This window comes from Liquorilactobacillus satsumensis DSM 16230 = JCM 12392, assembly GCF_001435195.1.
GTDB lineage: Bacteria > Bacillota > Bacilli > Lactobacillales > Lactobacillaceae > Liquorilactobacillus > Liquorilactobacillus satsumensis.
The window spans coordinates 83,479-141,149 of the sequence record NZ_AZFQ01000034.1; the positions used below are offsets into that span (position 1 = coordinate 83,479).

The following is a 57,671-nucleotide window of genomic DNA, read 5'->3' on the forward strand; positions in this document are numbered from 1 at the left end:
CACTCAAATTTTCCCGACTTATGTCACACTCTCGTTTGACCGTTTTTGTGTCACACTAAATTATAAAATTGCAGCAATTTTTAAGCGGATTGAAGGTTTCTTTCTACTGTGCCGTTTGACATTAAAATAATCATCCCTTATACTAAATATGATTGCAAAGTAACTTGGTTTCCAGGAAAGGCAGGTGGGTTAGTATGTCAGATAATCATATATGTTCTTCAAACGACGATGGTCCCGCGCATTTGCAAAGCTTAACAGCTGGGGAAGATAACCCACTTGCGAGCTTTGCTGTACGCGCATTTTAAGTAATTGAGGTGTTTTATCTCATGGAACAAAAGCGTACAGTTTTTTGTCTAGTAGATCATAAAAACTATGATTTAATAGATGGCGTTTTCCTGGAAGATTTGGATGGTTCTATTAAAGCGTTGATTCGCCGGGACTTTCCAAAGGCAGCAAACCAAGACTTTATTTGTAGTGAGCATCTGGTTCATTATCGTTTGCAGAAAATGGATCAGATGATTGCAAAGGACTACCGGCAAAACCGCCGGATTAATCAAAAACTAACGAGGGTCATGGAAAAAGACGCTTACGAGGTAGTTGATGTCCAGAAGCAATTGGAAAACTCGTTGACATTTGGTCAGAGGGTAGCGGACGCTGTTGCCCAATTCGGGGGTAGTTGGCCCTTTATTATTTCTTTTGTTTCACTAATGATTTTATGGATTTTAATAAATACGTTCCATTGGTTTGGCATAAATTTTGATGCCTTCCCTTTCATTTTACTTAATCTTTTTTTAAGTATGGTAGCTGCGGTTCAAGCTCCATTTATTATGATGAGTCAAAATCGAGCTGCGAAGTATGATCGGATGGAATCACGTAACGATTATCATGTCAATTTAAAGTCTGAAGAAGAGATTCGAGTCTTGCATTCAAAGATTGATCACCTGATTCAGCAAGATCAGCCCAATATTTTACAGATTCAAAAAATTCAAACAGAGATGTTGGGTTCTATTGAGTCGCAAGTTAATGAACTGCGACGTCTCCAAAATTATTTTGAAGAAAACCAAGCTGATAAACAACAAGCTAGCAATCAAAAAAATGATTAGTAATGTTATTTCTAAATAAAGTTGAGCAGTGCGGGCAAAACACATGTTTTGTCTGAGCTGCTCAACTTTATTTTATCCTTGATTATTTGAATTGTTATCTCGACTCCCACGCGCTTACATCAGGTCCAACCGGCAAGACATTAGAAAAGCCTGCAACTACTTGTGTCCCTTGATAAAAATGCTGTTTAATTGCGAGAAAATCTGTATTTTGTTTAAAAGCTTGCAGGTGATATAATCTCCTAGCGTAATGCCACAAATTCGGCAAAGCAGATAGAGGCTGCTTATTCAATTTATTTTTATAATAATAGACTACATCAAACCGCACTAATTGGACAAACAAAAGAAGATCACTTAAAGTAAGCTGACGCCCTAAAAGATACGGTTGCGCTTCAAGCTGCTTTTCAAAAACAGCCAATTGATCAAAGTATTGATCCACTAAACGTTCATATTCCTCCTGTGTGGCACTTTCTTCGATTTGGCTGCTAACCTGCGCTAAGTTAGTGATAATTTGCTGATTAGTCTGTAAAATTTGTGTCTCTAGCCTAACTGGAAAAAGCTCTGGTGCATCTTTTGGAATAAACTTTTTCCACTGTCTGGATAACTCGCTTAGTAATTGAGCCGAAGAGTGATTAACTACTTTTCCAGTCTTAAGATCTACCAAAGCCGGAACACTTGCACGCCCAGTAAAAGCTGACTCTGTTTTTTGATAACTTTTTGACAATCGGTTAATCTGCAACAGCGGATCTAATTCACTGTCCTTTTCCCCAAAAAACCAATCATTATCGACCCCTGTATGCCTTAATGCGTACACTGGACTTTTGCCAATCACCTGATCTAAGTGTAATAAGTCCAGTAAAATTGCCACGGGAGTCGCCCATGGACAAAAAGCACCCCAAACTAATGTATAGCGTCCCTTTTCAAGCGGCAATTCACCTGTCGCAAAACTTTTGTCACGTACCTGTTCAGCTGTTTCAAGTTGAGGCTGCCATGCGCATGCATTCTTACTCATCTGATCATCCCTTCCTGCTTTTTTATGATTATTCATGTGACACATCGACACCAGAAAAATACTTTTTCGAAAGCCTTGCTAGCGTGCCGTCTTTTTGTAACTCGCCAAGCGCCTGATTGAATTTCTTTTGTAACTTTTTGCCTTGGCTATTCTTATTAAAGGTCAACGCAATTCTTTCAGGTGCAAAATCACCCTTTAGAATTTTTAGCGGCAACTTCTTTTGTTTAATTAATGCCGCCAAAATCGCCCGTGCATTAGAATAGCCAACTGTTTGCTGATTAATAACGGCATTCAAAGCCCCTTCACGATCATCATAGGTTTTGACATTTGTTGGAAATGACAGCTTTTTTAATTGTTGAATTTGAATCGAGCCTACTGTCGCCGCGATCGTTTTATTCTTCAATTGCTGCAAAGCTGTCAATGAAGATTGCTTGCTGACTACTACTGCTGATTTAAAATAGCCATATGGTTTTGAAAAATAAAATTGCTGCTGGCGTTCCGGCGTAATCGTAATATTACTTGCAACAGCATCTACTTTATTGCTTTGCAGTTGTCCAAACAATCCGTCAAAACTAGTTGTTTTAAATTCAACCTGATAGCCAATTTTCTTAGCCGCTGCCTTGGCAACGTCCACGTCAAAACCTTGTAGTTGATTATCTTTTTTGTAAGAGCCTGGAAAACTGACTCCGGTCGTCACAATTCTGATCGTCTTCTTTTGGCTACCAGCTGCCTTTGAACATCCTGCCAGCACAAAAATTAAAGCCAACAGCAACACTAAATAACTAAGTCCATTTTTTTGCTTCATTCTAGCTCTGCCTCCTTGCGCTGTGTAATTGCAGCTGCCTTTTTTAAAACCGCTGTGATCTTTTCTTCTAGACTTCCCAGTTGTGCCGTAGCGTCCAGCCAGCTAAGCAGCTCAGCTTTAGAAAAGTTAGTTCTTACTTTATCTTCGGCATATAAGACGTCGATGAAACTAAGATGCTGTTCAATTGCTTTCATTGCACTTTGATAAACTAATTGATGTGCGGTTTGTTTTCCCACAGCATTCCCGAGCTGGAACATAATCCGTTCAGCAAATGGCAACCCATTTTGCAATTCAAGGTTCCTGCGCATTTGCTCTGCGTTAACCTGCAGGCCAGAGAGAATCGCGGTCGCATTTACTAACTGTGCATCCAAGTAGTTGGTAATTTCAGGTAAAACTACCCATTCATTCCGCCAGTGAATGGCGTCCCGTTCACCATCAATCAGCATTGACTCCAGCATCAGCCCAACATCTTTAAAGACTGGTTGCGTTAAGCTTGCTAAGCCTTCAAGCAAAGCCGGATTACGTTTTTGCGGCATCGTCGATGAACCAATCTCACCTTTTTTAAATGGTTCCCAGACTTCATTAACTTCAGTTTTCATCAAATTAAATAATTCATGCCCAATTTTGCCTAACGTACCTGAATAGATCCCTAAAACAGCAGCAAATTCTGAGAAACGGTCACGCGCAGGTTGCCAGGAAATCAGCGGAACGTCTAGTCCCAATTCCTGTAATACTCTGCGTTCAATTTCTGGTCCTTGAGGTCCAAAAGCGGCGTACGTACCCACAGCACCATTGAGATTCCCTACAAATCGCTGATTCGTTGCTAGCGCGTCTAGGCGTTGCTGATCTCGCAGTAGCTCATCTAACCAAATCGCTAATTTAAAGCCGAAGGTGATTGGAATTGCTTGAATCCCATGTGTCCGCCCAATCATCAAAGTGTGGCGGTAACGTTTTGTCTGCTGAGAAAGAACTGTCAGAAGTTGAACACTATGTTTTTGCAGCAATTCATATGCCTGTTTGACCTGTAGCATAGTCCCAGTATCAACAATATCCTGGGTCGTTGCGCCATAATGCACATATTCCCCAGCTGTGGTTCCCGCTAAAACCTGCAAGTGATCAATTAAGGCAATTAATGAATGCCGCTTTTCAGCACTTTGTTTTGCAAGTTCTTCGATCCTAAAATTCTCAATTTTAGCACTTTGCACAATTTTTTTTGCGGCAGTTTGCGGAATCACTCCTAGCTGACCTTCAATCTTTGAAAGAGCAGCCTCAACTTTTAACTGCTGCGTTATTTTATTTTGATCGCTCCAAATTATTCTCATCGCTGCGGTACTAAAGTTATTTTGTAAGAGCTGTGAATCCAAAACATCAGTCAAATTGTCCACTCCCTTCGTGATAATCTTTTACAAATTCAACAATTCGTTTGCACCCCGTAAGCAAAACTGCCGTTGAAGTCACTAAACTTATTCGAAAATACCCTTGCCCGTTTTTGCCAAAGGCACTCCCGGGAACAACCGCCACCTGTTTTTGTTTAAGCAGTTCGGCTGCAAATTGACGCTCATCTTTGATCGTTGCTGGCAGTCTTACCCAGCTAAAAAAAGTTCCAGCTGAATGTGCTACAGCAAAACCATTTTCTTCCAATACTCGCATGACACTTCGCCTTTTTGAATAAAGTGCACGCAGCTTTTGCCGCTGTTTCTTTTGCGAAAGTAATGCAAAGCTCCCAGCATTTTGAACAACATTGAAGGTTCCACCGACAGAATTTTGAATATAGGTTTTCAATAACTTAATAATTGAAGCATTCCCCACTGCAAAGGCACAGCGCCAACCCGCCATGTTAAACGTCTTAGATAGCGTGTAAATCTCAATTCCAGTTTCTTTTGCCCGCCGACTTTGCAAGAAACTAGGTGCCGGTTTTGCAAATGAAAGATCAGCATAGGCAAAGTCATGTACAATGGCGATCTTATGCTGCAACCCAAAAGCTGCGACCCGCTCGAAAAATTCTGATGTAGCACCCGCTCCAGTCGGGTTATGCGGATAATTCAAAAACATTAACTTAGCCTTTTGTGCAATTTCTGGCGGAATCAAACTCAAATCCGGCAGATAATTATTCTCTGCCAGTAGCGGCATGCGCCATTCTGTGGCTCCGCTCATGGTGATTCCAATATGATATCCGAAAAAAGCCGGATCAGGCGTCAAAATGACATCGCCACTGTTAGCCAAAGCCATCGGTAACGCCGTCAAGGCTGCTGTGGACCCGCTAAAAACAGTCACTTCATCAGCTGCAAGGGTTACTTGATACTCAGCCGCATAAAATTTTCGGATAGCTGCCTTCAGATTTTCATTACCGCCATAAGGTGGATACCCGTAATTTTGCGGCTGTTCCAGTTCGCTTTTGGCCTTCGCAACAATTTGCGGAAAAGTGGGCTGATCTGGGTTTCCACGCCCCAAATTGATGACTTTCATTCCTTGTTTTTCCAAAGAACGGATTTGTTTTTGCTGAATAGCTAAGTATTTCTGCCCTACTTGTGCAATGCGTTGAGATGCTTTAAATTGCATTTTCACGTGCACCTCCCAACGAATTGATGGCTGCAAAGACTTTTGCCTCGGATAAGTTAGGATAGACGGTCTGAATTCTAAGATTTGTGGGAGCAACCATCTCTGTCGCAATTGCGTGAATCACAGCGGTTTTGGGTTGCAACTTCAGTTCTGCAAGCTGCGTTGGCAAACCAATGCGCTGATAAAACTCCAATAATTCTGCTAACTCAGTGTACTCTGCTTCAATTGCTAACTGTACCAATACTCCAAAGGCCACAATCTCGCCATGCGTTTTAACTGGATGAGCAACAGCTTTTAAGTAACTGTTATGAAAGCTGTGTGCTGCTACACTACGCCCGCGTGCTGCAGCGAACCCATCTACAGAAGCAGCTACCAAAAAAATTGTATCTAACAGCGCTGAAAAAGTCTGTTCATCAAGTTTATCTAAGTCGCTAATCGCCAAAGTCCGTTCTCGTGTAATTTCGATTGCTTTTCTAGCAATCTCTAAAATTGCTCCTTGAGCTGCAGGAACATTCAAACGCCGGCGAATCTCATACCATTTTGCTAAAGTATCTCCAATGCCGGACAATAGATACTGCTTTGGTGCATGCCTTAACAACAGTGGATCTACTAGGACCAAGTTAACCGGTTCTGCATGTCGCTTACGCCCGCACAATTCATGGGCTTTTTCTGTATAAATCATGCTTTTAGTGGTAATTGCAGCACAATTTGAGGGAACAGTGGGAATATTAATTAGCGCTGTCTTGGTCTGAGCGGCGACAATTTTTGCAGTATCTAGCAGCTGCCCTCCACCTAAAGCAATTATCACGTCTTCATCTTTAACAGACTGCGTAATCCGCTGTGCTTCTGCATCAGTACAGCTTCCTGCAAAAAGAAGCACACGTTCCTGCTCATAGAAACCCGCAGGCAGATACTTTCGCGTAGCCTGGATAACCCTTTGATCTGTTAGCACCAATGGTTTTTGATACCCCTTTGCACTTAAAATCTGTCTGAGTTGTCTTAAAATTCCTGCCTCATTCACATATTCTGCCGGACTCAATCGAACTGGATTCCATTTCATCACAATACCTCCTCTTTTCAAGCAAACGCTTTGCTCATCAAATCGTCCTTCAAAATAAGCTTTTAAGTCCGCCCCCTGTTTCTGACCATTGTTTAGCGATCATCATTTTTTACGGATTATTGACTGGTTTGGCAAGGACGGTTTGAAAATAAGAATCATTAAGTTTGAGTGCCTGTTCTTTATTCAAAATTTTTACAAGATATGCAGTTTGATGATCTGGAAACTTGCGCACTGTTGCAACATGTATAAAACCTAACGACTGATAAGCCTGCCGCAGCCAAGGATGTTCAAGCGCCGTTCCCAAACTAACTGCTGGAGCATTTAACGTCTCCTTGATGTATTGCTCAATTACCAGCGTAATTATTTGCTTTGCATATCCATGGTGCTGATATTCCGGATTAGTCGCGATCCATCCCAAATGCGGAAGCTTGAACGGCCCGGGGTCATTTCCCCAAGGTAAACGGACTGAAACCGTTGCAATCAAATTTTGCTGTTCATCTGTTAGCACAAAGGTCGGTGTATTGATAATATGTTGTGCAACGGCTTCAGCCCTAACCTTTGCGGCTCCAAAATGAATTTGTAATGCTTCATCTGCAGCGTAAGCAGCATGCAATAGTGCGGTTAATTGTGCTGCCTGTCCTGTTGCACCGGACAATCTTGTAAATTCCATTAAGCTTTAACTCCTTTATTTTTGTACTTTAATCTCTGCCTCAAAAATTCAGTTTGCTGTTTCACCTCCGGACCTTGTTATAATTTATGCATTCATGCGTACCTATTTTGCTGCTTGTTTTAACCGCAAACAAAAAAGGTTTTCGCTCCTATACAAAAAATGTACAGGGACGAAAACCTTCGTGGTACCACCCGTTATTTATACAAACATCACTGTTTATACCTTGCCAGCACCTGCTGATGCCTGGGACTGTATCGTGTCCGCACGGGTATGCAGCTTGCACTGGTAACCGTTCAACTCCGAGTTCATCTTCAACTATTTTTTGATTCCGCCCTTTCACTAACGGCGTTCGCTTTAAATCTACTCGATAGCCTACTCTTCTCATCAACGCATAATTATATTAAATTAATTGCTTCATTTGATCATTTTGATAAAAAGTTTCAAACTGAAATAGTCCGCTAGTATTTATCCAGCACACAAACTAGCACGCCAATCAAATACTGTTAATGAGATTTCAATTTGAATTTGATGATAACTATAATCGCGAGTCAGTAACTTGTCAACGCTTTTTTAATTATTTCTTAATAAAATATTCCTTTAAGCTATAGCAACTGATGCATCTGCAATCCACGCGCACTTCGAACATGTTCCACGACAATTAAGGCATTTGCATCCACCTTTTCAACAATCGGAACAACTTTTGCAATTTGAGCCGGTGTACAAACGAGATACAGCAAGGTGCGTTCGCGGCCACTATAGAAACCCTCGCCTTTTAGAACCGTGATGCCCTGCTGCAGTCTCTCAGAAAGCTCCGCCGCAATCGCTGCATGCGCATCTGAGACAATAAAAATTGCTTTTTTTGCCCCTACACGTGCAATAAACTGGTTCAATAACATGTCTGAAAGATAGAGTTCAAAAACCGTGAGTAACATATTTTGGAACCCGATAATAAAAACCATCGGCAAAGCAACACTCAAATCAAGAATCAAAGTTGCAGTTCCCGTTTGAATCCCCAGATAGCGATTGGCAATCTTCGCCAGAATTGTACTACCTGCAATCGTTCCACCACAGCGCATAATAATTCCCAAAGCAATTCCCGTCAAAACACCGCTCGCAACCGTTGGAATGATTGTCTGGCTGGTATGGTACACGGCGACTACCGGTAATTTTAAAAAGACCGACAACCAAAAAATTGCCCACAATGATAAAAACGTTGTCCGTTTATCTAAAAAACGATATCCCGCAATCAGTAGCACGCCATTCAAGACAAAGTTCGTCAGATAAGGAGCAATTCCCAGTGTATAGTACGCAATTGTTGTTAACCCGACAACTCCACCTTCTCCTAAACGTGTTGGCAGCAAAAAATAATTAATCGAAACAGCATAGAGCAGTGTGCCTAAAACAATACCGGCAGCTTGTAAGCATAATTTGCGGTTCTTTGGGATCCCTTGTCTCATCTCTTCTTGCTCTCCTTATATCACAGCAGCCTGCTGGCAAAAAAACTGCTGCACTTTTATTTTCTTTAATGCTTATATGAAGGGATGCCCGTGTGCCAGTATCAACCCAATTATCCCAACCAACACACACATTCCAAAGGTTAACCAACGCATTGTGCCTGAAAGCGTGCCACGCAACTTCCGTGCAAACGCGACCTCAATTAATCCAAGTAGGCCAAACGCTGCAAGCACTTTGATAATTGTCAAAAACAAAGCACGCTGCCATGTAAATTCTAATAAAAAAATACCACTGATAATTGCAACCAGATAACAGACACGTGCAATCATTATACAACGCACTGCTCTGGTGGCAGATCCTGTTAAGCCACCAAATGTCACTCCCAGTAAAATCCCCCATGTTATTAAATGTAACCATAACCATATCATTTAAAAGACCTCTTTTTTTAATTAACGTGCTAAAAGATCTGCAACCACAAATTCTTGAAATTATTAAGCAGCTTAACCTTCAATTTCATTCTAACCTTTGCCAAAATAAAGCGCTAGTTATAATTAAACTTGCACCCACTCCTGTGCGTTTCACAACAGTCCTTTTGTAGGCTATTAACTTGTTAAAATCAGCACTTCTCAGATAAAATAAGGCTAACAAAAGGGGGAAAAGCGATCTACAAAGGGGGAGCTCACAATGAAAAGGTTTCAGGTTACACGGCTCATCTTGTTAGTCGTACTTTTGACAGGATTATTGGCCGGCTGTAGTTTTTTCCAAGAAAAACAGGTTACTTATCAACGCTTCGGCAGTGGCATTGATCTGCGTTTAACGTATTACGCTCGCAAAGATCGGGTCACACGTCAAACCACTAACAGTACAATTCTTTATTCCGCACTCGGAGTTACCAACAAAGCAGGGGCTAAACGTATATTGAACCCGCTCGCACAAAAGTATCAGGGAATTAAAGGGCTGCACGAAAAAATCACGTATCACAAGTACTATGCACGTGAAGAATTGAGTATTGATTACACCAAGGTCAATTTACAGAAGATAAAAAGCCTTCCAGGAATGTATTATTCAGGTTCTAAGAATAAACAAATCAGTTTAGAAAAAAGTGAAGCCCTGCTGCAGAAAAATAAATTTGTGAAGGTTGAAAATAAAAACTACAAAAAATTCACTAAAAAGCAGTTGACCCAAAAACCTTTCTCGATTACCGACTTCAACAGTATCAAACTTGCCGGTTCAAGCCTTGAGACTGCAGGAACTACAGTCGCTGCACTGACTAAAGAACTGGGACGTCCTGACAGCTCGCAAAAAACAAAAACAACTGGTGAAGAACGTGCCCGCTATCTGTGGTACCTCTCGCCTCTCAAAAATGCCTATCTTGCGGTTTATACTACTGGTGAGCGCATCACAACTAAGATGCTCAGCCGTGCAATCACTGCAGGCACTCAAATCTCAAGTACCCAATTTGATGCACTACAAACTGGAATTTCTTACGCCGATGTCATCAAGATGTTGGGCGAACCGCGCAGAGCATACGAACTTCGCAGTAGTTCAACCTCCTATTCAGTGCTGACTTATCAAGACAAGTCGACTACAACAAAAAGTTACAATTTCTACTTTAGCAACGGTAAACTGATCTCAAAACGTGAATCATAGTTGACTTCAAACAACATCCTCACCGCAAGTTCTCTTTACTGCCAGTTTGTTTTCGTAACTTTAAATCCGCTTTAACATACTTTTCAGCGTTATTTCCAGTTTTATTCCGTTCATTTCTGATTTTAACCATTCCAAAAGCCAATTTGTGGTAAGCTGTTTTTAATCATATTTTAATAAAGAGGATGTTGCTCATGTCATTTACGTTAGTTGTTGCGATTGCACCGATTATTTTTACACTTGCACTGGGTTATCTGGCAGGACTGCTAAAACAGTTTGATAAAAATGCTAGCCAACTTTTCATTGATCTTGTAATGTCTTATGCGCTCCCACTGAGTCTTTTCGGTGGATTGTTAGCAACTCAACGGGAAGTCATTATTCATGACTTGCCGTTATTTCTTTGGCTAGGTGTCGGGATGTTGCTGGTTTTTGTGATTTTAATTATCCTCTATAACTATTTATGCAGCAATTTAGGGCTAGCAGTCTTACGTGCGCTTTCTGTTGCGTGCCCCTCTGTGCCGTTCATGGGAACTTCTGTATTAGCAATTATTTTTGGAGGCACAGATAGTGTTATTTTGGTTGCAATTTGCGGTCTGTATCTCAATCTAGTTCAAGTTCCATTGAGTGTTTTGTTGTTATCAGTTGCAAAGGCACAAAAAAAGGATACTTTTGGCAGCGCAGCATCTGCTAAACAACGTCTGTTGAGTGCTTTAAAAAAGCCGCTGGTCTGGGCTCCTATCCTCGGTTTTACATTAAATTTAACAGGCTTTCATCTTGCAACCAGGTTTCAGCCGCTCTTTAGTGAGTTAGGTCAAGCTGCTGGGGGCGTGGCGCTCTTTTCCATTGGCATTATGCTTTATACTCAAAAATTTCATCTGACGATTCCTGTCTTGGTTAACGTTTTGCTTAAAAACATTGGTCTACCCTTAGTTGTATGGGGAATCATGCTACTTTTTCATGAGAGCTTTCACTTTCAGCAGATGGTAATTGCCACCCTGGCGATTCCTACAGCTGCAATGCCCAGTATGTTAGGCATTCAAAATCATCTGCATGAAGACGAGATGGCTTCAACACAACTCGTCAGTACACTTTTAGCCGTGATTACAATGAGCGTTTTCCTAGTGTTGTTACGCGTAGGTTAAGCAATAAATGAGCATTTTAATGGAAAAAGTTGTCCACTTCAGTTACGCTTCAAGTAAACAAGTTGCTTTTCTCGGAAAATGAAAGGGGTTTTAAAAATGACCTTTACAGTTCCTGCTTTACCCTACGAGTACGATGCACTTGAACCGTATATCGATCAAAAGACGATGCAACTGCATCATGACAAACATCATCAGACATATGTGGACAAGCTAAATAAGGCATTAGAAGGACATCCCGAACTTGCTGACTATTCACTGACCGAACTCCTGCAAACCTTGGAAAAGCTGCCAGCTGACATAAAAACAGCAGTCAGAAACAATGGCGGGGGACACGCTAACCATACATTATTTTGGGAAAGTCTAACACCTTCTTTTGACACCGCTCCCACGGGTGCTCTTTTAGCGAAGCTTGAAACTGCTTTTGGCAGTGTCGCTGAATTTAAAAAAGAATTTACCGCAGCTGCTATAGGAGTTTTTGGTTCTGGCTGGGCATGGCTGGTCGCAGATGCAGAAGGTAATTTAAGCATTCTAGGGCTGCCTAATCAGGATTCTCCAATAACTTCTGGGAAAAGACCGCTTCTTGGTTTGGATGTGTGGGAACATGCATATTATTTGAAGTACCAAAATCGACGCCCTGAATATATTGCAGCCTTTTGGCACATTGTTAACTGGGAAAAAGTGGCACAGCGCCTAACGGACCATTAAGCTTAATCTGCAATTAGAACGTGACTAAATAAAAAGGGGTTGTGACAAAAGTAAAATTTTGTCACAGCCCCTCTTTTATTCCGGATAAACGTGTTCCATAAGTCAAAATTCTCCGTCTAACTGCGAATTACTCATAGCAAAGTACTCGCTGTGTTCGTAATTTCGAGTTAGCACTCAAATTTTCCCGACTTATGTCACACACTCTCTTTTTATTACTTTTAGCAGTGCTTTTGTTTGTATTTTTTAGCTTTCAGTTATTAAATTTTTCAAGTCGGTAAAGCTGTTCACCATCAAGAGAACTATTACCATCTTTAAAATGATAACCCATTTTTTGATAGAACTTTAATCCTGTAATTGAAGCGGGAATTTCAATTCGTTTAGCTCGTTTAAAAAATTCATCTTGTTCTAAAGTTTGAATTATTTGTCTGCCGATTCCTCGTCCCTGATACTCGGGCAAGACAAAAATATTAAATAGGCTGCTTTCATCTTTTTTGCCCCAATAAGCCCCAATAGACCCAACAGCCACAATTTTATTGCGTTCATTATCTATAAATACATAACAATGGAAAGCCTTTGCTTTTTTAATAAAATCACGAGCTGTTAGCTTTTTCAGATCATTTTCTAAGTATTCTTTAGAATAGTCTTTGAGATTAGTAGTCAACATTGTCTTTTTAACTAAATCCGCCACCTCGGGTGCATCTATATCTTTGAAAATACGTTGTGTTATCATATCTACTTTTCTCCATAAACTCTTGGATCGTCAGTGATAAAGTGTCCTGTATAATTACAGTTTGTAAGTAATTTGAAATGACGCTTGTTTTCGTGTTTATCATGTTAAATCTTTATAATTTCTAGCCAACAAACAACCTAAGTGTCCCACAATTTCACTGGATCCTGAAAATCTAGTTTTTCTTATATAAATAATATCTACAATAAATGAACAACATCTATTGCAGGTTGTTTTTGAGTAGCGCTTTGTAGAGCCCTACTTCATCCTTAAACTAAGCTTTTAATGAATTCTAGAATTTGTGCAGCTAAGTCAGCCGGCTTCTCTTCTGGAATATAATGTCCAGATTCCTTAATCGTTCTTCCGTTAACTGATTTTCCTAAGGTTTTTAGTTTTTCAAAAAGATCCCGTGATGAACCGAATTCACCATTAATTGTAAGAAGCGGAATGACTATTTTTTTGGTGCATAAAGGTTCATTAATCTTAAAATCATCCAAAACGGCACGATAATACCCAAGCATTCCCCGCATAACTCCTAATTGACGATATTCTTGTACATATTCAGCAATATCTTCTTTTGTAAAAGCAGTGCGCCAATTACGTGCCTTATTAGAAAAGAACCATTCAAGTAAAACCCGTTCTTTACCCTTTAATAACTCTTCAGGTAAATCAGGAATAACATTAAATAGAAAATGCCAACTTCGCCAACTTTCTGCGTCTAGTGGGATTTGTTTTTGTAATGTTACTCCAGGAATATTTGCATCAATCAGCGTAATACCTAAAAGATCGTCTGGAAATAGGTGTGCGTAGGTAAAACCAACCCAACTTCCGACATCATGACCAACATATAAAATTTTTTTTAGCCCTAATTGAATAACTAATTCATGTATTCTGTGCGCGGTTGTTTTCGTATCATATCCTGATCGTGGAACACTTGAATATCCTTGACCAGGCAAGTCGATTGCTAAAACATGATATTGTTTGGCTAAAAGCGGCCAGACTTTGCGCCACGCATAAGCACTTTGTGGAAAACCTGCAATCAGAAAAATTGTGGGCGCTGTTTCTTTTCCATCCTCATAAATGTGCCAAGTAATATTATCTTTAGTAGCAATAAAACGTTCCTGCATTTTTATCCCTCCACTTTTGAAATAACTTAATTTGAAAAAATACGTTGCTGGGACAATAATCTATAGGTCCCACTACTCATCCCTCATTTTACCTTAAATTGTGGGCTTGTTTGCAAGATAAGCTTGGGTCTTCCTTCTTCTTCACATTCTCTTTGTCCTAAATTCACCCGCCCCCGCTTTCAATAGTTTCATTATCATCTTGTATGTAAAAAAAAGCACGTAATTTATTAACTCACTTGCAGGTCTCTAATGGGAGAAAACAATATTTTATTTAAAATAAAGCCCGAGGGTAAGCGCTTGTCATATATAAATGCATATAGTTCTAAGCTTTTTATGTGTTCTGTTATACTGTAAATGTAAAGGTGGTGATAATGTGCGACTTATATTTAAGATCCTAATAGTAGTAGGTATCATTCTCGCGGCCCCCTTATCAATTGCACTGATCTGGCAGAATTGGGCAGCTGCGGTTGGAACTACTCCTATATCGTTTCACTTTGACTGGTTGACTCAGTACGAACCACTATATCTCTTCTGGAGTGGGGTTATTCTGGCGACATTTTTAGTGTTTCTCTTATTTATCACTCTCTTTTGGCCACGCGCGCGCTCACTGTATCTCCATCAAAAACCTGATGGGCAGGTCACAGTTAGTAAAAAGGCCATTGAAAACTTTACTCTTTCGGCGCTGCAACAAGAGCCTTTTATCGGAAATCCCAGGGTGTCTGCTAAGTTGTCACAAAATAAAATTAAGCTCAAAATCTCAGGCGACCTGCTAAATTCGATAAATGCAAAACAACATACGGCGGCTTTCTTGAATCAACTTAAGGAGGACTTACGCACCTGTCTTGGCATTTCAAAGCAAAAAGCGATCACGATTCGGCTCGTAAATTTTAATGCTTCTGAGTCTAATATGAAACAGTCTCGCGTTATTTAGGAGGTGATAATGTGACCGAACTCATCAAAGCCTATCGTTGGCCCATCATTGGCGGACTCGTAGGCCTACTCCTTGCGGTTCTTATCATCACCATTGGCTTCCTTAAAACCTTGGTGATTCTAATTTTCGTTGCACTCGGCATCGCAGTTGGTTACTACATTGAGAAAACTGGTGTCTTATCAAAGCTATTCAAGTAACTATTTAAATTAAGGGAGGAAAAAATTATGCAAAATGGAACATCTAATTCACAAACAATTCCCGACAAAAAGCCAGGTATTAAAGGTGAGTTAACTTTTGAAGATAAGGTTATCCAAAAGATCATTGGGATCGCACTTTCTGAAGTGAAGGGCTTGCTAACCGTAGATGGGGGATTCTTCTCTAATATTGCTGAAAAATTAGTCAATACTAACGATGTTACAGCGGGCATCGATGTCGAAGTTGGTAAAAAACAAGTGGCTGTCGATCTCGACATTGTCGCTGAATACGGCATTGACATTTCAAAAATATACGATCAAATCAAGGACGTCATTGTCCGTGAGGTGAAGCGGATGACCGACTTAGAAGTGATTGAGGTCAATGTGAATGTTGTCGATGTCAAGACAAGGGAACAGCATGAAAAAGACTCAGTTTCTCTGCAAGACCGTGTTAGTGATGCTACCGATAAAACGAAGGAAGCAGTTAGCAAGGGTGCAAAGAAATCGAAGGAAACATTAAATGAAGGCGTGGATAAAGTAACGCCTGACAATGAACCTAGTCGTGTTAATTAAAGGAGAAGATATCTTATGGGATTAATTTGGTCATTAATTGTTGGCGCTATCATTGGCGCTATTGCTGGTGCAATCACTAATCGTGGAGCAGCCATGGGTTGGATTGCAAATATCGTCGCTGGCTTAGTCGGCGCGTGGATTGGACAAGGACTATTAGGCACTTGGGGGCCATCGTTAGCCGGAATGGCGCTGATCCCATCCATCATTGGGGCAGTTATTTTGGTCCTAATCGTTTCCTTTTTCTTTGGTCGAACCAGTAAGCGATAAGAAATGCTGACCTAGCTGTTTTAAAAAGCCATCTTAAAATTTATAATAATTGCTGCCACTTTCATCAGAAATGCTATAAGTAGTGTGGTGGTGGGCGGTAAGCTTAGCCGCTCAGTGGATGATTTAGATGGCAAGTTACATCGAGAGTGTGACATAAGTCGGGAAAATTTGAGTGTTAACTCGAAATTACGAACATAGCGAGTACTTTGCTATGAGTAATTCGAAGTTAGACGGAAGATTTTGACTTATGGAACACGTTTATACGAAATAAAAGAGGGGGTGTGTCAAAAGTTAACTTTTGACACACCCCCTTTTATTTGTTCTGGATAGACATGCTTCACTTCATAAGCCAAAGATACTTTGTCTAATTTCACATTACTTATGACAAGGGCTGCACGTTGATCGTAGTTCCACGTTAGTACGCAAATCTTACCAACTCGACTTATGCATAATTTATGTGTCAAATACTACGTTATAATGGTGGTATTTATCACTAATTTTCTAATATTCATTGCCATCAACGCAATTCTGACTTCTCTTTTTACCTTCTCAAGGCCTCTAAACAAGAGCTTTTTAAAATCTAAAAAAATCTTCAGTATGTAATAAATGATATATGTTCGGGTAATCCAGCTTCAAGGTATAGCTAATTTGATTCTGAACCGTATTCTGCACCGACCGCAATATACATACCTAAAATTCCAGTTAATTTTTGCTGCTGTAAAAAGGAAATTAATTTTTTGATGTCTCCTAAGTTTTGAAAATACCAAAGATAATTACAAATTGTTTATTCATAGTGATTTGTAAATTATAAGCTGATTTAGGCTCTTTGATCATTGAATCTTCTTTAACACACATAAAAGTTGCATCATGATCTGTTTTCGACACTTGGACTTGACTACAAATAACTTGTAGTTAAGCAAAAAGGTTGACTATTGAAACACATTAATTATAGAAACTATAAAAAATGTAAAAAAGTCGGATCAAAACATAAATTTTGATCCAGCCGCTTATTATTCAGACACTCTCTACCTTAAAAAAACAATCTGTAACCTACAAAATACAACTTTTCATAGCGTTATTCTTTGTTCTACACTATTGGACCTTAAAAAATCTTTTTATTATATCCTTGTATATATCAATAAAATAATTAAATTGGTTTAATTCAACATATTCATTTTCCTGATGAGATGTATTAGAACCCGGTCCAAATACAACTACATTCATTTGCGGATTAGCCTTTACCAATTCTGAAGCATCTGTTCCTCCAGAAAAACTGTGTAACGGAAAGTCAAAATTCAGCTTACGTTCTGCCGCATCTTTTATTAGAGAAACAAATTCATCATCTGGATCCGTAATGACGGGAATTTTGTTACCTAAAAGTTTGAATTCCAGTTGAGAGTCAAAGTGATTATTAATATCTGCAACTAATTTTTTAATTTCTGTAATAATCTGGTCATTTGATATTTCCGGAATAGTTCTCATTTTAACAAAGAGACTAGCCGCGGAAGGAACTGAATTCAGCTGATCCCCGCCTTTTATCTTAGTAACAACTGGTACTACTTTACCTAAATATTTATTTTCACTCTTCAGCGCTGAAAAGTAATCTTCCTGCTTTTCATAGAACCTTATAAGCGGAGTGATTGCATTATAACCCTGCTCAGGAGTCGAGCTATGTGCTGCCTTACCTTTTGAAGCAATCTCATAGGTTATAGAACCCTTGTGAGCAAACACAACCCGATATCCTGTCGGTTCTGCAACCAGCAAATGGTCCACATCATCAAGGTACCCATCTATAACAAACCTTTTAGCACCCTGCATATGATTGACCATACTGGTTTCTTCACCTACAGTACATAAAAGCTTCAGCTTCCCATTAATGTGGATTCCTTCGTCCGCTAATTCCATCATCGCTAAAGTCATAACTGCAAGTCCAGACTTCATATCTGATGCTCCGCGCCCATACATCTTCCCTTTGCTGACCCGCGCGCTCAAAGGCGGAAATTTCCACGCAGCTAGGTTTCCTAGCTTTACTACATCTTCGTGCCCTGAAAGAGCGAGTACAGGTCCATCGCTATTTCCCATTTCAGCATAGAAATCACAACGATCATCTTCTATAGAAACTAATTTACAACTAATTTGATGTTCTTGGAATTTTTTTTCTAAAATTTTGGCTAAAGATTTTTCATGGCCACCAACAGTGTTTGCATGTATTAAAGTTGCTAGAAAAGAGTCTCTTTTTTGTTCATCCATTTTTGACCATCCTCAATAATAATTTAATAATTTTCGCTTCGCCAACTTATAGTTTATTTCTTTTTCGAGAAATAATTTTCATCAGTAAAACAAGCAACTATTTCACTCAACCTTTTAATCCGATTGCTTGGTTTTCCCGATCTTGATAATTCATGGCTTTCTCCAAAAAAGCGGATAAATTTAGTTTCTACACCTAGAGTCTTCAAGGCAACAAACCATTGCTCTCCTTGTTCCATCGGACACCTAAGGTCCTGATCGCTATGCAAGATCAAAGTAGGCGTCTTAACATTATTGATATAGGCAAGCGGCGATTCTTCCCATAATTTTTGCGGCTTTAAAATATTAACACCGCCGGCTTCGGAAGCGTTGAACCAGTAGCCGATATCACTCGTCCCCGACATACTTACAAAGTTTGAAATCGAGCGCTGTGTCGCTGCACGCTTAAATCTATCCGTATGGGCAACAACCCAATTCGTCATAAAGCCGCCATAACTGCCGCCAGTAACAAACAACCGGTCTTGATCAATCTCTGGAAACCTCTTGATAATTTGATCCATGGCAATCATCAGGTCTTCATAATCACCTTTACCATAGTTTCCAACAACACCATCAGCATGCTTTTGACCATAGCCAAAGCTTCCACGCGGATTGACTAATAGGACAGCCATCCCTTTTGCGGCAAGAGCTTGTACTTCATGGTGAAAAGTATACCCGTGCATAGCATGCGGTCCCCCATGAATATCAAGTACTAAAGGAATCTTCTCTTTGCCAGAAAAAAAAGGCGGTAAGGCAAAGAAACACGGGATCTTTCCTCCATCACTGTGCATAAATTCAAAGACCTGATACTCAGCAAAAGTATAATCCTGCCGCTGCTTTAAAGTCTTTGTCTTCAACTCTTCTGCTTCTGCTTTCCCAAATTCTTCAACAAATAATCCTGCTGGCAGTTCCGGACGGCTGACCACTAGTGCTAGATTTCCTGAAACTGGATCAATGGCAAAATCTTGAATATGTTCCTTGCGGTCAGTCAGTTTAGTAACCATTTCTTTTGCCGGATCGGCCATATAAAGACAAACTTTACCCTTTTGACTGGCAATAAAAACAAAACAATGCTTGGTTTCATTCCACTGCAACAACGGGTTAGTGTTATTCTGATGAAAATCAGTTACACAAGAATCAGCTGCATGCAGACCTTCTGCAGTTGGAAAAGACAACAACTGCTCTTCTTTCGTATCATAAACAAAAAGCTTATTTTCCTTTGCATTGTTATATGTACCCTTATTCCCCAAAAAGCCTAAGTAACGACCACTTTGTGAAAAACACGGGTTACTGAACGATAACTGCTGTGCAAATTTTTTCAAAATATTTTCATTCTTCACTACTTCAGTCAGTTCTTCATTTAAAGTCAGCTGCCATAAGCTTTCATCAAAATTAAAATCGTCATCTTCAGCTAATTTTTTTTCAAAAACTATCTTAGTTCCATCAGCTGAAATCGTAAATGCTTTGCGTGAACTGAACCCAAAGTTCACCGCTGCTAGATAAATTTTTTTACCATCGTTAATTCTTTGAAGCCATAACTTTCTTAAATGATCGTCGTCTTCAATCAAGCCATGACCATTGAACTTATAATAAGCTCTAGTAGTCGTAAAAGCCGGTCCAGACTTAACTTTTTTCGTTTGAGTCAAATATAGTATGTGAGCACCATCTGGGTGAAGCATAAAATCTTTTATGCCTGTGGCTTCATTTGTCAATTTTTTGACTGTCCTCGTATTGAAATCATAGTAATAAATCTGACGAGTTCCGTTCTTATTTGAAATAAAATAAAAGCCAGTGTCCCCAGCTGCCCAAAACGGTTCAATGTTTAAAGAATCGGCTTTTAAGATACCATGGTCTTCACTAGTAGTACGATCATAAAGACGAATTTCAGAAAGATAATTATCACTGGCCTTAGTTATTTTGGTTTGAACATATAGCACTTTGTTTCCTTTGGAATTATATTGCGGACTTGCAAGTGAATCAAAATGATACATGTCTTTGATTTGAACAGTTTTATTCATAAACTTGCCCCTTTAAAAAATTATTTTTAAGCACAAACAACAGACATAATTTTTTCAAAATATCACCAGCTGTTTTAATAAAACAGCATATATTCGCTGACGAACATATGCCTATAAGCATTATTTATTACCAAGGGCTTGGAGAACTTTATAAAGATAGAAACTGCCCTCTTTATAATCTTCAAGCCGAATATTTTCATTAGGTGAATGCGGACCACTGCCGGCGTAGTGAATGCCTACCATAACAATTGGCACCTTTAATTCGCTGTTGAATTGCTGTGCTGGTCCACTGCCGGGCATATTAGGAAGAATCAAACAATTATCTACACCGTATACCTCATCACCTATTTTTTTACATAACTTAACAAAAGAATCATTAAGCGGTGTCCGGAAAGCATATTCACCATGACCTAAGTCCACTTTTACATCACTAAAACCATTTACAACTAACTGTTTTTGGATTAACTGTGCAATTTTTTGAGGATCTTGATCTGGGACTAAGCGGCAATCAAGCTTTGCAGATGCTCTGCTTGGAATAATGGTTTTGCTGCCATCCCCCTCATATCCCGAAGTTAAGCCATTGATTGTGATTGTATTTCCATTAACTAGTGAATCAGCCGAACCTCTGTCTGAAATTGGACGCAGCAATCCATAATTTTTTTCTAACTTATCTTTGTCAAAATCAAGTTCAGAAATTGCTTGCTTCGTATTCTCATCAAGTAAAACAATATCATCATAGAAACCGTCAACTAAGACTTGACCGTCCTTATCTCTCAAAGAATTTAAGGCTTCTACCAAACGCCAAGCAGCATTATCTGCAAAAGTTGCCAAAGACGAATGAAGATCCTTTTTAGCTGTAGCAACTTTCATTTCAAAGGAAACGATACCCTTTAAACCACAAGTGATCTGAAAATTGTCGTGTTCGTCTTTGCCGCCTCCTTCCCAAATACAATAATCCGCACTTAACTGTTCCGCATGACTGCAAACATATTTTTCTACTCGCGGACTGCCAATTTCTTCTTCGCCTTCAATCAAAAATTTGATGTTGACTGGTAATCCGCCATTTTGGTTAAAATAATCAATTAATGACAGCCGTGACAACAATTCGCCTTTATCATCACAAATACCGCGTGCAAATATTTTCCCATCTTTAATAGTCGGTTCAAAAGGTTCTGTCAGCCATTCGTCTAATGGATCTGGAGGCTGAACATCATAGTGATTATAAAAAAGAACAGTTTGCTCAGACTTACCGTTGAACTCAGCAAAAATAACCGGATTGCCGTCATTTTCGTTCCATTTCTCTACTTTTGCTGCGCCGAGAATTTTAAACTTGTCTACAATCCAGGCAACAGTTTTATCAATTCCCTTATTTTGCGCTGAAATACTGGGAATCTTCAAATAGTCAAACAAACTTGGTAATTCTTCTTCAACAAAAGCTTCAATTATTTTCTTTTCATCATCTTTCATCAAATCACTTTCCTTACGTCATAATTATTTTTCCATCCAAAAATTAACTTCCAAAAACACCTGTTAAGTTGTTAAGATTTTTCTTGATTAATATTCAATAGTGTGATAGCTGTATCAACATGCAGTTTAACTGCATAAACCAAAGCTTTTGGATTAACAATTAAATCAGAATGGTGCAGATTGGAAGATCCCTGACTCCCGATAAAAGCATAGCAGCCCGGTACTCGTTCCTCATAAGTGGCAAAATCATCATCAGCACACGAGGGTTGCGCTGTCACCACCTTCATAAATTTTTCAGCTACGCGGTTTACCGTTGCTGTTACCTCTTGGTCATTATTAACCGGAGAAGGCCCTTTGTCCCAGTTAATCACTGTCTGTTGTCCATAAGCTGCACCAACATTATTAACTATCTGAGTAAACCTTTCTTTGATATAATTGCGTTCTTCTTCAGAAAAGGTCCTAATCGTGCCTTTAAAAATTACCTCATCAGGAATAACATTATTTACTTTTCCGCCACTAATACTACCAATGGTCACAATCGCTGATTCAAAGGGAGAAGTATTTCGACTGATAATTGTCTGTAATGTTGTAATTATTGTTGCGGCAGTTACAATAGGGTCTTTTCCTGTGTGCGGCATAGCAGCGTGAGCGCTAATTCCATGAACAGCTATCCGAAAGTTATCATTAGAGGCCATCAACGCACCGCTTTTCAATGCTACTATTCCGCAAGGAATAGTGGGCATATTATGCATGCCGAAAATAGCTGAAACTCCTGCGAGTGCTCCAGCAGCAATCATTAGTTTCGCACCAGAGTGATTTTCTTCTCCTGGTTCAAAAATCAGCCTAATGCTGCCTTCTAATTGATCTTTCTTTTTGTTAAGAATTTCAGCTGCCACTAGCAAAGCAGCTGTGTGAAAATCATGACCGCAAGCATGTGAAATTCCATCATTGAGCGAGCAGTATTTTAAGCCGGTTTTTTCAAGAACCGGAAGCGCATCAATATCAGCTCTTAAGGCAATTATCCTTTTACTTTGCGCTTTACCAATTATTTCAGCAATCACACCCGTTTTTACTCCGATATTCAAAATCTTGATACCAGCAGCAGCCAATTTATTCTTAACAAAAGCAGTTGTCCACTCCTCTTTATTTGATACCTCAGGATGGCGGTGAAGTTCCATAAAAATATTAATTATTTTTTTTTCTAATTCAGTATCAGTATGATCGACATCCACTGTATCATTCATTACAAACCCCTCCTATTTTCAAAGTCAACCACATCGCAGTCTAATCATCAGCATGGTATTCAAGAAACTTCACTGCTATTTTGGTATAGATCTTAATAAATTGTTTATAAGCTTTTACGTTAACAAATTCATTTTCTTTATGTGATTCTGAAATATTGCCTGGTCCGAAAACAATCATTTCCATTTCCGGATTGTTCTTGGTAAGGAAAGAAGCATCTGTGCCACCTGACATGCCAGTAAAAGTGAGTTGCTGTTCAAGCAAAGGTGCCGCAATTTTCTTTGCCAGATTAGCTAAAGTAAGCTCATCTTTTGAATATACAGGATCAACTTTTTCTAATACTTTAAACTCTAGGTCAGCCCCTTGTTCATTTAGTTCCGTAATCAACCCCTTGATATCTTTTTCAAGACTGTCACCATCTTTTTCAGGTAAAGTTCTGATATTTACTGCTATTTCAGCTTTGTCAGGAACAGTATTGACTTGTTCACCGCCACTTAATAAGGTCATTACCGGCGTCACTTTACCCAACAAATTATTTTCAGTTGTCAACGTCGAAAAGTACTCAGTTTGAACTTGAACAAACTTAAAAAGGTCTTCTATTGCATTATGACCTAGCTCCGGCATTGAACTATGAGCAGATTTACCGTGTGCAACAACTTTGTACTGTAACACCCCTTTATGCCCTATAACAACGAAATACTGTTCGCCTAACTGATTTGCGCTAATCATATCAGCTATCTGCTGATTACTAAGATTGCGATTCATATAAAAATTGCTTTTTTTAAGAAGCTCTGTCTGAGTTCCAGTGGGTTCACCCACAATTAATGCATCAACATCGGCAGCCAGTTGCTGCTGCATAATCTGCTCAGCACCTAATTCGCCAACTTCTTCACCGACAGTTGCAAACAACCTAACAGTTCCTTTAAGTTCACTTTCTTTTTTCTTAAGTGCTAATAAAGCCAGTACTTCTGCAGCCAAACCAGATTTCATATCAGATGCACCGCGGCCATAAATTACGTCACCATCGCGTTTTGCTTCCAGCGGAGATTGTTTCCAAGCCTTAAGATCTCCAAAAGCAACCGTGTCTTCGTGCCCGTCAAAAGCTAGCACCGGTTTTTCGCCTGTACCCACTTCAGCTACTAAAGTTTCTCGCTTGTCAGCGTATTTCAAGCGTTTAATTTTAACATTGTTATCTTGAAATATTCTTTCTAAATAATCAGCAATTTCTTTTTCATTTCCATTAACCGTATTAATGTTGATCAAATCTGACAACAACTTTTCACTATCAATTTCCACCATATCAGCTTTCCCACCTTCTAATGAATAATACTAATAACTGGTTTTCAACAAAATTTATCTGCATTTGCTCAGTCATACCATAAATAATTACAGCCAATTGACTGTAAAAGTTAGTCTAATTGGCTGATTGTGTAATCCACTTTTACTTTTATTTTAACTGCAGCTGTCATATTGAGAATCAACTAAGAATCCCAAATCCCGAACCACAAAATAAAAGTAAAGCTATCTAGGATTTTGTTAATTCATTATTCAATTGCCGTTTATAACCCTCAATCTCTTGTTTGCTGCAGTAAACATAATGTTTATCGCCTATTTCAAACAAACCACACTCATCGTTATCTTTATATTGATGCTGGTCGGGGTTATAGATGATTCTTTTGCGGTTCTTTTCAGTAATCGGATTCGCTATAGGCACTGCTGAAAGCAAAGATTTAGTATATGGATGCAATGGATGACGATATAAAGTCTCGGAGTCTCCTAATTCCAAAACCTTTCCTCGATTCATAACAGCTATCCGATCACTAATATATTTAACCATTGAGAGATCATGTGCGATAAAAATATACGTTAAACCGACCTCTCTCTTCAGTTTTCTCATCAGATTAACAATTTGCGCTTGAATCGAAACATCCAAAGCCGAAATTGCTTCATCAGCAATAATAATTTTGGGTTTAAGAGCAATCGCTCTAGCGATATCAATCCGCTGACATTGCCCCCCTGAGAACTCCGTTGGATAACGTTCTGCAAAATTTGCGCTTAACCCTACCTCTTCTAACAATTCGCCGACTCTTTTATCACGTTCTTTTTTTGAGGAGACCATGTGGTGAAGCTCAAGCGGTCCACCAATAATCTCCTTAATAGTCAAGCGCGGATTTAAAGAAGCGAAAGGATCTTGAAAAATCATCTGAATGTTTTTTCTAAATTGCAGTGTCTCTTTGCGACTCTTAATTTCATGGATATTCTTACCCAAAAATTCGATTGAACCTCCAGTAATATCCTCCAATTTCATAATCAGTTTTCCAGTAGTCGTTTTCCCGCTGCCTGATTCACCAGCAATTCCAAAAGTTTCACCTTGAAAAACATCAAACGACACATCATCAATGGCTCTAACTTCTGAGAGCTTGCCGGCATTATAAAATTTTTGTAAATTCTTAACTTGAATAATCGGGGTCCCCACACTCATGCCTCCTTCAACTAATGAGCAAACTTCAAACTTTTAACTTTTTTTTTGCATATTCTCAATATGATTTTCAAAGTATTTCCAACGGTCAAGAATTTCTTTTGGAGGTTCTACTTTGGGTGCTTTTTCATCGAGTAACCAAGTAGCAGCATAGTGTGTATCCGAAACCTTAAACATTGGCGGTTCTTTTTCCAGGTCAATATTCAAAGCATATTTATTTCTGAAAGCAAATGGATCGCCTTTTGGGACGTGAAGCAAGTTCGGTGGCATTCCTGGAATTGTGTAAAGGTCCTGGTCCTTGATATTTACATCGGGCACCGCCATCAACAATCCCCATGTATACGGATGCTTAGGATTAAAAAAGATTTCATTTGCAGTCCCAAACTCGACAATCTTTCCAGCATACATAACTGCTATCCTATCAGCAATATTCGCAACCACACCCATGTCATGAGTAATGAAAATCGTTGACATATTGAATTCTTTATTGAGCTCTTTAAGCAATTCAATAATTTGGGCTTGAATTGTTACATCTAGAGCTGTTGTCGGTTCATCTGCAATCATGATATGCGGATGACAGGCAACAGCCAAAGCAATCATAACCCGTTGTCTCATCCCGCCAGAAAATTGATGAGGATATTGGCTATACCGCTCTTCAGCCTTAACAATTCCTACTCTTTCCATAAGCTTAATTGCTTTTTCTTTTGCTTTTTCTTTGCTTAAATGTTGATGTTCAATTATTGGCTCTGCAATTTGAAAGCCCACTGGCAAGATTGGATTTAGAGATGTCATGGGGTCTTGAAAAATCATTGCGATTTCGCTACCCCGAATTTTATTCATTTTTGAATCACCTTTTTTAAGTAGATCCTCTCCCTGGTATATAATACTATCTCCGCTAATAGTGGCATTTTGGGGGAGTACTTTAGTTATCGCCTTAGTAGAAACACTCTTGCCAGATCCAGATTCACCCACCAGCGCCAATGTTTCACCTTCGTAAAGATCGTAACTGATTCCTCTAACAGCATTGACAGTGCCAGATAAAGTCTTAAATTTTACATGAAGATTGCTAAGCGACAGAACTACTTTAGAAACCATAATAAACACTCTCCATTATTCTCTATATTAAAGATTTTAATAAACACTGTTTTTATTTCTTGGTCCAATCTTGCATATCATACAAGCTGCCAACCCAGAAAGAATTGTTCCCACCTTGTAAGTTCTTGTTTTGAATGACAAATGGATAATCAGAATATAGTCCAACAGTAAATGCCTGATCTCTCATATACTTTTGAATATCATCATACGTTTGTTTTCTTTTAGCTGTACTTGTTTCTGATAAACCATCACTGAACATTTGTGTAAGTTTTGCATCATTGACCTTACCAAAGTTCATTGATCCAGCTTTAGTATACAAATATGTTTGATCAGGGTCAGAGTTTAAGGAAAGTCCTAACAAACCTAATTCATAATCGCCACTCTTCATCTTGGCCAAAGCAGTTGGGAAGTCGTATGAAACTTGTTTAACTTTGAAACCAGCTTTTTCCAGATCTTGCTGAATCAAACTAGCAGATTGCTGACGAGCAATATTCCCTGTTGGAACAATCAATTGAATTGTGTGACCGTCATAACCTGATTTTTTCAATAATGCTTTAGCTTTTGCTACATTGTAAGGTAAAGCTTTTAAGTTACTATTATAGTATTTTGTTGCTTTTGTATATGTTGTCGGCAAAACGTCAGCTTCGCCTCTGAAAAGTTTCTTAACAATTGCTTGGCGGTTAATTGCATAGGTCATCGCCAAGCGCATATTTTTATTAGTGAACTTATCATTATTAATATACATATACTGAGTTTGTAAGTATGGAGCACCCTTTACCGTCAGACTCTTATCTGTCTTAAGCGATCTTTCAACATCTGCAACTGGAATTGTACTAATACCACCACCGGCTGTCATATCAATGCTGCCAGATTTTAATTGTGTGACTAGAGTATTAGATGTTAATATTTTAATATAAACATTGTTGATTTTAGCCTTGCCCTTATAATAAGTTGGATTTGCTTTTAATCTTACATAAGAATTCTGATTGTACTTAACAAATTTATAAGCACTACCTGAAACTGTTGGATGTGAGGTGAATTTAGAATTTGCCAGATCTTTTGGATTATATTGTTCAGCTACATGCTTTGGTACAATGACAAGGTCAAAACCAATCATTTCTTTAACGTAGTTTGGATCTATTGGTGCTTTAGTAGTCAAAGTTAAAGTTTTACTATTAACGACTCTAACCCCACTGATTGTTGTTGAACTGCTGCTTGTCTTCCCACTGCCGTCGACTCCTTCAAGTCGTGCAATATTAGCACCATAAGAAGTTTCAACGTCTGGGTTTCCAATCAAATTCAATGTGTAAGCAACATCATCAGCAGTGATTGCCTTACCGTCTGACCACTTAGCATTTCGTAATGTAATCGTATAATGCTGATTATCAGTAGTAGTAAACGATTTTGCTAAGCTTCCCTGAAAATGAAGAGACTTAGGCTGATCAAGCAAAGAAGGATACAGCATACGTAAAATCCATTGACCAGCTACATCAGTTTCATTAATGGGGTTAAATCCAGCAGGTGCATTTGTAGTACCAACATATAAAGTGTTTTTACTTGTCTTAGAACTGCTTGTTCCGCTACTGCTGCCACCACAAGAAGTTAATACTAATGCCAAACACATTATAAGCAGTAAAAAGCTCACTTTTACAATTCTGTTTTTTTTCATACTTCTCACCTTTTCTCCCTTATTTTCCTTCAACTGCTCTACGCAATCCGTCCCCAACAAAGTTAATTGACAAAACAGCCAACAGGATCATAATGCCAGGCGGAAGCCACTGCCAGTACTCATTTGCAAGTACATTTATAGACTGAGCATCCGACATTAAATTCCCCCAGCTCGGTGTGGGTGGTTGAACACCAGCTCCTAAAAAACTTAAAGATGCTTCGGTTATTATTGATGTAGCAATTCCGAACGTCATATTTACCAAAATAATTCCCAACGTGTTCGGAAAAATATGTTTGAAAGTAATTTGAAAAGTATTATACCCTGAAGCAACTGCGGCCTGAACATAATCAACTTTGCGTAGTTTCATAACTTCACCACGGACCAAACGACAAAGAACTGGCCAATTTAAAAACCCAATTGCAAATGTTACTGTCCAAAGACCGGGTCCAATCAAACTGACTACTACTAAAATAACGATAAAATATGGAAAGGACATGAAGACATCTGTAATTCTCATGATGACACTGTCCCAAAAACCACCTAGGAAACCACTAAGCAAACCTAATGTCGTCCCGATAGCTGCATAAATCAAAACTGATAAAATGCCAACTGTTAAGGATGCTTGTGACCCATAAATTAACCGGCTTAAAACATCGCGCCCAACATCATCAGTTCCTAATAAAAATTTTCCTGACGGTGCTGCCTCAAAGTAGCCAACTGATTTTGAAGGACTATACGGGGCTATGATTGGTGCTAAAACTGCAGCTAAAACAATTAGAAGAAAAATTATTAAGCTCACTGTTGCAACTTTATCTTTGAAGAAACGTTTCAAAACAGTTTTTATATAACTATCATTATTTTGATCTGTACCTTGTACTTGACTAAGCTGCTCTAATTCCTTCAGCTTATTTTTGGAAACAAAGTTAAACTTTTTACCAATAAGTTCCATTAAAAACAGCTCCTTCACGTCAATAACGAATTCTTGGATCAACTACGGCATATAAAACATCAGCTACTAAGTTGCAAATTAAAACTCCAACTGCTGCAATCAAGTTTATTGCCATTAACATAGGATAATCTCGTGACCCAATTGAAGAAATCGTCAACTGACCAAGCCCTGGCCAAGAAAAAATCTGTTCTGTTACTACTGCACCACCTAACATTTTTGGAATATCAGAACTGATAACTGTAATGATCGGAACTAAAGCATTTCTAAAACCATGCCGCCATAAAACAACTTTTTTAGACAGCCCCTTTGAAACAGCAGTTCTCATATAGTTCTCTGAAAAAATATCAATCATACTTGACCTCACGTACCGCAGCATGTTTGAACAATAGAATAATGACAAAACGATAGTTGGCATTATAATATGGCTAAGACGATCTAGAAAACCTGATGATTGTCCTAACGAGCTCATTCCACCGGTCGGCAGCCAGTGCAGTTCAACTGCAAAAATGTAAACCATTCCTAATCCAAAGAAAAACCCTGGAATTGAAACTCCAAGAAAAGATACGCCCGTAATAGTATTATCTAACCAGCCACCCTGATGACGAGCGCAAACTATTCCCAACGGAATGGCTAATGCATAGGAAAGAATCAACGTACATATAAGCAATTCTACTGTTGCGGCTAATTTTGCAGGTATAACCTCAGTAACTGGCGTCCGAGAAGCAAATGAGAAACCCAAGTCACCTTGAAAAGTTTTTTCTAACCATTTTACATATTGAATATAAACTGGTTTGTCCAATCCTAAATTCTTTTTCATTTCCTGTTTTTGAACCTGAGTGGCGTTTTGTGATAAGTATAGGTCTGAAGGATCACCAGGTGCCAAGTTCACCATTCCAAAACAAAATACTGTAACCATCAAAAGTACAGGAATTGCAATTAAAATTCGCCTTATTAAATACTTTCCCATTAGCCTTTTTCCTTTCGTTTACAACTAAATACATAAGAAAAATATACATTAGTATGGTTATAAATTCGTTTTGCGTTTTAAAAATCCCCCCTAATAATTGTTACTGTTTTTTAATAATTATTATCAAAATTTAACAATTACTAATTTTTGCAATTATAAAATCATCGAATTTCAAAGTCAATACAATCAATAAAATTAATTAATGAATTTATTTAAATTAAAAAAGCACCATCTTTATTTAATTTAATTAAACGAAAGTGGCTTTAAATCGATTTGAATAAACTTGAAATTATAATATTTATTTTGATATTTATTTATTTTTAATGAATACTTTTTCCAGTTCAATTTATCCAGGCTTAATAATATTTTTTTCTGTAATAAAATCGTTACGGAAGAGATAATTAGGTATAGCTTAAATTTAGACCATTTTATATGGATCTTTGAGGTGTTAACGTGTGTTAATGATTAAAATTTGCTAACCTGCTTATTCAAAAACGATTTGAATCATAACATATATAATTTTAGTGAACATTTTGTTAAACTATAAGCCATTAAAATTGTTTAAGCTTACCTGAAATCACTAAAAACACATCAGCTAGATACTTATTGTGGTAGCTTCATTCTATAGAACTCAGACTATGATTTTTTTATTTCTTACTTGTTGCACTTCAATTGCAAATTCGTCGCATAAAAAAACAACCTCATTTCGGTAGAATAACAAAACAAAGCTGTTTAAAAAATAAACATCAAATTATATTATTATAAATAGCACATACATAATCAACCGAAGTATAAAAGTTAGCATTTCCAACTATAATTTTTAACTAATGAAATACCGTATCTTTTATACTCAACTTTATAACTGGAAAATGTTTAGTTGCTTTACAAAAATCCACGATATCTTTCCACAAATAATGGTGTATGTTGACAATGAAGTTGTCGTCAAGTCCTAATTCTCTTTTTAGGGCTGGTTTACCTGATACATTATCAACAGATAAAACATAATCAATATTCCCTAAAAGAAGTGATTCAGCAGAAAAACCAATAAAAAGTATATTATTTTTATTAATTTTTTTACCTTGATTTGCTTTGATTCATTGGAAAATTGATCAAAATATTTCATAGTATCGCCACTACCAAAAATAACAATGTCACCCACTGATATGTTATCGAACAATGTTTTATTCTGTGAGTCCCCTAGAATATATTCAAAAGCTACTTTTATTTTTAGTAATTTTATTGGCTTAATATACTTAACCATATACGATTTCCAGTTAGATCGCCAAACTGTATAAACTAAGACTTGTACGCTGTCTCCCGTAACAAATTAATCAATAGCTTTCAATGATTTCTCACTCAAAATTGATGGATTTCCACCAAATAACAGCATTTCAGACCTAATTGCCCACATTCTGCTCAAAATTAATCTAATGTTTTCTCAAATCTCTTTTGACTTTTATTATTAACGTATCCCAACTTTTTATAAAATTCATGAGCACCCAAGCGAGATTCTCCTGAATTTAACCTTATACTACTTACTCCACAATTTTTAGCTATTTTTTCAACTTTAAGCATTAACTGTTTACCAATCCCTTTATTTTGAGAGGTAGCATCAACTGCCAAAGCTAAGATGTTAAACATCGGATCAAAGTAAGTTTCTTCATACAGTTCTGCATGTACGTAGCCATTAACTTTTTTAGTATTATCATCTTCAAAAACCAACATATAGTGATGTCGACTGTCATTCAATAATCTTTTTAGATTTTTGTTTGTTTTATTAAGAGGATAATCATAACCCAATTGATCTTTATTAAGCCTTTGAATCGCTATTCCATCAATTTCCTTAACATTTCTAATCAAAAAATCACTCCTTATATCTAACTATTGCTTATAGCTTAACCTTGATAAGACTGGTTGTAAATTCGTTTTCCGGTGTAGCTGGATCAAGTCCAAGCGGAGGATGTGCAGGGTTTAATCCTAACGAAAAGCGTAGCCTAAGTGCCCACGTCAAATACTTAACAACTAATGCTGGCTTGCGGTACCTTTATCGTGACCTTAATTGTTGAGCTGATTAAAATTAAAAACAGCGACCTCTTCCAAAACGGAATAAGGTCGCTAACATTGCTTTGTATGAACAAAACACTTCACTGTTTGAATTGTAGATATTGAAACTATTTTAGTAATGTGTTTAAGAAAACATTCCCCATATAGTCGTTGAAAGTGCTCCAATGTATTGGTTATATCTTTTGACAAATAATTAATTTATCTCAACAAATAATTCATCCAATTTTTCCATCTATAAAAGCCATAAATCAGATTATCAATCCAATCATCTTCTGCATGTAAAAATTCCTTGAGGATCTGTTTTCAACTGCAACTTTTTTAACCTAATAAGAGTTGTAGGGGACCAAATCTTCTCGTTTTCTTCTGAACTAATGTCACTTGAATAGCCGCCATAAACTCCATCTAGCTTATTTAATAATGGGTTAACTAATTTGTTTATTTTTTTATCATTATCTACACTACCCCAAATTGCAATAAACCATTTTACATTTCTATGAGACCAAGCATTAAATGAATTTGATTTTTGATTTAACTTACCTCCGATTGACCGAATTTCAATAGACATAATTTCCGAACTATTCAAAAGGTGCACAATGCTTGAAATTATATCTTCTGACAAATTCTGAACTAAACCATTTTTTATATACATTTTGTCTTGTCCGGTGTGAGGAATATGAGGGGCTTTAACCAGCTTTGCATAACTTAACTCCTGCGTTTTTTCTTCTTCAATAGGGCCGAGCAACTTTGACTTATCTAGTATATCTGTTGCTTCACGGGATTTTTGCTCACACCAAAGATTGTGCGCGTTAACACGGCAATATTTATCTGAATTTTTGTTAATCATTAAATTACTTGTCAACTTAACAGTTGAGTTATTAACCCAATCTTGCCATTTTTTGATAAAACAACAAATATCCTTTACTTTATACATAATCTCTTGAGAAACAACGGGCGTTTGTAGTCCCCTGCTATTAGTTGGAATTTTGAATGCCTCAAACAAAAATTCTGTGACAATTCCTATTTGTCCTCCTCCCCGAATTCCCCAAAAAATATCAGAATAATGTTCTTTATCGACCCAAAGAGCGCTACCAGTTCCAGTTATTAACCGGGCTCCAATAATATGATCAATTGTGAGGCCCTGCTTTCTAACCATCAATCCAATCCCACCAAAGATTGAAAGCCCTCCAACACCAGTGTCACCAAAGTCCCCACTTGAAATAGCTAATTGATAAGGACTTAATACCTGTGCCACATCACCCCAGACAGCGCCTGCCTGAATACGTACAGTTCCCTTGTCAGAATCTTCTATAGTAACATGATTATATTGTGAAATATCCAAGATAATTCCACCGTTATTAACAGAAGTCATCATCATCCCATGACCACCGCTTCGAACGGAAAAAGGGATCTTTCTATTTTCAATCTTATTCAGGTATGCCACAAACTTGACTGTCTCTTTGATTTGTAATTCATTTGTTGCAGTAAGAACTAATGCTGGGCTCCCAACTCTAAAGCAATTTGATCTAACTGAATTGTACTTTTTATCTAAAGGAACCACCGCAATTTTCTTTAGTGTATCTGGTAGTAATTGTAATATATTCATTCTTTTATACTCCCCTTTTAAATCAATTGCGTACCTCTATAATTTTTGAAAATTTCTTTCTTAATTTGTACATAAAAGTATATTTTCAATTTGTTGTTTCTTTTTTATTTGAGAATAGAAATAAGATATAAGCAAATAAGGCAAAGAGCGCAAAAATTATGAAAGGAAGTTTTATATTAATTTGATATACAAACGAGCCCAGCAATGGTGATACTATCCCCGCAATTCCTTGTGTCATTGCAACTGCCCCTGCCGCTGAACCTTGATTGTCCTGCGAGACTACCAGAGAAGCCCCTGCGGATAACGAACTCATTCCTAACCCAGCACCTGCTCCAATGACAATATAGCTAATAAGCAGGAGTATAAAGTCCCTTGTCAATACAATTAGTAGCAAGCCTAAAATAATTAGAAGAATCGAGCGAGTCATCATTTGCTTAGCGGTCCAGTTAAAAAATTTAATTTGAGCAATTTGGATAATCATTAATGAAACACCTAAAATGACAAAAAGTAAAGAAGCCGTTTTAGCGCTTTGAACAATTGATTGGCCGATGGCATCGTGCAAATATAGTGAGGTTAGTAATTGTAGTCCCACAACAACAAACATTACTGAACATCCAGCTACTAACCATCCAAACAGTTGAAATGAAAGAAACTTTTTGGAAGTTGTTGACTTAGATGCTGATTCCAAAGTAGCAACATTATTTTTTGTATTTGGCAACAAAAAGATCATGAGAATTCCAAACAATATTAATAAAATAATTGATACGTAAAATGGTAATGCCAGGGTTCCTATTGATGATAAGCAGCCGCCAATAATTGGTCCTATAACCATTGATAGACCAGTAGCAAATCCTAATGAAGACATGTCTTTAGCTCGCTCTTCCGGGCTGGAAATATCCGCCATATATGCATTAGCTGCTGTGGGAGCTGTTGTCATAAAAATACCCAACAGAAATCTTGCACCTATAAGGCAAACCACTAAAGCCGCAACAGTTTTAGAGGTCGCTATTGATAATTTAAAAAGCTCGATATATAAGATAAATAATAATCCCATTCCAATTAGTCCAATTACTATAACTGGTTTTCGCCCAATTTTATCACTTAATCTCCCCCATACTGGAGCAAATAAAAGCATCGCAATTGCTCCTAATGAGATCATTATGCCAATCTGTCCTGGTGCTAAATGTGCTTGCGTTGAAATAGCAGATAAAACCGGCATCGTTATATATATTCCTAAATATGAGATGAGGGTCGCTACAAATAATTTATTTTTCATGAATAAAGGGTTCCTCCCTGTTAAAAAGTAATGAATACACTTTAACATGAAGAAACCCTTATTAGGCTCCAAATGGTTCATAATGTCCCAAACAGTCTAAGAATTTAGCCTAAGCTTTTTCCTAAAATCTCGTGGTGCCAAAAAATATTTTGTTTTAAAAGCCGAAGAGAACTTGCTTGAACTTATATAGCCAACTTCATTAGCTATTTGAAAAATTTTCATATCACTTTTTACCAGTAGCTTTGCGGCATAATCCATTTTTTGCGCGGTGCAGTAATCATGGAATGTTTTGCCGTACTTTTCCTTAAATAATGTTTTAAGTTTGGTTTGGCTAACGTTAAACTTTATAGATAGAAAATGTAGGCTAACCTGTTTGTTTAAATTGTTATTTAAGTATTCAGCAATATTTCTAATAATTATATTGTCTGTTGCTGATAACTTCTCTGGTCTTATTGAATCTTTAAGAGCTTGCGATGACTTTAAATACAAAATTAATTCAGCTACTTTTAATTTAAGGAAAAGCAGTGAGTCTTTGATACTTTTAGATTTCAAATCATTAAATAGATTTTCTATAAAACTACTTTTTAAAAAGAAATAGTTTTCAGAGTGATTGAAATCAGTCCACCCTTGAAAATTTCCAACGAGTTGACTCAGCTCACTATCTAACTCACCTTCCTTAATCAAAATGGTAATTCCTTCAAAGCTACCATCTACAAAGTGATAATTTTCCGAATCTAAAGAACGTTTGTCAACCTTTAATACAAAGGGTGCTAAATATAAATTTCGCTTATCGCCTTCAAAATTTACAGTTCCCTTATAAGCATAGTCAATTCTAATAGACTTAGGTGTTATTCTGAGCGGTGTTTTAAACTGTTCAATATCACTATAATTGTGAAAATACAACTCAATAGTCTTGAATACTTTTATTTTATTGATTTTTAATTGATTGATACTAATAGTATTTTTTTCTGGATACTGGTCTCTTATACTCCATGATAAATTTGACTTTATAATTCTCTCTCCTTAAAAATTAGATTTGCAGCCTAAACTAGATAATCAGCCTTAATCACTTTTGATAATACAATAACTTAGAAAATATGACATCCACTTAATCACAATAAACCTGTATTCGATTCAGACATAAGTTGCCATTATTGACTATTTTCCTAATGTACATCATGTAACTGTTGCTTTAGTTGGATCTTTTTAACTTGGCTATCTAGCGAAGTTCATTAATGCTATCATACCAATCTGACCTTTGGGAAGTTATCATTTATTCTCTGTTTGTTTATTAAATCTTTTTGATAATTTATCTTGGCTGTGTTTAAGTAATATTTCAGGATCAATGTCAAATTTGTCAGTCATTATTAAAACTTGATCTAATACGTCTGCAAGTTCTTCAACTAAGTTATCTTTTAAATCTTTTTACGCTTGCTTAGCTTCTCTAAGGTAGTCACGACAAATTTCAATAGCTCGAATGGCTCTTGATAATTCCCCAACCTCCTCCGTTATAAGAAATTAAGGCTGATAAAAGGCGAATATTGATATCAATTTCTTCGTTTATAAAGATCTACTAACCAACTTTGATGAGTTTTAAAATTCAATTTAGTTGCCTCTGATATTAAAATTAAAACGTGAATTTGCCATAGTGAGTACGACACCATATCCGTTTCCACTTGTAATCGTTCACAACGGAAAGAGTAGTCTAAGTGTCCGTGTCAAACGATTTACAATTAATGCTGGCTTGCAGTAACTTTATCGTGACCTTAGTTGCATTAGTTGTTGAGCTGACTATTAATTTCTTGAAATAAGATATTTCTAACTACAAAATAAAGCATTTAATACCTCATTAAATTTTTAAAAAGATTGTTTAAGATTAATTGCGGAATAACTTACTATAGACTTAAAATGTTACATTTTTTGAGGGGGGAAAAATTGAAAAAAAGTAGTTATATGGTCCCAGCAGTTTTAGTAGCTTTACTAGGCTTGAGTGCTTGTGGTCAGCATGAAAGTAATAGTGATAGTTCTTCTAGTAAGATTTCAACCGAGCACACCCAAAAAAGCAAAAAGGACACAAAGCATAAAGCTACTAAAAAAAATAGCTCAGATGTCCAGAGTAGTTCTAGTACTCAAAGTAATAGCAACCAAGAAAATGAACATAATAGTGCATCAAAGGACCCCGAAAGTTCCACAACTAGTACAACTGTGGCAGAGAAAGGCTCGTCAACATCAGCTGCAACACAAGGAAATTCAAATTACTCAAATTCTGTAAGCAGCTCCACATCAAATAATACGGCATCAAACGCTAAAACAATTAATATTACAAGTGCAGCAGAAGCTGAAAGTTATTTAAAACAGAAACTGCACCTTGAGGGAAACACTGATATAAGTTACGGTAATTCTGATACATATAATGGCTACGATAGTTATGGAAAGTATTTCACCGTATCTTTAACTTCAATATCTGACAGAGTTAAGGGATATACTGGTAGCATTGCAACATATAAAGTCTATCAAGATGGTAACTTAGTTAAAATACAAGGTTAACATTATAGAAATTATAACGGTCTAATTTCTATAATGTTAGGATAGATGATAAAAGGGGGGTACAGTTATGAATAAGAAAAAGTTAATCTGGCTATATAGCCTTGGGGGGTTAATTGTTATTATTCTTGCTACATTTTTTATCATCAAGGCAGTTAATAATCATCAAAGTACAAATAATTCTAGTAGCTCTGCTAAAGTTGAACAGTCAAGTAGCAAAAAAAAGACTAGTAAAGAATCTACTTCTAAAAAAAGTAGTCAAAGTTCTGCTAGTAAAACAAGCTCTTCTAGTTCAAGTAACAGTAGTTCTGCTAGCAGTCAAAGTAGTTCTAGTTCAACCAATTCAGATTCTTCCACCGCTACTAGTTCTAGTAGTAGCCAAGCGCAAACCGCTAACTCTAGCAGCCAACCCACAAGCTCTTCTACACAATCAAGCAGTTCTAGCGAACCAGCCGTTGGTTCAATTACTACACGACCACAGGGAGCTTGGGTAGCTACGTTTGAACGTAACCTTTACAATGGTTACAAGGTGACCCCTAAATATTACAAGTATGATGGTAACGGTATTTGGGAAGTATGGGTCAATGAAGTCGATAAAGGAAATGGTATTGAAAATATTCCATATGTTACTGTCAACCAGTACAACGGAAATTTTCATGGTTGATCTTGAACTTTAATTCCAAAAAAACCTCATCGCATTTTATAGCGTAGAGGTTTTTTTGTACTACTGCCTGTTTACACAATTTTCCTTGCCGATTGTCCTTTTTTTCCTTATCATTTAATTATTGAAATCATACACTTTAGGTGTAGTGGAAGGTAGATTTTGCCATGTGAAAAACAAATTTGTCTTATTAACAAACATGTTAGTCAATATGGGGATTGGTCTCATCATGCCAATTACCACTTTATATATCCATAACACTTTGCATAAAAGTTTAGTTGTTGCCGGCTATGCCCTTCTAGGCTTTTCTGGTGCAATGGCCTTAGGAAATTTAATTGGTGGTCGTTTATTTGATAAATGGAAAACCAAGCCGTTAATGTACCTCGGTGGCATTGACATGGTTCTTTCCTTACTTTTACTAGCTATTTATCCCGAATGGCCCTTATATCCCATCTTATTGATTCTTTACGGGCTTGGTTTAGGTGTTTTAAACGCATCAATCAATAGTTATCTAGCTTTTTTGCAAAAATTCGATAGTAATATCTTTAATAATGGATATTGGGTTGCAAATATAGGTATGGGAATTGCAACTTTTCTTTCCGGAATCCTTTTCAGTATCAATATTCGGGTTGTTTTTGGTAGTTCAGTGATCTTATTTTTACTGGCTTTGTTTATTATCAAAACTAAGTTTGTATCAATTGACACTTTGCGTAACCCGCTTGAAAAAAATACTAAAAACGCACTTCCTAACAACCGTACCTTTGGCTATATTTTATTACTCAGCTTAACCATGATTGTTGTCTGGGCTTGTTATGAACAATGGAACAGCAATGTTTCTGTTTTAATGACTAATAATGGGATCTCTGTTCAAAAATACAGCATTCTATTTACAATTAGTACGGTAGAAATTATTATTTTACAGCCTTTTATCATTCGCTTATTCCCTAACACATTCAAGGCTGATAAGTTACGCGTCATTTTAGGCGTGTTACTTTTTGCTTTTTCATACTTAATAATTATTAATACTGGAAATTATTGGCGCTTTATCGCAGGAATCACGCTTGTTTCTTTAGGCGAGATGCTTGCTTTAACTGCTATTCCAATCTTGTTGAATCGTTACGCTAACGATCGTAATCGTGGTACGGTCCAAGCCGTTGGTAGTCTATCTGGTGCAATTGGTCGTGCTCTAGGACCATTATTTGGTGGATACTTGATCACTAGTTTGGACTACAATAAGTCATTTGTTATTTTTTTCTGTGCCCATCTGATAATTGCCTTCATTCTAATTCTTTTACATGAGAGCAAGAACTTAGAACAGAATTTCTAAATTTTAATTTCAGTGTAATACCATCAAAGTAAGCTATTTTTCTATTTAGTCAGGCTTCATATCGACTAAAATTTTAGCTTGCTTTTTATCATGTGCTAAAGCTTCAATGCCCTCTGAAACTAATCCATTTAATTTTATTTTTTTAGTAATAACTTGCTTAAACAGCTCACGATGATTATCAATAATATTAATTACACGCTCAAACTTATTCGCATATCCATAAGATGTTAACAAGCTGCCACCCTTTTTAAGTAAAGTTCTAATATCTACAACAGGTGGTTCACCAAATAATGCGATTACTGTCACCTTGCCACCTACTTTTAAGGCTTCAATTGCACCAGCAAGTGTGGGTTGAACTCCAGCACAATCAAATGCAATATCAACACCGCGTCCATTAGTCTTAGCATAAACTAATTCATGAAGCTCTCTGGGGCTTGCTGCATGCAGTGTGTCTAAAATACCTAATTTTTTAGCTAAATCTAAACGTTCTTTAGACATATCATTTATTATGATGTTGTGAACTCCGGCTATTTTTACCATTAAAGCTGTAAATAATCCAATTGGCCCCGCTCCTTGAATTAAAACATCATCACCGGCAGATACGTGACTTTCCAATACTGCCTGTGCAGCAACTGACACAGGTTCAACTAATGCACCTAAATCAAGCGGAAAATCACTTGGTAATCGGTGAGCAAAAATGGCTTTTACATTACACTTTTCAGCTAACCCACCATTAGCAGAAAAGCCTAAAAAACCAGCCGCATTATCAGTTCCAATAGAATGTTCACATAAATTATAATGTCCAGAAAGACATTCTGGACATTTTCCACAAGCAATTATTGGCTCAACCGCAACTCTATCTCCAATTTTTAGCTGAGATACCTGTTTGCCAACCTGAGAAATTGTTCCAGAAAATTCGTGACCTGGAATTAATGGTGCCTTCATATGAGTTAAAGGGTGGGAGACCGTTGCCAAATCCATACCCTCTAAATACTCATGAATATCACTTCCACAAATACCGTTAAATGAAACGTCAACTTGTACTTCATCATCTCCGGGATCAGGAATGTCCCTTTTTTCAACCCGGATATTCTTTGGGCCGTATATCACAGCTGCTTTTACTAACGCCATTTTAATACACTTCCTTCATGCTCAATATAGCACAAAGCTGAGCAGAAAACCAAGCAAGCTAGTCTTTATTTAATCTAATCTCGGATACCAATACAACCTTAATCCATTAATTTGACAACAAGAGTTCCTCTGTCAGCTCCTAAGCTAAGGATTCGTGTGCTCAAATAATTTATCTGACAATGTGTTATCAAATTCTCTTACGATTTTAGTGATGTTCCAATAATACTGGCTGCTAATTTATTTAATTCTGAATAAAGAACTTGTTGGTTTTGACAATTTGCTTTTTTAAGTTGTTCTTGCCACCAGCTTGTCACCAGTTGGCTAATCTCATCGCAAGCATTTTGTCCTTTGACAGTTAAAACAATCCAAGTATTCCTACGATCATTTAAATTAATACTCTTTTTAATGTATCCATTATTAGTTAAAATCGTAAATTCTCGACTAACTAAGCCTTTATTAATAGCCAGTTGAGTTGCCACCATTTTAGCAGTTACTTTTTGATGTTCATTTACAAAAAGTAACAGATTAGCATTTGAGGCAGTTAACCCAGGTAAATTTAACCGATGATTCAAAGCTGTCATGGATGCCCTTTGAATAATACCTACGTATCGTCCAAGCTGATTTATTTTTATATTGTTCAAGTAAAAGACCTCTATTTCTAAATGTTATTATAAACAAATTCAGTTGACAAATAAACTAAACAGGTTATGCTAATATTAGTTGATTTGTCAACCATTGGAGGAGAAGAATCTATGAATCGAAAACAACGTTTATTTTTTACGGCCGAAATGTGTTTGGGCATGGGCACTATTATGGGCTTAACGGGTAACCTTATGGCAACCGGATTTACTTCAAACGCACTTACTAGCTTTTGGATTTGGTGGGGACCAACAGTTTTATTTGCATTTATCTATAATGTATGTATCGCTTCTAAAATTACTAATTTTTTGATTACTCATGCTACAAAGTCGATGATTTCTCAAGTTAAAATTGAACGACGAAGTGCCAGAATTCGGAGTTGTTCCATGATTATTGTGATGTGTTTGAGTATGAGCAGTTTTGGGATGCTGATTGGAGGAGGAATTTCTCATATTTCAATGGGTTCATTACTTACAGTTTGGGCTCGCTCATTATTCTTAGCTTATCTTATTCGCGGAATTGTTGTTAAACCGCTTGCCGAAAAGGGGTTGCAGTTACTAAAAGTTTAACGCTACTGTTTGATAAGTGGTTTTTAATTATGCTTAACCACCTAAGAGTTCGGGACAAAAGTCGCGAACTCTCTTTTTGTGTATTGTACGTCAGTAATCGTGATCCTTGTTCAATAAGACCAATAACATAATAATCATGAAAATGATTAAGAAGCTTTTGTACACTACAAAAAAGTATTGGAAGTATAAATAAACCAATTGTATTAGCTAAAAAAACTCGCCAAGTAGTAATGAGCATACTAGTAAATCAATAACTATAAGATCGCGCTAAATTGGCTCTATCTCTCGCGTAACTTCATTTTTCTCTAAAAACTCACACAGACCTGCCCTTTCCTTTAGTAAAGTACCTAGTGAAATGTGGCAATAATCACTTAATTTAATTAAGTTGACAATGTCAGACTAATTTTTTTCGTTTTCCCAACTGGAAATTGTTTGTCTAGTAATAAAAAACATTATTCACTTGTTCTTGAATTAAATTCATTTCTATTCTTGTATTTTTAAGACGATCACCAAATTTTTTAACCAATTATCGAACTTAACATAAGTCTCAAGTATCCAGCAAATCCGGTTCCAAAGCATTTGTTTTTGACCTACCATTTTTTGAGTGTTATCGTCAAAACAAGTCGCAAGGTAACTGGATGACCATTGTCTTTTTTAGTGATACTATACTATCACTATTCATAATCTATGGTATACGTTTCGTTTCTTTAGGCGACATTTAGCCCCTCTTTTATTCCGGATAAACGTGTTCCATAATTCAAAATTCTCCGTCTAACTTTGAATTACTCATAGCAAAGTACTCGCTATGTTCGTAATTTCGAGTTAGCACTCAAAATTTTCCCGACTTATGTCGCACTCTCTTACTTTAGAATGTTTGACAAAGAGCCAAAATTTTTAGGCCTATTCTTAATTAATTAGGTAAACTTATTTTTTTGTAAACAAATAGACCCTCAGAGAGTTAAGTCTGAGAGTCCATGAGTGTGTGGAGTGATTAAGTCCACTTTATAAGGTGTTTAACCCTTGATATTACTTTATAAGCCTATTTGTATAATACCATGCTCTATTAACACTGTCCAGTACCTGATATACTGGTTAATGGCTACAGTACAAGGCTGATTACCTTTAAATAAACTGTACGCTAAGGGGTGAAACTCTTGGTATTTACTCTAAGCCTAACTACTGAATTAGTAATCAAGCTAGTTATTATTTATCTAGTCTTGAGAACTAACAAAAAGTAGAATTACTAAGCACTGGGATTTAATTATCCTGGTGTTTTTTAGTCCCTTTTTAACTTATAGCAATCTTTAACATTTTTGTTCCAACTATTCAACTTACCCAACATTTTATTTTGTTGCTTCTCTAAATAATCTTTTTTCTGACCACCTGAGCCTATATTTGTAAAATCATAGCCTTTACCAATGTTTTCCACTTCTACTAACTGACTTACTGTAAAGTCAGCAATTCTAGCAATTTTAAAAGAATATGAAGTATTTAATCGACTTAACTCATTTTCTAATGAATACTTTTTTCTCTTAACATAACAAAAAAATTTACTTAAATACATTCTGTAGATAATCACCAAACAGATTAATAATGTGAAAAACACCAAAAAATAACGAAGAGAATATAGCTGCTTTTGTTATCTTGTATCTGAAATGATTATACATTTCAAGATCTAAAAAATCTGATAAAAGTAATCCACAGCAAATTGATGTTTCGAAAACCGTGGCTAGTGGCGTTTCGATTATTGCTATAAAACAATTTTTGAAGAAATTATTTTTAAAATATTTTGAACAATTTTAGCTGGAATCAGCTTAAAAATGGCTGCCGTTGAACCTCCAACCGTACCGTGGTAGAGGTAAGCCGGTATAAAGTTCGAGGTAGCGAATGATTCACCATTAATTTCATAGGCTTTCTGAATGTTACTTACCTCTTTATTATGTATCTTTTTTGAGCGATAGTTCACTAGGATTAAATAAGCTATTGGGAAAAAAATGAGAGCATTTAAGCAAAAGTATGTATTTATCCAACTAATTTCTGGTGGCGCAGTCTGTCCTACACCGCGTTCATTAATTATTAATAATATGATACTTAGATTTAGACCTGAAAGCATATACCCACCAAAAACTCGCCAAAAAAATCAAATTGATTGCGCATATATTTTGACATGGAAATCGCTTTTTCACTATCTGCTTTTTTCTCAAAACCGTTTTTTAAAATATTATATTTTTCCTCCATAAAAATTATTCGTCTGCCCTTCAATGAATATTTTTGATATAAATTGTGATGACATTTTTAATTACAGCAATCTTATTTTGATCTAGCTTGCTTAAATGACCAATAATCTATTGAATTAGCAGAATTTAGGTTAACTAGCACAAAAGGTATGTTAAGTACTTATTTTTTTCTAAAAATTCTAAGGCTATACTGTTAAAATCTTTGGCTTCAAGGTAAGCTGCATGCCCCAAATTCGGATATTCAAAGTATTTTGCATTCGAAATTATCTTCGCTAATTGACGTGCCTCATCAACACCAAGAACTTGATCATTAGCAGCCCCGATAATTAGCGCGGAACAAGTGATCTATTTTGGGCTTTGTACATAATTTTTAATTTTCCCTTCAATTAAGCACTTGATTTTACGGACTATTTCTTGCTTGAACAGTTTTAAATCTATCTTAGCATAAATATGTGTTAAACGGCTAGAATTGTTTGAAAACGATTTCAAAAATCCCAAAACTATTATTACAAACTGCTGGTATTGGCATCTTTCTTTTGTATCATGTTCATGATCCGTGTTAAGTCATGATTGTTTCTGCTTAAGCAATCCAATTCAGTGACTATACCAACATCGCCCTCACAAATATAACTCAGCATTTTTTGTATCTCTGGTCGATCCGTATTTGCTCCGCTTAACTTGTCGGTGAACGGTTATCAATACTCTTTAAACCATTTAACTGCCGATTTAGGTGCTGATCTTTGGAGCTGCCCGAGCATAACAAATTTTTTCCATTTTTCCACTCGGCCTTAAAATTTTATTCTTTACCGCTGTTTAACTTATTTAAGAAAATTTTTTATTAATTCAGCATTTTCAATGACTAATTTTCTTGTATAAACTTTAGGTTGATCTGAATCTTTAATTATTTTCCAAATAATTGCTGCTGCTTTCATCGGTTTGTCGTACTTTTTGGAAATTGAATCATTTCTGAAAGCACGTACAAAACTATTCCATTGGTATGTTTTTTCCTCATCGTTGTCAAAAGAGATCAATTGAGGATATTTTAAAGCCTTAACTAGGTCGGCTACAGTAGCATTTATATCACTATCTTTTTCAACTTCTCTCATCTTTATTCCCATGACTTTGCGAAAGGCAAAGTGTTCAACCTCAAAATAATTAGCAAAAAATGTTCTTGCTTCTTGATTAAGCGAAAAACCAGAACCAAGTAACTTAGTGTTTAATGTAATTTTATCGGCTGTCAACTTTGAAGCTACTTTCCTTCTCGATTTTCTGATAGGCTTTATTTCTGTGGCCGTTTCACCATTTAAGAAAGCAATAATATATTTAGTTAGTTCCGCTTTAGTACCATATGTTGGTAAGCCATATTTGCTACAAATATTTTGCAGCTCCTCTTTATACCAATAAAAATTAGAAAACGTCTTGCTACTAATATTTCTACTAAATTTTGGACGCACTGTCATATTCATTCCTTCTTTCTTTTAAATATTGGTAAAACAATATCTGATGCCTTTATTTGGACAGTTCTAATGAACATCTATAAGCACAAATATAGCACGAAATTAAAAAAGACCATTAGAGTACGCTTAAAAGGTACAAGTCCTCTATTTTATTATAAACAATTACCACACTTATAAAATGCAACTTACATTATATAGATGGCAGCTGAAATCATTTAACCAATTACACCCACGATAAAAGCCAAAATACCAATAATCAAGACTAATATTCCTGCACGCTTAAATACATAGCTATACTGGATAAGCAAATCATCTGGATAGATAAAAAATTTCAGAGGATTATCTGGGTACTTAGCAATATACTTTTTCCTAATTGCTTGTCCTTTTGCTACTGATTTCTGTGCAAAAAGAGCATATAAAATAATTACTAGCGCTAGTAGGCTTATCAAAATAAATGTCTGATTTCCTGGTTCTTCAAAAAGATTATGAAGACTGTACCCAAGAAGCACTAAAAAAATAATGATACAAACAATCAATATATTTAGAGACGCTACAATAAAATTACTCATATGAATCTTAAGATATGCTTGTTGCTTTTTTATTTGATCCTCAGTTAACTTAGCCCTTTCTTTTATACGAAAAATACGAATCTTTCGATTTATTTTATTAAGTTTAAGTAATGGTATTATACTGAACGCTGCAAAAATAATCGTTATACTCTCAATTAACAAACTAATAAATATCAATTTTTTAACTTTCCTTCACAAAAAGACTGTAGCGTAATTCTAACCCCTACAGTCTGATGTTGTCACTAACTTAAATTTACATTTTCGTGTTTATACTAACCAGTAACTATAGTTTTAAAAACTGCTGCAACTGCAGCTACAACTGTGCTTACAATATCTTCTGGTAATGTTCCTACAACTAGAACTGTAAGAACAACAGCTATGGCAGCAAATGAGGCAATTTTACCAATCTTCTCCAAAGCTTCGGCAAACGTCCCCCAACTTGGAAAATCAGGTAAATTAATCTTGAATTCCAATGCAATAGTCAGCGCTTCATCAAGAACACCTTCATTAGCTTCAAATGCCATCCATGCAACTTCAAATGTGTATGAACCATCCGAGCCCGTTGTAGATTTAACAGTAAGTTGTCCATTTTTAATTTCACTGGTGAAATTGAGTGTATTAAATTTATCGATAATAATATCATTAATGCTATTGTTCGAAGCACCTAGTGAATTTAGGAAACTAGTGTACTATGTGCAACTCACTAATTTAATATACCTATACTAAACGATAAAATACCGATGATTATCATTAAACAACTTGTACGTTTACTCATATCCTTATATTGCATAATTAATTCATCTGGATAAATAAATAATTTCAAAGAATTTTCTGGATTCTCATTAAGATACTGTTTCTTAACTTTTTGACTTTCAATCATTATTTTTTGTGTGAAATATGCGTAAATGACTGCTAATAATAATAGCATACCTAATATAAGAAATAGTGGACCCCCATATACTTTTTCAACTATCAGTGCTCGAAAAACATATCCCGACATCACTAATAAAATAACTATGCTAAAAATCACTATGTTCAATCCAAGTGAGTAGATACTACTCATATGTTTCTTAATATAAACATTCTGTTTTTTTATTTGACTCTGTGTTAATTCTATTTTTGATTTTGTTCTAAAGGCACGAATTTTTTTAGTTATTTTACCAACTTTAAAGCATTGTAATATAACCATTACTATAAAAAAAAGCATGCTAGCTATAAGCACTAGTTTGACATATTCCAAAATTAACCCCCTCTTTCCTCAAAAAAAGACTGCAAGGTAATTCTACCTTTACAGTCAAAATTTGTCACTACAATAAAATCAGACTAATATTTTTCTATGTGAAATCCTTAGCCAATGAAACAAACAATGCAACTACTGCGGCTGCAACGCCAAAATCCGCTGGTGAAGATACGGCAAGGAATACGATAATAACAACGATAATTGCTGCAAAAGCAACAACTTCAGCTACTTCCTTTAGAGTCTCAGCTGCTGTTCCCCAACTCGGAAAATCAGGTAAATTAATCTTGATTTCCAATGCAATAGTCAACGCTTCATTAAGCACACCTTCATCAGTTTCAAATGCCGTCCATGCAACTTCAAATGTGTATGAACCATCGGAGACCGTTGTAGATTTAACAGAAAGTTGTCCATTTTTAATTTCACTAGTGAAACTGAGTGTATTAAATTTATCAATAATAAGATCATTGACTACATTGTTTGAGGCACCCAGTGAATTTAGGAAACCATTCATACTAGCTTCATCAACTTTACCGTTTTTAATGGTAATAACGGTGCTACCATCCGCTTTTTTGAATGAAGTAGTAACTTTACCAGTGCACTTCATCCAACCAATATCAAACATTGTAAATTCGACTTCTTGGTCATATTCACAATTCGGCCACAATGACTTCAAAGCAGCTTTTACTGACACATCTGTAACTTTGTCAAATTTGGATACACCTTTATCTTTCCCAGAAGCAGCATCTTGATCAATATCAATCCCAGTTGAACCTGCTGTATATTCTGTAAACTGATCAAAGCTCCAGTTTGAAGGCATCTTGAAACCCAGGTTACCACTCCAGCCATAAGACATATTAGCGACAAAACTGTACTTAACTCCCAGCTCTTTTGCATGTAAACAAACATTACGCGTTCCATAAACTCCAACTTCGTAACCAGAATCTGCGACTGCAGCAAGAACACTCTTCAAGTACGGTGTAACCGTTCCATCAATATCTCCATCTTGGATGTCAACATCAACCGCAAAGTAAATAGTAGTTCCTTCAGGGAAACCTAATAAAACCAGCTTTTAAAATCATCAAACATATGTTCGGTATTCATTTGCTTAAACTCATCTATTTGCTGTACAATTCCACAAATGGTTAGCTTAAAGAAAAGAGTCATAAGTTAAAGAATTTAAAAAGTAAGTTTAGAGAACCAAATAGCTCACTAAATGGGAAAGTTATACTTAGGTAAAAAACCTGGAAGATTAACTGAAACAAATATGCTAGCTATAGAGGTTCAGCTAGTTACAGTTTTTAAAATGGAAAGCACAATTGAAAAACTTGTTGAAAAAAATATTCAGCAATATATTGATAAACAAAAAAACATAGTTGATCAAAAATTTTTTAGGTCTATTCTTAATTAATTAGGTAGACTTATTTTTTTGTAAACAAATAGACCCTCAGAGAGTTAAGTCTGAGAGTCCATGAGTGTGTGGGTTGATTAAGTCCACAAAAGGTGGTGCAGTCTTGATGACAATTTCTATATCCACCTGTATATTACCATGCTCTAGTTACCAAGTCCAGTATCTGATATATTGGTTAGTGGCTACAGTACAAGGTTGATTACCTTTAATTAAACTGTATGCTGGTGATAGTCAAGATGACTATTTCTATTCCAGCTACACTTGTTATAGTTCTATTCCTTTTATGGCTAGAACACAATAACAGGAAGTAGTTTTAAAGCACTAGGATTTAATTATCCTGGTGTTTTCTTTAGGATGACACTTATCATAACCATAAACTTCTAAGTTTATCTTCTATACTGCGAACCTCATAAACAAAATCATCTATTTTGTCTTTATAATTAAAAAAACAAGTCAATAGAATTGTTAAAATAACTGTATACACAGCAACCATTAATGAGTATCCGTTAACATTACCTTTACTAAGCACTGTTACTATTACCATAGTCAAAGAAACTAGTAAAATTCCCAAGCTAAGAATAGTCCTCTCAAGTCTTAAAAGTTTAACACGCGCAATAATATTTATTCTTTTTCTACTTAAAATTACAGCATCTTCATCACTCATTTTATCACCTCACATTCATATATAAACAATTACCACACTTATAAAATGCAACTCACACTGTATAATATAAACTGGAGATCATTTAACTAATTAAGCCCATGATAAAAGCTAAAATACTGGTAATCAGTAATAATATACCCGCACGCTTAAATACGTATCTGTACTGTATGAGTAACTCATCTGAGTAGATAAAAAATTTCAGAGGGTTATCTGGATACTTGGCAATATACTTTTTCTTAATTGCTTGTCCTCTTGTTACTGACTTCTGCACAAAACTAGCATATAAAATAACTGTTAACATTAATAGGCTTATCAAAAAAAATACCAGGCTTCCTGATTTATCAAAAAGATTCCGAAGACTATACCCAAAAAGTACCAATAAAATAATAGTAACAATAATAGCTGTATTTATGACAAATACAATAAATTTACTCATATGAATTTTAAGGTAGACTTGTTGCTTTTTTATTTGATTCTCAGTTAACTTGGTCCTTTCTTTTATACGAAAAACACGAATTTTTTTATTTGTTTTATTAAGTTTTATCGCCTGCACTATCCCAAGTACTCCAAAAATAAACATTGCTATTTCAGCTAACAGAATAATCAACATAAAAAATTAAATTTCCTCTCTAAAAAAGACTGTAAGTTAATATTAACCCTGACAGTCTAATATTGTAACTAAGACAATTGTACAATTTTACGCTAAATCTGCGACTATTGTTGTAAAAAGAGTTGCTGCAGTTTTACCAATCTTTCCCGAAATTTTTTGCACGCCATTTTTTTGAGTGTAGTTAGTTTCCAAGTCTAAGTTAGGTTCAGGCTATCTGTGCATAGACAACTTTTTCTCTCGAGTCCTCCTTGATACTTTTAAATGTTATTTTGCTTAGTAAAACATAACTAAAGAAGTTCACTACATGGATAAATTCTAAAAATGCATTTTGAACACTACAATTAATTGTGCCTTGCTAAAAATCAATTTGTTGGTTGATAGTAAAAGGCTGTTTTCGGATCTACTTGTAAAAAATGAACATCCTTCAAAACTATATTTTTAAAAATCCAAACAGAACTTTTACCCGGGTGCATATTTCGTGTGTATATAAAATATGCTTTCTTATTAACACGTCTATAAAATAATCCCTCACGTCGATATAGATTAAAAAAATATGTACGTATGGTAAAACTGTTATTTTGAGTAGTAAGTACGTAATTTCTACCATGTATTTTAATCTTAAAACTTTTTGAATTAAACATTTGAATAGCGTAAACTTCGTGCGTGGAATAGCGATTTTCATGTGTATAAATAAAAACAGACCACAAACTAAGCAAAATCATTAAACACATTAATTTTGAAACTATTTTTGAGCCCTTGCTTGGATAATTATCAAGATAAGTTGACAATCTGCACAAAATAACAAAAACTGCAATTGCAATCCATGCTGCTGGTGTCTGCAACATTACCTTGTTTGCGAAGAAAAGTATCACAATAAATAGGCCTATGCAGAAATAAATTCTTTTTTTCAAGCTAATTTTGAACATCATTTTTACCTCAATCTACATTAAATGATTACTCACCACATATATCGCTATCCTTTGCCTGTTATCTAAAAGTTATTCAAAGTGGATTCCTCTCTTCACGAGAAAAAGTTAATACCATAATCATCAATTAATGGTATTATTTTATTCCAAAATATTTTGCTTATTCAAGCTTACCACTTTAATATACAACGATATGACAAGTTTGGTAGCCGATTTCATTTCATTAAGTGGTGCGGATATCTCGGAAACAGCCACAAAATCCGCCACAATCAGCATTTTGCCCATAATTCCATCTTTCAACGTATTTAGCCAGTGATTCTAACGTTTAAGTTCGTTTTTCAACCTGGCTTTATAAGCTTGTGCAAGTGATTTAGGCCACAGTTCGACATGGCAGCCAGGACCGAGAAATAAAATCCAGTTAATTAGCAGCTCTTTGTCACCTTCTGGAGCTACATGTTCGCTAATTTGTGCCCTTGCCTGAAACGGGTCAACATAAGTTAGCTTATATGGTAGCGGATGAAACTTTTTATACTGCGCAATAGCCCTGGCATCTAATTGCAAAATCAAATTAGGGTTAAGCGCCGTTTTTGAAAATAGTGCAGCTAATGTTGTAGTCTTAACTTGTTCACTGGGCTGCAGCGGAACTGCTGCCTTAATTGCAGCAACAGCTATTATTAAGCGTTGCGGCTGTTTTAGGTCAAGGCAATCCAGATACCATTTTCCATTAGCACGTTCTAAATGTTTTAAGTAAATTTTATACTTTTTCCCGTTAGCTCTAATTTTCAATTGTCGTGTGGATAAGCTGACTGTTAAGAGCTTTTCTAATTGCGGTTGCGGTTGATCAGTAAGTTCCAATAAAGCTGGTTTCAGTGGATTGGTCCCCTCAAAGACTAAAAGATTATCAAGCAGCAACAACTGTTCTTGCTGAACTGGGGAGATCAAGCCTAGCAATTTTTCTACAATATCTTGGCGATTTTTTAGATAGGGTAATTGCTGATTGCGCGAAGCCATAAAAGCAATAAATAAAGCCTTTACCTGATTGTGGGTGAAGCGAATAGTAGGCAACAAAGTGTTGGGCATGACAGCATATCCACCTCCACGACCGACAGTTGCTTCTAATGGTAGCCCCATTGCCTCGATATCAGCTACATCCCGCAAAGCAGTTGCTCGTGAAATATGGAATTCTTGCTGAAGTTCATTAAGTTTGAAAAAGCCACGATTGTTAATATAACGCATCATCAGATTTAAACGTTCATTTTTTTTCATAATATCCCCTTAAAAGGTATCAAATTTCGATACCATTATACCTTATAATGACAGTATTCAAATATTAAAAGGAGGCCATAATTATGGCACACTATACGATTGAGACAAAACCAGCATTCAGCATCCTTGCAATTGGAACACAACTCAAAGCCGGTTTTCAAGACTACGCTGCAATTGAGGCTGCCAAAAATGTATTTTGGCAGGCGGTTAATCAAGATGGTCGGCTCGCAAAGTTGCGTGCGATCGCTAGTGACTCAGACTTATTCATCGTTAATGAAGCAGTTGACGGAAAAATGATGTACTATATTGCTGTTCGCAGCAAGCAAACTTTACCAGAAGCAACTCGGCGAATTGAATTTCCAGCAGGCGAATATGTTGTCGTACCTGGAACTGCTAATTCAGAAAAAGCGCTCGCAGATACCGTAACTAACACCGCATTTACGCAGGTCTTAGGGCAAATCCCTAACTATGCATATGTTGGCGGACCAAATGCTGCAGTGATCAGCAAGACTGCTGCCCAAACAGCAACTGGAGCGATGTTAATTCCAGTAGTTAAAAAGTAATTAAAGTTTTGCGCCCTAAAGCGGCTCTGATTTTGACTATCTGCAATTTACACTTAGCCAAAAGAACTGATTTTTAGAGCTAATCCGTGAACTTATTTAACTCTTTGTTAAGTCCCATCTTTTCACAGTCAACCTTCAATTCATCATTTAATATAATTGCTAAAAATGACTAACTTAAGCGGAGCATTTTAAGTACGCCGTAAAAATCTCTGTGCTACAATGGCGGTGGTTAGTAAAAGTCAAACCTAATTGGGAGGTTAAACCATATGACTGTTAAGATTGGTATTAACGGATTTGGACGTATTGGTCGTTTAGCTTTTCGTCGTATTCTTGAGTTATCAGACAAAGCATCCGATATCGAAGTTGTCGCTATTAATGACTTGACAAGCCCTGATATGTTGGCATATATGTTGAAATATGACTCAATTCACGGTACTTTGAATGCCACTGTTTCATCTGATCAAGATGGTATTATAGTTAACGGTAAACACTACACTGTCTACTCAGAACGTAACGCTGCTAATTTGAATTGGGTCGCAAATGATGGGGTTGATTACGTCTTGGAGGCTACTGGGTTCTATACTTCGGCTGAAAAATCACAAGCGCATTTGAATGCTGGTGCTAAGAAAGTATTGATCTCAGCTCCAGCTGGTGCAATTCCTACTGTTGTTTATGGTGTTAATCAAGATATTTTAACTGCAGATGACAAAATTGTTTCCGCTGGTTCATGTACAACACAGTCACTGGGAATGATTGCAAATGTTTTGGAGAAAGAATTTGGTGTTAAAACTGGACTAATGTTAACAGTCCACGCTTACACGGCTTCACAAAGCTTGCAAGATGGTCCCAAATCTGCCAACTTTGCAAAACGTCAAGCAAATCGTGATGCAGCTTCAAATTCGTTGCCACATTCATCTGGTGCTGCAAAAGCAATCGGCTTAGTTGTACCTTCATTGGATGGTAAATTGACTGGCTCAGCTATTCGTGTTCCTGTTAATGATGGTTCAATTACCGAATTAACTGCAGTTTTGAAAAAGGATGTCACAGTTGAAGAAGTTAACGCAGCTATGAAAAAGTACGAATCTGATTCATTTGGCTACAATGGTGATGGCTTGGTGTCTACCGATATTATCAATGACACCCATGGTACAGTCTTCGACCCAACTCAAACAGAAATTATTGCGGGTGAAGGTCAACAATTAATTAAGATTGCTGCCTGGTATGATAACGAATACGGGTTCACCTCAAATATGATTCGGACACTGCTTTACTTTGCAACACTATAAGACACTGAAAGCTAAATTTTAAAATCAGCAGAAAATAAACCAAGCGAGAGTGTGACATAAGTCGGGAAAATTTGAGTGCTAATTCGAAGTTAGACGGAGAATTTTCCTGACTTATGTCACACTCTCCTTTTTTGGTTAAATCTATGCCCCCTCCCTGTCAATTTTATAAAAATTCAACTTGCTAGTTTGACTCATAATATTATTAAACACCTTTTCTATTTTTAAACAGGTACACTTTTCATTTTCCTAGCGGCTAGCTTTGCTTTTTTCCTCACGACGGTCTTTTAAAAACGATAATGTCTTGTAAAAAGCACATTAATTTAATAGCTTATAAATTGCTACATACACAAAGCGCGAGACCAAGTCAAAAGTTAACTTTTGAATCGATCTCGCGCTAATTATTATGGGTAAACGTGTTGCTTAAATCAAAATTACTATCTAGGCTGTGAATCCGAGTTGCCAAAGCTTAACTTGGAATTGCAGCACTCAATTACTTAGTAATATCCGCACTGAAATATTTTTTAGACAGTTGCTTTAAGGTCCCATCATTGCGCAATTGCTTAAGCGCTGTATTAGTCTTTTTCCGCAACTTAGTCGATTGTTTATTAAACAATGCTACAATTTTAGCCGGATCTTTTTCATCTGAAACATCCTTGTACTTCAAACCTGCTGTGGAATTGCTCTTTTGATACGCTAAGAAAGCTTCCTTAGAGTTGATCGTTCCGGCAACCCTTCCCTGTTTAATCAGCGAGACTGTCGTTGCAAAATCACCGGAAGGCAAAGTTTCTGCCCCATACTTTTTAGCAGTTTGTTCGTTATCTGTTCCGGTCCCCTCTGCAAACTTCTTTCCTTTAATATCACTTAGCTTATTAATCCCGGTCTCGTCCTTGCGTGTAATCAGGACTGAACGTGAATAAATATAAGGATCCGAGAAAAGATAGCTTTTTGCCCGCGCAGGTGTCTCAGTGATGTTATTTAAAACTACATCATACTTGTTGCTTCCAAGCCCGGCAATTAGACTGTCCCACTTAGTTGGAACAAACTTAGCCTTAACACCCATTTTCTTTGCGAGCGCCTTACCAAGCTCAACTTCAAACCCCGTCAGTTTACCATCTTTTCTGTATGAATAAGGCGAGTAGGTACCTTCCAAACCAATCGTTAAAGTTCCTTTTTGGTTTAGCTCCGACTGAAAATCATTATTGCTCGCTTTTTTAGTAGACGAGCAAGCTGTAACTGCAACTCCCAAAAGTGCAATTCCAGCCACTAACAGTGTCCGTTTAAGCTTAAATTTCATTTTTTATCCATCCCTTTTTTAAATATTTTCAAATGTCATTGCGGAAATAAAATCAACAATTCGTTGTTTCTTCGTGTTAAAGAATTCTGCTTTTGGACCGTCAAATAAAATCTGACCATTTTCAATGAATAAAACTCTGGCAGCCACTTCCCGTGCAAAAGCCATGTTATGTGTCACAATGATCAACGTCTGCTTTTCCTGCGCCAACTGTCGTAAAACTTTCAAGACCTCCAGCTCCAGTTCTGGATCAAGCGCACTCGTTGGTTCATCAAGTAAAATATACTTGGGCTGCATAGCAAGTGCTCTTGCAATTGCCACACGTTGAGCTTGCCCACCGGATAACTGACTGGGATAAGCATCTGCTTTGTCTCCCAACCCAACTTTAACCAGTAGCTCTTGGGCACGTTTTTGAGCTGTATCTTTTGCCTCATGCAGGACTTGAGTTGGACCCTCAATAATATTTTTCAAAACTGTCAGGTGCGGGAAAAGATTATATTCTTGAAAAACCATTTCCGTACGCTTACGAATACTGAGAATTTCTTTATTGGAAAGCCCCTTCCCAAAATCAAAGAGCTCATCATCGAAATGATAGCGACCAGCTTCAGGTCTTTCAAGCAGGTTAAGTGAGCGCAACAATGTTGATTTGCCTGAGCCAGAGGGTCCTAGAACAACTGTCGTCTCATGCTCAGGAAAGACCGTCGAAATTCCATCCAAGACACGATGTTCGCCAAAAGTCTTGCTTAAATTCTCAAGTTTTAGCACTTATTCGTCCTTCTTTCCTAATTAATATTCGAAACATAACGCGACGTAATCTTCTCGAGGTAGCCTTGCAACCAAGAAAGAAGTGTACATGCCACCGCATAAAGTGCTGCTACCAAACAATACATTACTAAGGGCTGAAAGTTTTGCGCCGCAATTTGTTGACTGACTTCAAACATTTCGACAATTGTAATTGAAGCTGCCAGTGAAGTATCTTTCACTAAACTGATAAAGCTATTTGCAAGCGGCGGTAAAGAGACTCGCAGCGCTTGCGGCAAAATAATCCGCCGCAATGCAAGTGTTCTCGTCATTCCAATTGAATAAGCTGCTTCCCATTGTCCTTTAGGAATTGACAAGATTGCTGCACGCATCGTCTCTGAACAATAAGCACCCGTATTAAGAGAAAATGTTAATATTCCAGCCACCAGCGGCGTCAATTTGATTCCATCAGGTGCAATCCCGCTAATTTTAAGATAAGGTAAACCAAAATATACAATGAATAACTGGACTAATAAGGGCGTACTTCGAAAAAGCCAGACATAAAAACGGAAGAAGGCTTTAAGTACCATAAAAAAGATACTCTTTTTGCGTGAAATTCTGACTAAAGCAGTCAATAAAGCAAGTCCTAGACCAAATATAAAGGAAATAATTGCAATTGGAATCGTGTATTGCAGCCCCGCGACGATCAACTGGGGCAGCGCATCCGTAACAATCTTCCACATTCCTGCTTCACAACCTTTCTGACTAAATTTTTTTCTAAGAGAGCCAGTCGGAAAATGCAAAGAACCCGCACTTCTAGTAAATAGAAGTACGGGTTCTTTCTGCATTATCTGGAGATACTCTGAAATAAAACAAAAATGTGCTTTTATGTCCTACTTGAGATGTCCGTGCGAAAGAAACAATACTTCTGTTCATTACACTGACACATACAAGCCATCGCCATAAAAGTCATTCTGCTTTCCTCCAAATAAGTTATCTTCGTCGTTCGTTCAGGCGGTAAAGCTACCAACCCTCAAAGTATGTTACTCATTCTAACGATTTACTTTCAGAATGTCAAACAAAATAAATTCAAAAAATTTAGAAAGGTCTCGCAGGAATATCTAACTTTTTCTTCAGCAAGTACCGCAATCCAAATGCTAAAACAGCTAAGACTGCATAGGCAAAGACCGATAACCCTTGATTTAAGAATGGAACTTGGGCAATTAAGGTATAGATTGCAACCCACAACAGCATGAATGCAAGTGATACCAAGATTACACGCCAAAACGGCATTTTTTTGCCACCACTACGACGCTGACCAGTTACGCGGTAGAAGTAAGCCATCCCAGTACCCGCAAAAGCGGAAGTGACAAGCAGCGTCAAAATTCCATTATTAGTCTGACCGCCTTTAACAGAAAATTGATTTAAAACGGCATACATGGCACAAAAGAGT

Annotated in this window: 57 protein-coding genes and 2 pseudogenes (1 of these 59 running past the window's edge); 16 read left to right on the top strand and 43 right to left on the bottom strand. The window is 36.8% G+C overall.

The annotated features are described in order from the left end of the window. Positions 1-326: 326 nt before the first annotated feature. The gene (locus FD50_RS04230; protein WP_054757940.1) at positions 327-1,103 is read left to right on the top strand and encodes a DUF1003 domain-containing protein; all 777 of its coding nucleotides are present in this window, start codon (positions 327-329) and stop codon (positions 1,101-1,103) included. Positions 1,104-1,197: 94 nt separating this feature from the next. Here FD50_RS04230 and FD50_RS04235 read toward each other — a convergent pair whose 3' ends face one another. The 8 genes from FD50_RS04235 to FD50_RS04270 form a co-directional block, all read right to left on the bottom strand. Then, positions 1,198-2,112, bottom strand: coding sequence for a glutathione S-transferase C-terminal domain-containing protein (locus FD50_RS04235; RefSeq protein ID WP_162256069.1), 915 nt, complete (start codon positions 2,110-2,112; stop codon positions 1,198-1,200). Positions 2,113-2,140: 28 nt separating this feature from the next. Beyond that, positions 2,141-2,917: a transporter substrate-binding domain-containing protein gene (locus FD50_RS04240; RefSeq protein WP_054757938.1), complete on the bottom strand. Its 777-nt coding sequence runs from the start codon at positions 2,915-2,917 to the stop codon at positions 2,141-2,143. Then, a complete protein-coding gene (locus FD50_RS04245; RefSeq protein ID WP_415615268.1) occupies positions 2,914-4,302 on the bottom strand; it encodes a class-II fumarase/aspartase family protein in 1,389 nt (462 codons plus the stop codon). The genes FD50_RS04240 and FD50_RS04245 overlap by 4 nt, the downstream gene beginning before the upstream one ends. Continuing rightward, positions 4,286-5,476, bottom strand: a complete 1,191-nt coding sequence (locus tag FD50_RS04250) for an aminotransferase class I/II-fold pyridoxal phosphate-dependent enzyme (protein ID WP_056960509.1) — start codon at positions 5,474-5,476, stop codon at positions 4,286-4,288. The genes FD50_RS04245 and FD50_RS04250 overlap by 17 nt, the downstream gene beginning before the upstream one ends. Beyond that, entirely contained in the window at positions 5,466-6,536 is a 1,071-nt protein-coding gene (locus tag FD50_RS04255; RefSeq protein ID WP_056960511.1) for an iron-containing alcohol dehydrogenase family protein, read from the bottom strand. The genes FD50_RS04250 and FD50_RS04255 overlap by 11 nt, the downstream gene beginning before the upstream one ends. Before the next feature lie 109 nt (positions 6,537-6,645). Continuing rightward, a complete protein-coding gene (locus tag FD50_RS04260; RefSeq protein ID WP_056960512.1) occupies positions 6,646-7,206 on the bottom strand; it encodes a GNAT family N-acetyltransferase in 561 nt (186 codons plus the stop codon). Between the two features lie 602 nt (positions 7,207-7,808). After that, entirely contained in the window at positions 7,809-8,663 is an 855-nt protein-coding gene (locus tag FD50_RS04265; protein WP_056960514.1) for a YitT family protein, read from the bottom strand. Positions 8,664-8,735: 72 nt separating this feature from the next. Then, positions 8,736-9,089, bottom strand: coding sequence for a DUF1516 family protein (locus FD50_RS04270; RefSeq protein WP_056960517.1), 354 nt, complete (start codon positions 9,087-9,089; stop codon positions 8,736-8,738). A 256-nt stretch (positions 9,090-9,345) separates the two neighbouring features. Between FD50_RS04270 and FD50_RS04275 the strand changes: the two genes are divergently transcribed. The 3 genes from FD50_RS04275 to FD50_RS04285 all read left to right on the top strand — a co-directional run bounded on the left by FD50_RS04275 (position 9,346) and on the right by FD50_RS04285 (position 12,155). Next, positions 9,346-10,311: a DUF1307 domain-containing protein gene (locus FD50_RS04275; protein WP_056960519.1), complete on the top strand. Its 966-nt coding sequence runs from the start codon at positions 9,346-9,348 to the stop codon at positions 10,309-10,311. A gap of 191 nt (positions 10,312-10,502) precedes the next feature. Beyond that, the gene (locus FD50_RS04280; RefSeq protein ID WP_056960520.1) at positions 10,503-11,450 is read left to right on the top strand and encodes an AEC family transporter; all 948 of its coding nucleotides are present in this window, start codon (positions 10,503-10,505) and stop codon (positions 11,448-11,450) included. Between the two features lie 96 nt (positions 11,451-11,546). Beyond that, entirely contained in the window at positions 11,547-12,155 is a 609-nt protein-coding gene (locus tag FD50_RS04285) for a superoxide dismutase (protein WP_056960522.1), read from the top strand. Positions 12,156-12,405: 250 nt separating this feature from the next. Here FD50_RS04285 and FD50_RS04290 read toward each other — a convergent pair whose 3' ends face one another. Both FD50_RS04290 and FD50_RS04295 read right to left on the bottom strand, forming a co-directional pair. Further along, entirely contained in the window at positions 12,406-12,885 is a 480-nt protein-coding gene (locus FD50_RS04290) for a GNAT family N-acetyltransferase (RefSeq protein WP_056960524.1), read from the bottom strand. A gap of 266 nt (positions 12,886-13,151) precedes the next feature. Next, a complete protein-coding gene (locus FD50_RS04295; RefSeq protein ID WP_054757931.1) occupies positions 13,152-14,009 on the bottom strand; it encodes an alpha/beta fold hydrolase in 858 nt (285 codons plus the stop codon). A gap of 373 nt (positions 14,010-14,382) precedes the next feature. Between FD50_RS04295 and amaP the strand changes: the two genes are divergently transcribed. The 4 genes from amaP to FD50_RS04315 are packed head-to-tail and all read left to right on the top strand — an operon-like array spanning position 14,383 to position 15,974. Further along, positions 14,383-14,940, top strand: coding sequence for an alkaline shock response membrane anchor protein AmaP (gene amaP, locus FD50_RS04300; RefSeq protein WP_054757930.1), 558 nt, complete (start codon positions 14,383-14,385; stop codon positions 14,938-14,940). An 11-nt stretch (positions 14,941-14,951) separates the two neighbouring features. Further along, complete coding sequence (locus tag FD50_RS04305; protein ID WP_054757929.1) at positions 14,952-15,137, top strand: DUF2273 domain-containing protein; 186 nt, start codon at positions 14,952-14,954, stop codon at positions 15,135-15,137. Between the two features lie 27 nt (positions 15,138-15,164). Beyond that, positions 15,165-15,707 (top strand): Asp23/Gls24 family envelope stress response protein, encoded by a 543-nt coding sequence (locus FD50_RS04310; protein ID WP_056960526.1) that lies wholly within the window; start codon positions 15,165-15,167, stop codon positions 15,705-15,707. 15 nt (positions 15,708-15,722) lie between these two features. Beyond that, on the top strand, positions 15,723-15,974 hold the full coding sequence (locus tag FD50_RS04315; RefSeq protein ID WP_056960528.1) for a GlsB/YeaQ/YmgE family stress response membrane protein: 252 nt from the start codon (positions 15,723-15,725) through the stop codon (positions 15,972-15,974). 1,092 nt (positions 15,975-17,066) lie between these two features. Here the strand turns inward: FD50_RS04315 and FD50_RS04320 are convergent. From FD50_RS04320 to FD50_RS12905, 15 genes and pseudogenes are all read right to left on the bottom strand, one after another. Beyond that, entirely contained in the window at positions 17,067-18,224 is a 1,158-nt protein-coding gene (locus FD50_RS04320; protein WP_054757672.1) for an ArgE/DapE family deacylase, read from the bottom strand. Between the two features lie 53 nt (positions 18,225-18,277). Continuing rightward, entirely contained in the window at positions 18,278-20,278 is a 2,001-nt protein-coding gene (locus tag FD50_RS04325) for a S9 family peptidase (RefSeq protein WP_056960530.1), read from the bottom strand. A 120-nt stretch (positions 20,279-20,398) separates the two neighbouring features. Continuing rightward, entirely contained in the window at positions 20,399-21,745 is a 1,347-nt protein-coding gene (locus FD50_RS04330) for a M20/M25/M40 family metallo-hydrolase (protein ID WP_056960532.1), read from the bottom strand. Positions 21,746-21,816: 71 nt separating this feature from the next. Then, complete coding sequence (locus tag FD50_RS04335) at positions 21,817-22,989, bottom strand: amidohydrolase (protein WP_056960534.1); 1,173 nt, start codon at positions 22,987-22,989, stop codon at positions 21,817-21,819. Positions 22,990-23,029: 40 nt separating this feature from the next. Continuing rightward, complete coding sequence (locus FD50_RS04340) at positions 23,030-24,286, bottom strand: M20/M25/M40 family metallo-hydrolase (RefSeq protein WP_056960536.1); 1,257 nt, start codon at positions 24,284-24,286, stop codon at positions 23,030-23,032. Between the two features lie 226 nt (positions 24,287-24,512). After that, positions 24,513-25,469 (bottom strand): ABC transporter ATP-binding protein, encoded by a 957-nt coding sequence (locus tag FD50_RS04345; protein ID WP_056960538.1) that lies wholly within the window; start codon positions 25,467-25,469, stop codon positions 24,513-24,515. Positions 25,470-25,502: 33 nt separating this feature from the next. Continuing rightward, positions 25,503-26,561, bottom strand: a complete 1,059-nt coding sequence (locus FD50_RS04350; RefSeq protein WP_056960540.1) for an ABC transporter ATP-binding protein — start codon at positions 26,559-26,561, stop codon at positions 25,503-25,505. A gap of 52 nt (positions 26,562-26,613) precedes the next feature. Next, positions 26,614-28,230 (bottom strand): ABC transporter substrate-binding protein, encoded by a 1,617-nt coding sequence (locus FD50_RS04355; protein ID WP_056960542.1) that lies wholly within the window; start codon positions 28,228-28,230, stop codon positions 26,614-26,616. A gap of 19 nt (positions 28,231-28,249) precedes the next feature. Further along, positions 28,250-29,179, bottom strand: a complete 930-nt coding sequence (locus FD50_RS04360; protein WP_056960544.1) for an ABC transporter permease — start codon at positions 29,177-29,179, stop codon at positions 28,250-28,252. 19 nt (positions 29,180-29,198) lie between these two features. Then, entirely contained in the window at positions 29,199-30,146 is a 948-nt protein-coding gene (locus FD50_RS04365) for an ABC transporter permease (RefSeq protein WP_056960546.1), read from the bottom strand. Between the two features lie 1,422 nt (positions 30,147-31,568). Next, positions 31,569-32,006 (bottom strand): GNAT family N-acetyltransferase, encoded by a 438-nt coding sequence (locus FD50_RS04375; protein WP_054757663.1) that lies wholly within the window; start codon positions 32,004-32,006, stop codon positions 31,569-31,571. 469 nt (positions 32,007-32,475) lie between these two features. Then, positions 32,476-33,813 (bottom strand): FAD-binding oxidoreductase, encoded by a 1,338-nt coding sequence (locus FD50_RS04380; protein WP_056960550.1) that lies wholly within the window; start codon positions 33,811-33,813, stop codon positions 32,476-32,478. Between the two features lie 85 nt (positions 33,814-33,898). After that, the gene (locus FD50_RS04385) at positions 33,899-35,089 is read right to left on the bottom strand and encodes an MFS transporter (RefSeq protein ID WP_056960552.1); all 1,191 of its coding nucleotides are present in this window, start codon (positions 35,087-35,089) and stop codon (positions 33,899-33,901) included. 96 nt (positions 35,090-35,185) lie between these two features. Continuing rightward, positions 35,186-35,992: a helix-turn-helix domain-containing protein gene (locus FD50_RS04390; protein WP_054757660.1), complete on the bottom strand. Its 807-nt coding sequence runs from the start codon at positions 35,990-35,992 to the stop codon at positions 35,186-35,188. A gap of 366 nt (positions 35,993-36,358) precedes the next feature. Further along, a pseudogene (locus FD50_RS12905) lies at positions 36,359-36,693 on the bottom strand (MazG nucleotide pyrophosphohydrolase domain-containing protein). Between the two features lie 111 nt (positions 36,694-36,804). On the opposite strand from FD50_RS12905, the gene FD50_RS13060 reads away from it, so the two are divergent. The 4 genes from FD50_RS13060 (at position 36,805) to FD50_RS04405 (ending at position 39,621) form a co-directional block, all read left to right on the top strand. Continuing rightward, complete coding sequence (locus FD50_RS13060) at positions 36,805-36,900, top strand: putative holin-like toxin (RefSeq protein ID WP_415617517.1); 96 nt, start codon at positions 36,805-36,807, stop codon at positions 36,898-36,900. Positions 36,901-37,024: 124 nt separating this feature from the next. Next, entirely contained in the window at positions 37,025-37,636 is a 612-nt protein-coding gene (locus FD50_RS04395; RefSeq protein ID WP_054757659.1) for a hypothetical protein, read from the top strand. Between the two features lie 67 nt (positions 37,637-37,703). After that, positions 37,704-38,297 (top strand): hypothetical protein, encoded by a 594-nt coding sequence (locus tag FD50_RS04400; RefSeq protein WP_056960556.1) that lies wholly within the window; start codon positions 37,704-37,706, stop codon positions 38,295-38,297. Between the two features lie 166 nt (positions 38,298-38,463). Further along, positions 38,464-39,621 (top strand): MFS transporter, encoded by a 1,158-nt coding sequence (locus FD50_RS04405; protein ID WP_235803437.1) that lies wholly within the window; start codon positions 38,464-38,466, stop codon positions 39,619-39,621. Between the two features lie 45 nt (positions 39,622-39,666). Here the strand turns inward: FD50_RS04405 and FD50_RS04410 are convergent, their stop codons facing one another. Both FD50_RS04410 and FD50_RS04415 read right to left on the bottom strand, forming a co-directional pair. After that, the gene (locus tag FD50_RS04410; protein WP_056960557.1) at positions 39,667-40,752 is read right to left on the bottom strand and encodes an alcohol dehydrogenase catalytic domain-containing protein; all 1,086 of its coding nucleotides are present in this window, start codon (positions 40,750-40,752) and stop codon (positions 39,667-39,669) included. Between the two features lie 197 nt (positions 40,753-40,949). Beyond that, entirely contained in the window at positions 40,950-41,393 is a 444-nt protein-coding gene (locus FD50_RS04415; RefSeq protein WP_156653489.1) for a MarR family winged helix-turn-helix transcriptional regulator, read from the bottom strand. 111 nt (positions 41,394-41,504) lie between these two features. On the opposite strand from FD50_RS04415, the gene FD50_RS04420 reads away from it, so the two are divergent. Further along, positions 41,505-41,960 carry a hypothetical protein gene (locus FD50_RS04420; protein ID WP_056960560.1) on the top strand — a complete coding sequence of 152 codons (456 nt, stop codon included), beginning with the start codon at positions 41,505-41,507 and terminating at the stop codon, positions 41,958-41,960. 1,276 nt (positions 41,961-43,236) lie between these two features. On the opposite strand, the gene FD50_RS04425 is transcribed toward FD50_RS04420, so the two are convergent. The 9 genes and pseudogenes from FD50_RS04425 to FD50_RS04455 all read right to left on the bottom strand — a co-directional run bounded on the left by FD50_RS04425 (position 43,237) and on the right by FD50_RS04455 (position 48,529). After that, positions 43,237-43,524 (bottom strand): hypothetical protein, encoded by a 288-nt coding sequence (locus FD50_RS04425; protein ID WP_054757807.1) that lies wholly within the window; start codon positions 43,522-43,524, stop codon positions 43,237-43,239. A gap of 186 nt (positions 43,525-43,710) precedes the next feature. Continuing rightward, a complete protein-coding gene (locus FD50_RS04430) occupies positions 43,711-44,073 on the bottom strand; it encodes a hypothetical protein (RefSeq protein ID WP_056960561.1) in 363 nt (120 codons plus the stop codon). Continuing rightward, positions 44,058-44,198, bottom strand: coding sequence for a hypothetical protein (locus tag FD50_RS12795; RefSeq protein WP_162256070.1), 141 nt, complete (start codon positions 44,196-44,198; stop codon positions 44,058-44,060). Before FD50_RS12795 ends, FD50_RS04430 begins: the two co-directional genes overlap by 16 nt. 508 nt (positions 44,199-44,706) lie before the next feature. Then, a pseudogene (locus FD50_RS12470) lies at positions 44,707-44,971 on the bottom strand (recombinase family protein); the annotation flags it as partial. A gap of 44 nt (positions 44,972-45,015) precedes the next feature. Beyond that, positions 45,016-45,657, bottom strand: a complete 642-nt coding sequence (locus FD50_RS04435; RefSeq protein WP_054757808.1) for an SAP domain-containing protein — start codon at positions 45,655-45,657, stop codon at positions 45,016-45,018. A gap of 212 nt (positions 45,658-45,869) precedes the next feature. After that, positions 45,870-46,400 carry a hypothetical protein gene (locus tag FD50_RS04440; protein ID WP_054757809.1) on the bottom strand — a complete coding sequence of 177 codons (531 nt, stop codon included), beginning with the start codon at positions 46,398-46,400 and terminating at the stop codon, positions 45,870-45,872. Positions 46,401-46,495: 95 nt separating this feature from the next. Next, positions 46,496-46,747 (bottom strand): hypothetical protein, encoded by a 252-nt coding sequence (locus FD50_RS04445; protein ID WP_054757810.1) that lies wholly within the window; start codon positions 46,745-46,747, stop codon positions 46,496-46,498. Positions 46,748-46,926: 179 nt separating this feature from the next. After that, positions 46,927-47,463 (bottom strand): hypothetical protein, encoded by a 537-nt coding sequence (locus FD50_RS04450; protein WP_056960563.1) that lies wholly within the window; start codon positions 47,461-47,463, stop codon positions 46,927-46,929. A 94-nt stretch (positions 47,464-47,557) separates the two neighbouring features. Next, the gene (locus FD50_RS04455) at positions 47,558-48,529 is read right to left on the bottom strand and encodes a glycoside hydrolase domain-containing protein (RefSeq protein WP_082610420.1); all 972 of its coding nucleotides are present in this window, start codon (positions 48,527-48,529) and stop codon (positions 47,558-47,560) included. 147 nt (positions 48,530-48,676) lie between these two features. On the opposite strand from FD50_RS04455, the gene FD50_RS04460 reads away from it, so the two are divergent. Next, positions 48,677-48,871 carry a hypothetical protein gene (locus FD50_RS04460; protein WP_054757813.1) on the top strand — a complete coding sequence of 65 codons (195 nt, stop codon included), beginning with the start codon at positions 48,677-48,679 and terminating at the stop codon, positions 48,869-48,871. Between the two features lie 364 nt (positions 48,872-49,235). On the opposite strand, the gene FD50_RS04465 is transcribed toward FD50_RS04460, so the two are convergent. The 3 genes from FD50_RS04465 to FD50_RS04480 form a co-directional block, all read right to left on the bottom strand. Beyond that, positions 49,236-49,535 carry a hypothetical protein gene (locus FD50_RS04465; RefSeq protein ID WP_054757814.1) on the bottom strand — a complete coding sequence of 100 codons (300 nt, stop codon included), beginning with the start codon at positions 49,533-49,535 and terminating at the stop codon, positions 49,236-49,238. 82 nt (positions 49,536-49,617) lie between these two features. Beyond that, entirely contained in the window at positions 49,618-50,145 is a 528-nt protein-coding gene (locus FD50_RS04470; RefSeq protein WP_054757815.1) for a hypothetical protein, read from the bottom strand. A gap of 1,244 nt (positions 50,146-51,389) precedes the next feature. Then, positions 51,390-52,337, bottom strand: coding sequence for a helix-turn-helix transcriptional regulator (locus FD50_RS04480; RefSeq protein ID WP_056960567.1), 948 nt, complete (start codon positions 52,335-52,337; stop codon positions 51,390-51,392). 83 nt (positions 52,338-52,420) lie between these two features. On the opposite strand from FD50_RS04480, the gene FD50_RS04485 reads away from it, so the two are divergent. Together FD50_RS04485 and gap are read left to right on the top strand one after the other, a co-directional pair. Further along, positions 52,421-52,900, top strand: a complete 480-nt coding sequence (locus FD50_RS04485; protein WP_054757818.1) for a GyrI-like domain-containing protein — start codon at positions 52,421-52,423, stop codon at positions 52,898-52,900. Positions 52,901-53,166: 266 nt separating this feature from the next. Continuing rightward, complete coding sequence (gene gap / locus FD50_RS04490) at positions 53,167-54,186, top strand: type I glyceraldehyde-3-phosphate dehydrogenase (protein ID WP_056960569.1); 1,020 nt, start codon at positions 53,167-53,169, stop codon at positions 54,184-54,186. A 490-nt stretch (positions 54,187-54,676) separates the two neighbouring features. Here the strand turns inward: gap and FD50_RS04495 are convergent, their stop codons facing one another. The 4 genes from FD50_RS04495 to FD50_RS04510 all read right to left on the bottom strand — a co-directional run. Next, positions 54,677-55,480: a transporter substrate-binding domain-containing protein gene (locus tag FD50_RS04495; RefSeq protein WP_054757820.1), complete on the bottom strand. Its 804-nt coding sequence runs from the start codon at positions 55,478-55,480 to the stop codon at positions 54,677-54,679. 18 nt (positions 55,481-55,498) lie between these two features. After that, a complete protein-coding gene (locus FD50_RS04500; protein ID WP_054757821.1) occupies positions 55,499-56,242 on the bottom strand; it encodes an amino acid ABC transporter ATP-binding protein in 744 nt (247 codons plus the stop codon). A gap of 17 nt (positions 56,243-56,259) precedes the next feature. After that, on the bottom strand, positions 56,260-56,961 hold the full coding sequence (locus tag FD50_RS04505) for an amino acid ABC transporter permease (protein ID WP_056960629.1): 702 nt from the start codon (positions 56,959-56,961) through the stop codon (positions 56,260-56,262). Positions 56,962-57,316: 355 nt separating this feature from the next. Beyond that, a protein-coding gene (locus FD50_RS04510) for a DUF1129 domain-containing protein (protein WP_054757822.1) crosses the window boundary here: on the bottom strand, positions 57,317-57,671 show its 3' portion. The gene runs 386 nt beyond the window's last position; the window shows 355 of its 741 coding nt (coding positions 387-741); its start codon lies beyond the right edge, outside the window — the gene reads right to left on this strand; the stop codon is at positions 57,317-57,319.

What these genes read in the sequence shown, in the direction of transcription:
- FD50_RS04230 (WP_054757940.1), top strand. Translation starts at nt 327, where the DNA reads ATGGAACAAAAGCGTACAGTTTTTTGTCTAGTAGATCATAAAAACTAT.
- FD50_RS04235 (WP_162256069.1), bottom strand. Translation starts at nt 2,112, where the DNA reads ATGAGTAAGAATGCATGCGCATGGCAGCCTCAACTTGAAACAGCTGAA.
- FD50_RS04240 (WP_054757938.1), bottom strand. Translation starts at nt 2,917, where the DNA reads ATGAAGCAAAAAAATGGACTTAGTTATTTAGTGTTGCTGTTGGCTTTA.
- FD50_RS04250 (WP_056960509.1), bottom strand. Translation starts at nt 5,476, where the DNA reads ATGCAATTTAAAGCATCTCAACGCATTGCACAAGTAGGGCAGAAATAC.
- FD50_RS04255 (WP_056960511.1), bottom strand. Translation starts at nt 6,536, where the DNA reads ATGAAATGGAATCCAGTTCGATTGAGTCCGGCAGAATATGTGAATGAG.
- FD50_RS04260 (WP_056960512.1), bottom strand. Translation starts at nt 7,206, where the DNA reads ATGGAATTTACAAGATTGTCCGGTGCAACAGGACAGGCAGCACAATTA.
- FD50_RS04265 (WP_056960514.1), bottom strand. Translation starts at nt 8,663, where the DNA reads ATGAGACAAGGGATCCCAAAGAACCGCAAATTATGCTTACAAGCTGCC.
- FD50_RS04270 (WP_056960517.1), bottom strand. Translation starts at nt 9,089, where the DNA reads ATGATATGGTTATGGTTACATTTAATAACATGGGGGATTTTACTGGGA.
- FD50_RS04275 (WP_056960519.1), top strand. Translation starts at nt 9,346, where the DNA reads ATGAAAAGGTTTCAGGTTACACGGCTCATCTTGTTAGTCGTACTTTTG.
- FD50_RS04280 (WP_056960520.1), top strand. Translation starts at nt 10,503, where the DNA reads ATGTCATTTACGTTAGTTGTTGCGATTGCACCGATTATTTTTACACTT.
- FD50_RS04285 (WP_056960522.1), top strand. Translation starts at nt 11,547, where the DNA reads ATGACCTTTACAGTTCCTGCTTTACCCTACGAGTACGATGCACTTGAA.
- FD50_RS04290 (WP_056960524.1), bottom strand. Translation starts at nt 12,885, where the DNA reads ATGATAACACAACGTATTTTCAAAGATATAGATGCACCCGAGGTGGCG.
- FD50_RS04295 (WP_054757931.1), bottom strand. Translation starts at nt 14,009, where the DNA reads ATGCAGGAACGTTTTATTGCTACTAAAGATAATATTACTTGGCACATT.
- FD50_RS04310 (WP_056960526.1), top strand. Translation starts at nt 15,165, where the DNA reads ATGCAAAATGGAACATCTAATTCACAAACAATTCCCGACAAAAAGCCA.
- FD50_RS04315 (WP_056960528.1), top strand. Translation starts at nt 15,723, where the DNA reads ATGGGATTAATTTGGTCATTAATTGTTGGCGCTATCATTGGCGCTATT.
- FD50_RS04320 (WP_054757672.1), bottom strand. Translation starts at nt 18,224, where the DNA reads ATGGATGAACAAAAAAGAGACTCTTTTCTAGCAACTTTAATACATGCA.
- FD50_RS04325 (WP_056960530.1), bottom strand. Translation starts at nt 20,278, where the DNA reads ATGAATAAAACTGTTCAAATCAAAGACATGTATCATTTTGATTCACTT.
- FD50_RS04330 (WP_056960532.1), bottom strand. Translation starts at nt 21,745, where the DNA reads ATGAAAGATGATGAAAAGAAAATAATTGAAGCTTTTGTTGAAGAAGAA.
- FD50_RS04335 (WP_056960534.1), bottom strand. Translation starts at nt 22,989, where the DNA reads ATGAATGATACAGTGGATGTCGATCATACTGATACTGAATTAGAAAAA.
- FD50_RS04340 (WP_056960536.1), bottom strand. Translation starts at nt 24,286, where the DNA reads ATGGTGGAAATTGATAGTGAAAAGTTGTTGTCAGATTTGATCAACATT.
- FD50_RS04345 (WP_056960538.1), bottom strand. Translation starts at nt 25,469, where the DNA reads ATGAGTGTGGGGACCCCGATTATTCAAGTTAAGAATTTACAAAAATTT.
- FD50_RS04350 (WP_056960540.1), bottom strand. Translation starts at nt 26,561, where the DNA reads ATGGTTTCTAAAGTAGTTCTGTCGCTTAGCAATCTTCATGTAAAATTT.
- FD50_RS04355 (WP_056960542.1), bottom strand. Translation starts at nt 28,230, where the DNA reads ATGAAAAAAAACAGAATTGTAAAAGTGAGCTTTTTACTGCTTATAATG.
- FD50_RS04360 (WP_056960544.1), bottom strand. Translation starts at nt 29,179, where the DNA reads ATGGAACTTATTGGTAAAAAGTTTAACTTTGTTTCCAAAAATAAGCTG.
- FD50_RS04365 (WP_056960546.1), bottom strand. Translation starts at nt 30,146, where the DNA reads ATGGGAAAGTATTTAATAAGGCGAATTTTAATTGCAATTCCTGTACTT.
- FD50_RS04380 (WP_056960550.1), bottom strand. Translation starts at nt 33,813, where the DNA reads ATGAATATATTACAATTACTACCAGATACACTAAAGAAAATTGCGGTG.
- FD50_RS04385 (WP_056960552.1), bottom strand. Translation starts at nt 35,089, where the DNA reads ATGAAAAATAAATTATTTGTAGCGACCCTCATCTCATATTTAGGAATA.
- FD50_RS04400 (WP_056960556.1), top strand. Translation starts at nt 37,704, where the DNA reads ATGAATAAGAAAAAGTTAATCTGGCTATATAGCCTTGGGGGGTTAATT.
- FD50_RS04410 (WP_056960557.1), bottom strand. Translation starts at nt 40,752, where the DNA reads ATGGCGTTAGTAAAAGCAGCTGTGATATACGGCCCAAAGAATATCCGG.
- FD50_RS04420 (WP_056960560.1), top strand. Translation starts at nt 41,505, where the DNA reads ATGAATCGAAAACAACGTTTATTTTTTACGGCCGAAATGTGTTTGGGC.
- FD50_RS04425 (WP_054757807.1), bottom strand. Translation starts at nt 43,524, where the DNA reads ATGTATTTAAGTAAATTTTTTTGTTATGTTAAGAGAAAAAAGTATTCA.
- FD50_RS04430 (WP_056960561.1), bottom strand. Translation starts at nt 44,073, where the DNA reads ATGCTTTCAGGTCTAAATCTAAGTATCATATTATTAATAATTAATGAA.
- FD50_RS12795 (WP_162256070.1), bottom strand. Translation starts at nt 44,198, where the DNA reads ATGGAGGAAAAATATAATATTTTAAAAAACGGTTTTGAGAAAAAAGCA.
- FD50_RS04435 (WP_054757808.1), bottom strand. Translation starts at nt 45,657, where the DNA reads ATGACAGTGCGTCCAAAATTTAGTAGAAATATTAGTAGCAAGACGTTT.
- FD50_RS04445 (WP_054757810.1), bottom strand. Translation starts at nt 46,747, where the DNA reads ATGGCATTTGAAGCTAATGAAGGTGTTCTTGATGAAGCGCTGACTATT.
- FD50_RS04460 (WP_054757813.1), top strand. Translation starts at nt 48,677, where the DNA reads ATGGGAAAGTTATACTTAGGTAAAAAACCTGGAAGATTAACTGAAACA.
- FD50_RS04465 (WP_054757814.1), bottom strand. Translation starts at nt 49,535, where the DNA reads ATGAGTGATGAAGATGCTGTAATTTTAAGTAGAAAAAGAATAAATATT.
- FD50_RS04470 (WP_054757815.1), bottom strand. Translation starts at nt 50,145, where the DNA reads ATGTTGATTATTCTGTTAGCTGAAATAGCAATGTTTATTTTTGGAGTA.
- FD50_RS04480 (WP_056960567.1), bottom strand. Translation starts at nt 52,337, where the DNA reads ATGAAAAAAAATGAACGTTTAAATCTGATGATGCGTTATATTAACAAT.
- FD50_RS04485 (WP_054757818.1), top strand. Translation starts at nt 52,421, where the DNA reads ATGGCACACTATACGATTGAGACAAAACCAGCATTCAGCATCCTTGCA.
- gap (WP_056960569.1), top strand. Translation starts at nt 53,167, where the DNA reads ATGACTGTTAAGATTGGTATTAACGGATTTGGACGTATTGGTCGTTTA.
- FD50_RS04495 (WP_054757820.1), bottom strand. Translation starts at nt 55,480, where the DNA reads ATGAAATTTAAGCTTAAACGGACACTGTTAGTGGCTGGAATTGCACTT.
- FD50_RS04505 (WP_056960629.1), bottom strand. Translation starts at nt 56,961, where the DNA reads ATGTGGAAGATTGTTACGGATGCGCTGCCCCAGTTGATCGTCGCGGGG.